Origin of the sequence: Desulfovibrio sp. (assembly GCF_014803725.1) — a bacterium.
Classification (GTDB): Bacteria; Desulfobacterota; Desulfovibrionia; order Desulfovibrionales; family Desulfovibrionaceae; genus Desulfovibrio.
Window position 1 is genome coordinate 112,781 of the sequence record NZ_JAAVBE010000027.1, and the last position, 45,680, is coordinate 158,460.

A 45,680-nucleotide genomic window follows, 5' to 3' on the forward strand; every position below is an offset into this window, starting at 1 on the left:
CCCCAGCCGAAAAGGATGATGAGGCAGAGAACGATGGCCAGGATGAGATTTTTGTTGTCCTGCATGGAAAAGTCTACTCCTCGGACGAAGGCGGGTCGCCGGGGCGACGTCTTGGGGGCGGCACAGGGTCATAGCCCGAACCGCCCCAGGGGTGGCAGCGCATGAGGCGCCTTACGGCGAGCCAGCCGCCGCGCGCGATGCCGTGCCGGAGGATGGCCTCGGCGGCATAGGCGGAACAGGTGGGCGTGAAGCGGCAGGCCGGCGGCAGGAGCGGCGAGATGCAGCACTGGTACAGGCGGATGGGCAGGATGCAGAGCCTGCGGACTATGCCGGCCACGGCGCCTGACCCTCCGAAGCTGCCGTCCGTTGCGGGCGCGTGCCGGGGCGGTCGTGCTTCGCGCGCCCCTGAAGGAGCGGCAGGAGCTCGGCCGTGACAGCGGCAAGGTCGAGACCGGCCTCGCCGGCCTGGCGCTTGGCTACCGCCACCACGTCCCCTGTAGGGAGCGCACCGGCATGCAGGCGGAAAAATTCTCGCAGGAGGCGCTTGATGCGATTGCGCGTCACCGCGTCGCCCACCTTGCGGGAAACCGCCATGCCCGTGCGGGAGCGGGCCTCATGCCCCGGCAGCAGGAAAAGCAGAAAATGGGGGCTGTGGAGACGGCGCCCGCGCTCGTAGCAGGCGGTGAATTCCGCCCTGCGCCGAACCCGGGCCGCCTTGGGATAGCCCGCCAGGCCGCCTGGGAGGGGCGCGCCCTGTGCCGTGGGCCGCAACGGGATGCTCCGCCGCGCCCGGGCCTAGGGGGCCAGACGCTTGCGGCCCTTGGCGCGGCGGCGGCGGATGATGGCCCGCCCGCCGGGCGTGGCCATGCGCGCGAGGAAGCCGTGCCTGCGGGCGCGGCGGATCTTGCTCGGCTGGTATGTCCTTTTCATGTGCTGACTCCTTGAGTCTCAGAGAAGCGCCGCCCCGGCTGGTTTCGGCGAGAGAGAGCCGCCCCCGCTCCGGAGGCGGCGCCGGGCCGCGCGCTGGCATTGTGCCGAATGGGGCTACATACACGGCTGAAGGGCTCGAGTCAAGGGCAGTCGGGGCTGCCGGAAAACCTGCCAAAAATTTGGGCGGGATACCGGCAGCCCCGAAAAAGGCATGTTTTTTGCCGAACTTACTGGAGCGGGGGGATGGGCACGGGCTCCGTGGGGGCCTGGGCTTGGGGCACCTTGGGCGCGGCCGGGGCAGCCGGCGTGGCCTGGACGGCCTTGACAGGCTCGGCCGGGGCGGCGGGCGCCGCGGGTGCGGGGCTCACAGGCGCCTGCGGATGCGGGGTCTGGGCCACCGGCGTCTGGCCCTCGGTGAGCGGCAGGGGGATGGTGCCGGGCGCCGCCGGCACGCAGATAAGCGCCGTGGAGCCCACGCCCTCGGGAACCTTGACCGTGGTCACGGCCTTGGGTGCGGCCTTGCGAGGCGCCCGCCAGCGCTTGCGCGGCTGCTTGGCCTGCTGCGGCGGGAAGAGCGGCGGCACCAGCGCCGGGTCCACCCATGTGGCGCCGGCCATCTTGAGCTGGCGCGGGATGAGCAGGGTGTTCCAGTAGAGGCGCGCGCCGCCGTCCTCGATCCAGGCCTCGTCGAGGTTGACGGCGCCGTTGGGCAGATAGGCCGGGAGCTGCGGCGGCAATTGCACCGGGTTTTGCCGGGTGGGCGGCGTGATGATGGCCGGCCCGGCGTCATAGCCCGTCATGTCCATGGAGGTGGCGGCCAGCGCCGGCCCCGCGGGCAGGCACAGGGTCAGCATGAGCAGGGGGGGAAACATATGGAGGAATCGCGGCATGGAGGTACTCCTTCTCCGCGTCTTATCGGCGGGAATGCACAGTCCTTTAGGGAGGCTTTGGCAGTACTTTCGAGCTTGCAGCGTGGTCGTGCTTCTGTGTAATGCCGAAAGTATCCGTCAAAAACAGCCTTTTTGGTTCCGACTGCGTCAGAGAAAAATTTCCTTGGTCGAGTACTTGAGTACACTCCCTGCGGAAATTTTTATCTTCCTTGTCGGAACCAAAAAATCTTATTTTTTAGGATTCTTCCGGCACCAGCACCCGTCTTCCGCTTCGCTTCAGACGGATTAAAGGAGGATTTTTCAACTGCTTCGTGAAGCATACCCTCTTTTACGTCGTGGCCCCCTTAGTGCATCCCCTGTTCGCGCTCCTCCTGGCAGGCGCGGCACAGGCCCACGCCGGGCAGCGCGTCGAGCCTCTTCTGCGGAATGGGCTCGCCGCATTCCCGGCAGCAGGCCACGCCGTCGATCCACTCCGGGCCGCCCCGGTCCATGGACGCGCGCGCCCGCATCAGGGCGGATTCCCTGTCCATGCGTTCCAGTTCCGTGGCCTGGTCGAAAACATCCATGCTTGCCTCGCAAGGGTTGAGGGCGCCCGGCCCGCAAGCCGGGCCCCGTATTTTCTCTGGCGCAAAGCAAGCGGCAACCCCGGGGGGTTGCCGCCAGTGCGCGGAATGTCAATGTGCTTTCCGTGAGTCCGAAGTCTAGACCATGCCGGCAGCGGCTGTAAAGCCCCGGCTCGTGGCCCGGTGTCTGCTGGGCGGCGCCTCAGTTGCCCGTGGCCTTGCCGATCATCTCCCGGAAGCGGTGGAAGAGGTGGTTGCCGTCGCGCGGGCCGGCCGCGGCCTCGGGGTGGTATTGCAGGCTCATGATGGGGAGCTTCTTGTGCCTCAGTCCCTCGAGGGTGTGGTCGTTGAGGTTGACGTGCGTCGCCTCCACGTCGGCCACGCCGTCCAGCACCACATGGAAGCCGTGGTTCTGGGACGAGATCTCGATCTTGCCCGTGGTCAGGTCCTTGACCGGGTGATTGCAGCCATGATGCCCGAACTTGAGCTTTTCCGTATGCGCGCCGAGCGCGTGGCTGATGATCTGGTGCCCGAGGCAGATGCCCGTCACCGGCATGTCGCGGCAGAGCTCGCGCACGATGCCGATCTCCTCCCCGAGAGTGGCCGGGTCGCCCGGGCCATTGGACAGGAAGACCGCCCGCGCGCCCGTGGCCCGCACGGCCTGGGGGCTGAAGCCCGGCGGCACGGCCAGCGGCTCGAAGCCCGCGGCCACGAGGTGGCGCAGGATGTTCCACTTGATGCCGTAGTCATAGACAATGAGCGGCAGGCCCGTGCCCCGCCAGGCATAGGAGCCGTCGGGGCCGAGGCTCGCGGTCTGCGGCGCGTTGTCATACCACGCATAGGGCTCGGTGGCGGCCACGCGCGGCACGAGGTTGCGCCCCTTCATGGTGGGCAGCCCGAGCGCCTTTTGGCGCAGAGCTTCCTTGTCTTTCTCGCGCGTGGAGATGATGCCGCGCATGGCGCCGTTCAGGCGCAAGTGCCGCGTGAGCGCGCGCGTATCCAGCCCCTCCACGCCCGGCGTGCCGTGCTTCATGAGAAAGTCCGGCAGGGACATGGTGGAGCGCCAGTTGGAGGGCTGCTTGCAACATTCCTTGACGAGGAAGGCCTCGGCGTGGATGCCGGCGGATTCCATGTCCTCGGCGGTGATGCCGTAATTGCCCATGAGCGGGTAGGTCATGCAGACCATCTGGCCGGTATAGGAGGGGTCGGTCAACACCTCCTGATAGCCGGTCATGCCAGTGGTGAAGATGACCTCACCGCCCGTCTCGAAATCGCCCGTGAAGGACTGCCCCTCCAGCGCGAAGCCGTCTTCCAGCACCAGGACCGCTTTCATTCCTGCCCCCGCGCATCCCGCGCATAGTATTCCTGAAGGGTTTCCACATGGGTCACGTCGCGGCCGGCGGCGAGCGCCGTGGCCGTGGCCCGGGCCGCGGCGAGGGTGGTGCAGTAGGGCACCTTCCAGGTNAGGGNNGCGCGCCGGATNGCCTTGGAATCCNTGGCCGTGTTCTTGCCCGAGGCCGTGTTGATGACGAGCGCNACCTCGTGGTTGATGANNANGTCCACGATATTGGGNCGNCCNTCGTAGACCTTGCGCACTTCCTCCACCTCAAGGCCGCNCTCGCGCAGNACTTTCGCNGTGCCGCGCGTGGCGAGNAGNTNGAAGCCNAGGTCCGCGAANAGCNNCGCCACNTCGGCCACATAGGGCTTGTCGCGGTCATTGACCGAGAGGAANACCTTGCCCGAGCGCGGNGGCNTTTGCCCGGCNGCTATCTGGCTCTTGAGGAAGGCCTCGGCGAAGTCCGCGCCCATGCCCATGACCTCGCCNGTGGAGTGCATCTCGGGCCCGAGGATGATGTCCACCCCGGGGAAGCGCTGGAAGGGCATNACCGCTTCCTTGACGCAGGTGAAGCCGCCGCGCCTGAGGCTCCAGGGGTCGAGCTCGTCNAGGGTCTTGCCNAGCATNACCTGGGTGGCAAGATAGGGCAGCGGCACGCCCGTGGCCTTGGAGACNAAGGGNGCGGTGCGCGANGCGCGGGGATTGACCTCNAGAATATAGATGTCGTCCCCCTTGATGGCGAACTGGATGTTCATGAGGCCCACCACCTTGAGCTCNCGGGCCAGCGCCTCGGCCTGGGCGGCGATGTTGGCCACNTGGTCGTAGGAGAGCGAGAAGGAGGGNAGCACGCAGGCCGAGTCGCCCGAGTGGATGCCNGCCTCCTCGATATGCTCCATGATGCCNGCCACATAGACCTCGTTGCCGTCCGAGAGGGCGTCCACGTCCACCTCGATGGCGTGCTCGAGGAACTTGTCGATGAGGATGGGGTGCTCGGGCTTTTCCGGNACCTGCTCGCGGAAATANTCNGTGAGNTCCGCGGCGTCGTAGACCACGGCCATGGCCCGGCCGCCGAGCACATAGCTCGGCCGCACNACCACNGGATAGGTGATGCGNTCNGCCACNTCCAGCGCCTGCTCGAGGTCCATGGCCGTGCCGTTGGGCGGCTGGAGCAGNCCGAGCTTCTCGATGAGCGCCTGGAAGCGCTCGCGGTCCTCGGCGCGGTCGATGGCGTCCGGCGAGGTGCCGAGGATGGGCACGCCCGCGCGCATGAGCGGCACGGCNAGGTTNAGCGGCGTCTGNCCGCCGAACTGCACGATGACGCCCTCGGGCTTTTCCTTCTCCACGATGTTCATCACGTCCTCGAAGGTGAGNGGCTCGAAATAGAGCCGGTCGGACGTGTCATAGTCCGTGGAGACGGTNTCGGGATTGGAATTGACCATGATGGCCATGATGCCCGCGTCGCGCAGCGCGAAGGAGGCGTGGCAGCAGCAGTAGTCGAACTCGATGCCCTGGCCGATGCGGTTGGGGCCGCCGCCGAGGATGAGCACCTTGCGNCGGTCGCTCACCTGCATCTCGTCNCCGGTCTCGTAGGTGGAGTAGAAATAGGGNGTNTAGGCCTCGAACTCGGCCGCGCAGGTNTCNACGAGNTAATAGGTGGGCAGGATGCCGAAATCCTTGCGCAGGCGGCGGATNTCCGCCTCCGGGCGCTTCCACATTTCGGCGAGCTGGCGGTCGGANAAGCCGTATTCCTTGGCGANNCGGAGGATNTCGGCAAGCTCCGGGTTGCCNGGNGTCATGTCGTTGGCGAGGCCGAAATCGCGGATNNTGGCCTCCATGTCCACGATGTCCTTGAGCTGGCGGATGAACCANGGGTCGATGGCNGAGGCGGCGAAGATGTCCTCCTCGCTCACGCCNGCGANGAGCGCCTGGCGCAGNTAGAAGATGCGGCGCGANTTGGGNGTGCGCAGCTTCTCCATGATCTCGTCCACCGGCGGNAGCTCNGCGCGGAAGTTCCAGCCNAGGCCCGGNGCNCCGATNTCCATGGAGCGCAGGCCCTTCTGCAGNGCCTCCTTGAAGGTGCGNCCGATGCTCATGGCCTCGCCCACGCTCTTCATGGAGGTGGTGAGCTCGTCCTTGGCGCCGGGGAATTTCTCAAAGGTGAAGCGCGGCACCTTGAGTACCACGTAGTCGATGGCCGGCTCGAAGCTCGCCACGGTTTCGCGGGTGATGTCGTTGGCGAGCTCGTCCAGCGTGTAGCCCACGGCGAGCTTGGCCGCGATTTTTGCGATAGGAAAGCCCGTGGCCTTGGAGGCCAGCGCCGAGGAGCGCGACACGCGGGGATTCATCTCGATGACCACCATGTCGCCGTCCACGGGATTGATGCCGAACTGCACATTGCTGCCGCCCGTTTCCACACCGATCTCGCGCATGATGGCGATGGAGGCGTCGCGCACCTTCTGGTATTCGGCGTCGGAGAGGGTCTGCACCGGGGCCACGGTGATGGAGTCGCCCGTGTGCACGCCCATGGGGTCGAAATTCTCGATGGAGCAGATGACGACGCAATTGTCCTTCTTGTCGCGCATGACCTCCATCTCGATCTCTTTCCAGCCGAGCACGCTCTGCTCGATCATGACCTCGGAGGTGGGGCTGGCGGAAAGGCCGCGCGCCGCGATGACCTCCAGATCCTCCAGGTTGTAGGCCACGCCGCCGCCCGTGCCCCCGAGGGTGAAGGCCGGGCGCACGATGAGCGGGAAGGGCAGGGTGTTGCCGAGCTCACGCACCTCCTCCATGTTGTGCGCGATGCCGCTGGCCGGCATCTTGAGGCCGATGTTTTCCATGGCCTTGCTGAAGAGCTCGCGGCTCTCGGCCTTTTCGATGACCTCGGCGCGCGCGCCGATGATCTCCACCCCGTATTCCGCCAAAACGCCGCTCTTGAACAGCTCAAGAGCGGCGTTCAATGCCGTCTGCCCGCCGAGGGTGGGGAGCAGCGCGTCCGGCCGTTCCTTGCGGATGACGGCGGCGAGCGTGTCGTGCTCGATGGGTTCCACATAGGTGGCGTCGGCCATTTGCGGGTCAGTCATGATGGTGGCCGGGTTGGAGTTGACGAGGACGACCTCGTACCCCTCCTCCTTGAGGGCCTTGACGGCCTGCGAGCCGGAATAGTCGAACTCGCAGCCCTGGCCGATGATGATCGGGCCCGCGCCGATGACGAGGATCTTGTGAAGGTCCGTACGCTTGGGCATGGATTCTCCTGCGATGAGGAACGCGCGGGCGCCCGAAGCCGCCGCGCAGGTGGGCAAACAGCCTTTTTTACGTTGTGGAGGCCCCGCGGTCAAGCCGCAAGTGCGCGCCCGGAGAGGAGGGGCGCGGGGCGGGCTCGCGCCCTTTACAGCGGGACGATTTGCGGGGATACTGGAAGCCGCCATCATCCCAAGGAGGCAGACATGCAGATCTATGGCATCAACGGCAGCCCGCGCACCAGCTGGAACACGGGCACCATCCTCCAGAATGTGCTCGACGGCTTTGCCGAAAGCCGGGACGACGCGCTCACGGAAAAGATCGACCTCTACAGCCTCAGCTACAAGGGCTGTGTGAGCTGTTTCGAGTGCAAGCGCCTGGGCGGGCCCTCCTATGGCCGCTGCGCCGTCAAGGATCAGCTCGGGCCGCTGCTCCCCAACATCCTGCAGGCGGACGCGCTCGTCATCGCCTCGCCCATTTATTTCAGCGACATCACGGGCATGATGCGCTGCTTCCTCGAGCGCCTGCTCTTCCCGCTCTTCGTCTATGACAAGGATTACAGCTCGCTCGCGCCCAAGAAGCTGCACACGGCCTTTGTCTACACCATGAACGTGCCGCGCGACCGCATGGAACGCATGCAGTACCCCGAGCGGCTGGCGCCCATGGAATCCTTCGTGGGCCGCTGCTTCGGCCACGAGCCGCGCAAGCTCTATGTGTGCGACACCTACCAGTTCAAAGACTATTCCAAGTACAAGATGGAGGTCTTTTCCGAGGCCGAGAAGGCCCGGCAGCGGGAGATGGAATTCCCCATCGACTGCCGCCGCGCCCGCGAGCTCGGCGCGGCCCTTGCCGCCGATGTAGCCGGCGAGCCGTAGGCCGCAAGGCGCGCTGCAAGAGAGTGGAAGAAAACAGCCCGGTCATCTCTGGTGATGGCCGGGCTTTTCGGTGAGCGGGGAGCGGAATCCGCGCCCTCAGCGGATAAAGTTGGTCGCCACCCAGGGTTCGGGCGTGGGCGGTTCGATGCCCGCCTTCTTGCCGGCCTCGATGCACTTGAGCAGCCACGCCATGTTGTCGCCGAGCGTGCGCATGGTCTGGAGGCCCTCGAGGTCCTGCACGGTCTCCTCGGGCATGTTGCCGTGCACGGAGTTCCAGTATTGCGAGGCCACCACGGGCATGCGCGCGATGGTGAAATACTTGTTCAGGCGGTCAAAGGAGGCGCTGGCCCCGCCGCGCCGGCAGCTCACCACACAGGCCGCGGGCTTGAAGGCATAGGGCGCGGACTTGAGGAAGAACACGCGGTCAAGGAAGGCGCAGACCGTGGCATTGGGCCCGGCATAGTACACGGGCGAGCCCACCACCAGGCCGTCGGCCGCGCGCAGAAGGTCGATGCCCTCGTTCACCGGGTCGTCCTTGAAGATGCAATAGCCCGTGTCGCGGCACTTGCCGCAGGCGATACAGCCGCGCACGGCCTTGCTGCCCACCTGCATGATCGTGGTGTCGATGCCGTGCTTTTCCAGTTGCCTGGCCACTTCGTTGAGGGCGGTCCAGGTGCTTCCCTTGGGATGCGGGCTTCCGTTGACGAGCAGGACGTTCATGGCGGTCTCCTTTGCCGTTGGTGTTGTGGCTGTGCTGCCTGTGTACCGCCGAAATTATCCGTCAAAAACAGCCTTTTTGCTGCTGGCTACGTCAGAAAAAAATTTCCTCGGTCGAGTACTTAAGTACACTCCCTTCGGAAATTATTTTTCTTCCTTGCCAGCAACAAAAAATCTTATTTTTTAGGATTCTTCCGGCACGAGCACCCGTCTTTCGCTTCGCTCCAGACGGGATTAAGGAACAACTGTTAACTGTATTGGGGCGTATGACCTTCCCGGTGTGGTGCTGTGAGGCACTTGGGGCTGGAGCCCCGCGCCGCATCGAGTCTACGTCAGGCCGGCTTCGTAGGCAATGCGCGGGCCGCCGCGTCCTCGCCCATGCCGCGCAAAAAGCCCACCAGGTCGCGCACCCCGTGCGCCCGGCAGGAGAGATACGCGGAAGTATATTCCTGGTGCGTGAGGCTTGTGCCGAACACCGGGTAGCGGCGCTCCCGGTTCGCAAAGCCGAGACCGAGGCGCGGTCCCAGGGCCGGGTGCAGGGGCAGCCAGAACTCGTCCTGCGGGTGCACATAGGCGGCGCGCACGCTCGCGGGCAGCGGACCGAGGCCCAGCAGGCGCAGCAACTCCTCCGCCATATGGAAGAGCAGCGTGTTGCCCGGGTGGTTCACGGTGAGAAACATCTGCTCCTCGCGCCAGCGCTCGCGCAGGATGTGGGCCGTGCGGATGGGGCCGTCCGCTTCCTTGGCCTCCTCGCGGGCGAGGGAATCCTCGGCCACGGCCGCCACGTCCCCCAGAAGCGCCGGGTCGCCCTTGAGGTAGAGGCGCAGCGCGTCCTCCGGGGAAAGGCCTGCTCCGAGCAGCTTTTCCAGCAGGCTGTCTGCAAAGTCGATGCCCTTGAAGGCATTGGTCCAGAAGGGCCAGTAACCCTTGAAAAAGAGGTTGGGNAGGATGATGGCCTGNGCNTCCGGNCCNAGGCGCGGCAGNAGGCGCTCGGTGGNNATNTCGCCCCAGCGCGGGGCGAGCCGCTGGTGCAGGAAGAGCCGGCAGACCGCAAGGTCGCGGTCGGCAACCTCCTCGCGCGTGTAATTGCAGAGCTGGCGNATCTCGAAANGCCGCGCNAAGGCNGGNGTNTTCTCCANCAGNGGCCGCAGNGCGTCGCCCTGGCANTTGGCGTGGAGGATGCAGAGGGNCTTNGCCATGNNCNGGCCTTTGCGGCGGNGGGGTGAGGGCTTATCCCTCCATNTAAGTGGCGNTNTGGCTNGCGCGCTCGCTCACGCTCACGCTCACNAGGCGCACNNTGGCGNCCTGCGGGTCGNCGCTTGCNGCNAGCCGCGCGGCCACGTCGNGGAAGATNTGNCGCGCCAGNTTNTCCGAGGAGGGGTTANNNNCGTCAAAGGGCGGCGTNTCGTTGAGCATNCNGTGGTCGAGNTCGGCGAGNGNNGCGCGCANCGCNCCCTTGAGCGTNCCGAAATCCANCAGTATCTCNGTGTCCGGGGCNAGTTCCGTCCCCTCCACGCAGAGTTCCACGCCGAAATTGTGGCCGTGCGGGTTCTCGCACTTGCCCTGATAGTGCCGGAGCGCGTGCGCGGCGGCNAATTCCTCGCGCACGGTGAGCCGCCAGAGGCCGCTCATCCNACTATCCACCACATGACGCAGGCNGAGATGAAGGTCACGACGATGGCCGTGACGATGCGCATGTNCTGGTTCCACTCGAAGGGCGAGTGCTGCGGCTCCAGCTCCACCGNGCCCTCGGGCTCGTTTTCCGAAGGCCGGGAGGGCACGAAGAGGCGTTCCAGCCANGAGAGAAAGGACATGNTGCCTCCGCGCGCTCANGGCGGNCGGCGCGCCCNCGGNNNGAGGACGCGCCGCCCGGAAGCGCGCTAGTTTTTNNTCAGCTCGGCCTTGAGCGGTTCGCCGTAATAGGCCTTGCGNTAGAGTTCCTTGAGCTCGGAAATGAGCGGATAGCGCGGGTTGGANACCGTGCACTGGTCGTCGAAGGCGTGNTCGGACATCTCGTCGAGCTTGGCGAGGAAGTCGGCCTCGGCGATGCCCGCGTCGCGCAGCGACTTNGGGATGTTNAGGTCNCGCTTGAGCTGCTCGATGGCGCGCACGAGGCGNGCNGTCTTTTCNGCCCNGGCCTCGGGGCCGTCGCCNTCCACGTCGTCGGCGAGGTGCAGCATGTCCGCGATGCGCGCGTAGCGCCCCTTCACCCAGGGNTACTTGTACTGCGGCAGCATNCCCTGCTTGGTGGGCGTGTCCGTGGCGTTGTACTCGATGACATAGGACAGCATGATGGCGTTGGCGAGNCCGTGGGGCAGGTGGAANTACGAGCCCAGGGTGTGCGCCAGCGAATGGCAGATNCCGAGNAAGGCGTTGGCGAAGGCCATGCCCGCCATGGTGGCCGCNTAGTGGATCTTCTCGCGCGGCACGAGCCTGTCCTCGCCGCCCTCNTAGGATTTGCGNAGNTACTTGAAGACGAGGCGNATGGCCTCCATGGCCTGCCCGTCNGCGAAGTTNGTCGCCANNGTNGAGGTATAGGCCTCGANGGCGTGGGTCAGCACGTCCAGNCCCGCGTTGGCGATGAGCGAGGGCGGNAGGTCCATGACGAATTCCGGGTCCACGATGGCCATGTCNGGCGTGAGCGCGTANTCGGCCACCGGGTACTTGACGCCGGTCTTGTTGTCCGTGATGACCGCGAAGGGCGTGACCTCGGAGCCCGTGCCCGANGTGGTGGGGATGGCCACCATGAGCGCCTTCTTGCCGAGCTCGGGGAAGGAGACCACGCGNTTNCNGATGTCCATGAAGCGCAGGGCGATGTCCTCGAAGCGGATGTCCGGCTTTTCGTAGAGCAGCCAGATNATCTTGGCCGCGTCCATGGGCGAGCCGCCGCCGAGGGCGATGAAGAGGTCGGGCTGGAAGGCGTTGACCATGTCCAGCGCCTTGCGCGCGGTGTCGATGTCCGGGTCCGGGAGCACGCCCGAGAACACGCGCACGTCCATGCCCATGTTCTCCAGCACTTCCTGCACTTTGTGGACGTGGCCGAGCTTGACCATGGTCTCGTCGGTGATGATGCAGGCGCGGCGCCGGTCGGANAGCTCCTCCAGGGCCGGCTTGAGCGCNCCGAGCTTGAAGTAGATCTTGGAGGGCACGCGGAACCAGAGCATGTTCTCGCGGCGCGCGGCCACGGTCTTGACATTCATGAGGTGCTTCACCCCGATGTTTTCGCTCACGGAATTGCCGCCCCAGCTGCCGCAGCCCAGCGTGAGGGAGGGCGCCACGCGGAAGTTGTAGACATCGCCGATGGCGCCCTGNGCGGCCGGCATGTTCACGAGCGTGCGGCCCGTGGTCATGGTGTCCTCAAAGGCGCGGATGTGGGCGTCGTTGGTCTCGCGGGTGTAGAGCACCGAGGTGTGCCCGGCGCCGCCGAGCTCCACCAGCTCCTCGGCCGTGGCGAGGCAGGCCGCGTAGTCGGGCCGGCGGTAGAAGCCGAGCACCGGCGAGAGCTTTTCGTGCGCGAAGGGGTCGTCGGCGCGCACTTCGTCGCGCTCGGCCATGAGCACCTTGGTGCCCTCGGGCACGGTGATGCCCGCCATCTCGGCGATGCGCTCGGCGGACTGGCCCACGATGGCGCTGTTGAGGGCGCCGTTGACGAAGATGGTTTTCGCGAGCTTCTCGGCCTNNTCCTNGTCGGCGAAAAAGGCGCCNCGNCGGATGAATTCCTCGCGCACGGCGTCGGCCACCGGGGCCTCGGCNANNACNGTCTGCTCCGAGGCGCAGATCATGCCGTTGTCAAAGGTCTTGCTGAGCAGGATGGAGTTNACCGCCATCTTGATGTCNGCCGTGGCGTCGATGATGACNGGCGTGTTGCCCGCGCCCACGCCGATGGCCGGCGTGCCGGAGCTGTAGGCCGCNNGCACCATGCCNGGNCCGCCCGTGGCGAGGATGAGGTTGATGTGCGGGTGGCTCATGAGNGCCTGNGTGAGCTCGGGCGTNGGCTCCTCGATGCAGTCGATGATGCCCTCNGGGGCCCCGGCCTCCACGGCGGCGCGNAGGATGGTCATGGCCGCCTCGCGNGTGCTCTTNNTGGCGCGCGGGTGNGGCGAAAAGATGATGCCGTTGCGCGTCTTNAGCGCCAGCAGGGCCTTGAAGATGGCCGTGGACGTGGGGTTGGTGGTGGGCACGATGCCNGCCACGAGCCCGAGCGGCGCNGCGATCTCNCGNTAGCCGGAGACCGGGTCGTCCTCGATGACGCCGCAGGTCTTGCTGTCCTTGTACTTGTTGTAGATGTATTCCGANGCNAAGTGGTTCTTGATGACCTTGTCTTCCACGATGCCCATGCCGGTCTCGGCCNCGGCCATCTTGGCGAGCTCGATGCGCTTGGAGGTNGCCACCGCNGCNGCGTGCTGGAAGATCTCGTCCACCTGCTTCTGGTCATANTNNGCGAACTTGGCCTGGGCGGCGCGCACGCGCTCCACCATGGCGTCGAGCTTTTCGCGGGGCGNAAGCTCGNCCGGGGCCTTGGTNTTTGCCGTNTCGGTTTTCTTGCTCATGNTNTCCTCGTNNNGCTGGTGGCGCGNCTTCAGGCGAGCTTGNNNAGGCGCGCGATGGCCTCTTCNGTATCCGAGGGCGAGCCGAAGGCCGTGAGGCGCACATAGCCCTCGCCGCTGGCGCCGAAGCCCACGCCCGGCGTGCAGACNAGNGCCGCCTCGTTGAGCAGNCGCTCGAAAAAGCCCCAGGAATCCATGCCCTTGGGCACGCCCACCCAGATNTANGGNGCGTTCACGCCGCCGAANACNGGCANNCCCATGCCNGCCACNGCCTCGCGCANNAGNGCNGCGTTGCGCTGGTAGCCCCNGATNACNTCGCGCACCTCGCGNCGGCCGTTNTCGCTGTANACNGCGGCGGCNGCCTTCTGCACGATGTAGGGGCAGCCGTTGTACTTGGTGCACTGGCGNCGGTTCCAGAAGCCGTTGAGCGCCACGCGNCCGCCCNTGCCGTCGTCCACCATGAGGCTTTCGGGGATGACGGTATAGGCGCAGCGCAGGCCCGTGAACCCGGCCGTCTTGGAAAAGCTGCGGAACTCCACGGCCACGTCGCGCGCGCCCTCGAGCTCGAAGATGCTGTGCGGCACGTCCGCGTCCTGGATATAGGCCTCGTAGGCCGAGTCGAACAGGATGACGCAGCCGTTCTCGCGCGCGTAGTCCACCCAGCCCTGGAGCTGGGCGCGCGTAAGCACCGTGCCCGTGGGGTTGTTGGGATAGCAGAGATAGATGATGTCCGGCCGCGTCTCGGGATAGGCGGGCACAAAGTCGTTTTCGCGCGTGCAGGGCAGGTAGACGATGCGGCTCCAGCGGTGGTCCTTCCAGTCGCCCGCGCGCCCGGCCATGACGTTGGAATCCACATAGACGGGATAGACCGGGTCGGTCACGGCGACCACGCTGTCCGGCGCGAACAGCTCCTGGAAATTGCCCACGTCGGACTTGGCGCCGTCGCTGACGAAGATCTCGTCCGGCTTGATGTCCACGCCGTGCGCCTTGTAGTCGTATTCCATGATGAGGTCGCGCAAAAAGGCGTAGCCCTGCTCGGGCCCGTAGCCGTGAAAGTGCGCGGCGTCGCCCATGTCGTCCACGGCCTCGTGCAGGGCGTTGACGACGGCGGGCACGAGGGGCCGGGTCACGTCGCCGATGCCGAGGCTGATGACGCGGGCGTCGGGGTGGCTGTCCTTGTAGTCGGCCACCTTGCGCGCGATGTCGGCGAAGAGGTAGTTGCGCTGGATCTTGAGGAAGTTGGGGTTCACCCTGGTCATGGAAGCCTCGCTTGCTGCGGCGCTGCCGCGTTGGGGAGAGTTAATGCCGTTTGGGCTGTTGTACAGGAGAGGGGAGTGGCTTGTGTTTGCTGCCCATGCAATGCCGAAATTATCCGTCAAAAACAGCCTTTTCGCTGCTTGCTGCGTCAGAGAAAAATTTCCTCGGTCGAGTACTTAAGTACACTCCCTTCGGAAATTTTTATCTTCCTTGCAAGCAGCGAAAGATCTTATTTTTTAGGATTCTTCCGGCACCAGCACCCGTCTTCCGCTACGCTCCAGACGGGAGATGGAATACCTCTTACTCCGGGACTGATAAGGAGGCTCATCCCGGTGCTTACAGATAATACACGCCGTCAAAGACCGTCACAGCCGGGCCGGACATATAGACATGGTTGTTGGCCTCGTCCCAGTCCACATGGAGCACGCCGCCCAGAAGCTCCACATCCACGGAGCGGCCCGTATAGCCGTTGAGGATGCACGCCACGGCGGCCGCGCACGCGCCCGTGCCGCAGGCCAGCGTTTCGCCGGCGCCGCGCTCCCACACGCGCATGCGGATCTTGGTGGTGGAGATGACCTCCACAAATTCGGTGTTGGTGCGCTTGGGGAAAAGGTGATGGTGCTCGAAGAGCGGCCCCAGCGCCGGCAGGTCGAGGTCGTCGATGCCGCGCATGAAGACCACGGCGTGCGGGTTGCCCATGGAGACCGCCGTCACCGCATAGGTGCGGCCGTCCACCTGGATGGGGTGGCCGATGCAGCGGCGGTCTTCCTCGTCAACGCTGAGCACGGGCGCGAGCTCCACCGGGATGCGGCTCGGCACGAGGATGGGCTCGCCCATGTCCACCTTGGCGCCGCAGACCGTGCCGCCCTCGAACTTGAGGCGGATGATCTTCTCGCCGGCCGCGGTCTCGAGGCGGATGATCTCCTTCTTCACCAGCCCGCGGTCATAGGCGAACTTGCCCACGCAGCGCGTGGCATTGCCGCACATTTCGGCCTCGGTGCCGTCGGCGTTGAACATGCGCATCCGCAAGTCGGCCGTGGCCGAGGGCAGGATGAGCACGAGCCCGTCCGAGCCCACGCCGAAGTGCCGGTCGCTAATCTGCTTCGCAAGCTCGCCGGGATTGGCGACTTCCTGCTCGAATCCATTGATATAGACATAGTCGTTGCCGATGCCCTGCATCTTGGTGAACCGCACTTCACGGGCCATGACGCCTCCTTGAGCCGCCGCGTTTTCCGCGTTGGCGTAAAAGGAAACGCTAGCCGGAAGCCGCGAAAAAGTAAAGGCGCGGGCCGGCCGCGGGCTTCGCGGGGAGGCGACCCGGGCGCCCGCGCATTGACTTTTGCCGGCGCATGGCGGAAAGTGCGACCACGAGAAGGAGGCCCATGCACTACCGTTCCCGCATGGCGGCCGCGGCGGTCTTTCTGGCCGCGGGCGGCGCCCTCGCCGTTGCCGGCTTCTTTTCCGGCGAGCTTGCGCTCGACTTTGCACCCGCCGTGGCCGTGGGCTTTCTCGGGCTCGTCATCATCGCCCTTGGCGTCCTGCTGCTCAGGCGCGGCCTTTCTGAACGCCCGAGGCCCGAGCGACGCCCGGACGCCCCGCCGCAGCCCCTGCCCTATTATTCGCGCAACTGCCCCTTCTGCGGCCGCAGGCTCGGCCTGAAGGAAGAGAAGTGCCCCGCGTGCCGGCGCAAGGTGCCGGCCGGACTCACCTGTTCCGCGGGCGATGCGGACGCGGAGGCCGCCAAGGCCGCCTTTGCCGCCGCCAGGGACGCGGCCCTCGCAGAGGGCAGCAGCGGCTACATCTGGCGCGCCGTGCGGGACGAAGGCACCTGCGAGCGCTGCGCCAACAATGACGGCCACATTTTCCCGTGGGAGCGGGAGCCCATCGGCGGCCATGCCGGCGCGCGCGCCCGCTGCCGCTGCCGCCCGGAGCCCGTGTTCCCTGAGCAGGGGAGCGCCAAGGGCGCGGCGCCGTCTCCCACTCCCAAGGCATGAGGTAAGCAGGATGGAAAAATACACAGCGTCCTTTCTCGGGCGGGACTGCCCGGGCGTGGTGGCCGCGGTGAGCCGCCTCTTCGGCGACATGGGCTGCAATATCGAAGCCATGGCCCAGACCATGCTCTCGGGCGCCTTTGCGGCCATCTTTGTGGTCAGCGTGACGGAGGAGATGGCGGCCGGCCGGGGCGAAGGTGCCTGCGGCGCGGACTGCCTGCGCCTGCGCCTTGAGGAGGGCCTTGAGCGCGGGGGCGTGGATCTCTCCGTCCTGGTGCGGCCTGCCATCGCCGAGCAGTGGGGCGATGGCCTCAACTGCGAGCCCTTCGTGGTCACGGTGGACGGGCCCGACCGCCCGGGCCTCATCGGCGAGATGAGCCGGGTCTTCGGGCGGCACGGCGTGAACATCGAAAACCTCAAGGCCATCCTCGGCGAGGGCGGCGAGGGCAAGGCGCTCTTCGTTTTCGAGGTCATGGTGCCGGACACGGTGGATCTCGGGCGCCTGCGCCGCGAGCTCGCGCTGGAGGCCAACAACCTCAACCTTCGCGTCAGCGTCCAGCACCGCGACATCTTCGAGGCCGTCCACCGCGTGAGCTCGTTTTAGCCATAAAAGCCAAGAGTTAGGGATATATCATGCTTTCCGAACGCGAAGTCACCAGCACCCTGAACATGCTCCGCAACGAGCACCTTGACGTGCGCACCGTCACCCTCGGCGTGAGCCTCTTCGACTGCGTGAGCCACGACCTCGAGCTCTTCGTGGCCAACGTGCGCGCCAAGATCCGCCGGCACGCCGCGCAGCTCGTGGCCGTGTGCGACGAGGTGGGCGACAGGTACGGCATCCCGGTGGTCAACAAGCGCATCAGCGTGAGCCCCATCGCCGTGGTGGGCGCGCCCTTCGGGCCCGACGGCATGCTCGCGGTCTGCGAGGCGCTGGACGAGGCCGCCAAGGACGCGGGCGTGGACTTTCTCGGCGGCTTTTCGGCGCTGGTGGAAAAGGGCTTTGCCAAGGGCGACCGCGCGCTCATCGAGGCCCTGCCCGACGCGCTCTCCCGCACCGAGCGCGTCTGCGCCTCCATCAACGTGGCGTCCTCGCGCAGCGGCATCAACATGGACGCCGTGGCCCTCATGGGCGAGCAGATTTTGCGCGTGGCCGACGCCACGGCCGACCGCGGCGGCATCGGCTGCGCCAAGCTGGTGGTTTTCGCCAACATCCCGCAGGACGTGCCCTTCATGGCCGGCGCCTATCTCGGCGTGGGCGAGCCGGATGTGGTCATCAATGTGGGCGTCTCCGGCCCCGGCGTGGTGAAGAAGGCCATCGACCGCGCGCTGGAGCGCGGCTGCAACGCGCAGGGCCGCCCCCTCACCCTGCTGGACATGGCCGAGGTCATCAAGGCCACGGCCTACAAGGTTACTCGCGTGGGCGAGATCATCGGCTCCGAGGTGGCGAGCCGGCTCGGCATCCCCTTCGGCGTGGCCGACCTCTCGCTCGCGCCCACGCCGGCCGTGGGCGACTCCGTGGGCGAGATCTTCCAGAGCCTCGGGCTCTCCAGCATCGGCGCGCCGGGCAGCACCGCCGTGCTCGCCATGCTCAACGACGCGGTCAAGAAGGGCGGCGGCTTCGCGTCCTCCTCGGTGGGCGGGCTCTCGGGCGCCTTCATCCCGGTCTCGGAGGATTCGAGCATCGAGGCCGCGGCCCGCTCCGGCCAGCTCACCATTGAAAAGCTGGAGGCCATGACCAGCGTGTGCTCCGTGGGGCTCGACATGATCGCCATCCCCGGCGACACGCCGGCTTCCACGCTTTCGGCCATCATCGCCGACGAGATGGCCATCGGCGTCATCAACCACAAGACCACGGCCGTGCGCGTCATCCCTGTGCCCGGCAAGGGCGTGGGCGAGGAGGTCTCCTTCGGGGGCCTGCTCGGCAAGGCGGCCATCATGGCCGTGCCCGGCGGCAACGCGCAGCGCTTCATCGCGCTGGGCGGCCGCATCCCCGCGCCTATCCACAGCCTGAAGAACTGAGGCCGGCGCCTCCCGGACACCTTGCTAGCGGCGTCCGTGCCGGGGCGCGTGGCGTTCCGCTGCCCTGTCCTCGCGCAGGCAGAAGGTGAGGGCCGCCGCGACCACGAGGCACGCGCTGAAGAAGATGTCGGAGAAGGCGTAGCTGCCGCAGAGGTCGTAGGAAAGGCCCATGGCGGGGAAGCCCAGGCTGCGCACCAGGATGAAGATGGCCACGAACTTGTAGACCGAGAGAAAGTTGGCGCTGCCGAAATAATAGGCCACCACGGCCGGCAGCACCACCCACAGGCCGCCAAGAGACACCCCGAAGAAGAAGCCGAAGGCCGCCATGCTGACAAGGCTCGGCGGCAGCAGCAAAAGCCCCATACTGGCGGCGCTGCCCATCATGAGCGCCCGCGAGGCCAGGATGGGCGTGGTGCGGTCGCACAGCCAGCCCCAGAAGAATTTGGCGAGCATGCCGAAAAAGGCCGCGGCCCCGGCGAGGATCATGGCCGTATAGGCTTCGGCGCCCATGTCGGTGAAGCGCGGCTTGAGTTGGCTCAGGATGCCGGCGCCCACCATGAGCGCGAGCCCGAAGGCCACGCCGATGCACCAGGGCGCGGGGTCGCGCACGAGCGCCGCGAGCGACACCTGGCGGGGTACCCCCTTGGGCGGGCGCGGGTCGTGGCGGCGGCCGTCCGGGTGCAGGTGCAGCATCTGCGGCGTGCGCCGCACGAGCCCCCAGCAGACGGGCGCCAGCAGCAGGGTCGCCCCGCCGAGGACGAAATACGCCGTTTGCAGGTCGAAATGGCGGATGAGCAGCAGGGTGATGAAGGGCAGCACCATGCCGGACACGTTGGTGCCCGCATTGGCGAGGCCGAAGGCGATGCCGCGGTAGTGGCTGAACCAGTTGCTCATGAGGGCGTTGGCCACCACGCCGCCGCAGACCTGCGAGGCCACCCAGAGCAGCACGAGAAAGCAGGTGAAGAGCCGGATGTCGCCGGTCACGCCCATGGCGCAGGTGGCGAGCCCCCCGGCCACGGCGCCCGCGGTCATGAGCCCGCGCAAGGAATGCCGGGCGGATACGGCCGCGGCCAGGGGCATGGCCGCCTGCCCCATGAAGGCCGCCACGCCGAGGCTCATGTTGAGGCCCACGCGCGTCCAGCCGTGCGCCTCGCACAGGGGCTCCATAAAGGCGTTCATGCCGTAGAGGGCGCTGCCCTGAAGCAGGAAGTTGCCCGCAAGGCAGAGAGTGCTGATCTTCCAGCCGTAAAACATGGGCGCTCCGTGGGGGCTCGGCCCGCGCGTTTTGTGCAGGATAGCGCCGCTTGCCCCGGCAAGGCAAGGCGCCGGCCGGCCCCGCGCATCCGCCGGCCTTGGCAGGGCGCCCGTGCCGGCGTAAGGTGGGCGCATGGACAGGCCCGACCCCTCCACCATCCCGCTCACGCCCGGCGTTTACCTCTACAAGGACGCCCGCGGCCGCGTCATCTATGTGGGCAAGGCGCGCGTGCTTAGGCGGCGCGTGCTTTCCTATTTCCGGCCCGAGGGCCTGCCGGTCAAGACGCGGGCCATGCTGGCGCACGCGCAGAGCATCGACTATCTCACCACCACCACGGAAAAAGAGGCGCTGCTCCTCGAGGCGAGCCTCATCAAGAAATACCGGCCGCGCTACAATATCGTCCTTCGCGACGACAAGCAGTATGTGCTCTTCAGGCTGGACGTGAAGCAGCCCTTCCCGCGCCTCGAGATCGTGCGCAATGCCCGGCGCGACGGCGCCCGCTATTTCGGGCCCTTCACCTCGGCTTTCTCGGCCCGCGAAACGTGGAAGCTCATCCACCGCGCCTTCGGCCTGCGCCGCTGCTCCGACCGCGCCATGCGCAACCGCGTGCGCCCCTGCCTGTATCACCACATGGGCCAGTGCCCGGCGCCCTGCATGGGCGGGGTCACGCCGGAGGAATACCATGTGGCCGTGGAACGCGTCTGCGCCGTGCTCGAGGGGCGGGCCGAGCCGCTTCTGCGCTCCCTGCGCACGGAAATGGAGGAGGCCGCCGAGGCGCTGGACTTTGAGCGGGCCGCGCGTCTGCGCGACCAGATCCGCGCGGTGGAACGCACGGTGGAGCGCCAGGCCGCCATCATGCCAGCGGGCGGCGACATGGACGCCATCGGCCTCTGCGAGGCGGAAAAGGGCCTCGGGCTCGGCATCGTCTTCGTGCGCGGGGGCGCGGTCACGGACGGGCGCGCCTTTTTCTGGCCCGGCCTGGGCTTTGAGGACGCGCCGGAACTCCTGTCCTCCTTCCTTTCCCAGTTCTATGGCACAGTCACGCCGCCGCCGCGCATCCTCGTGCCCTGGCTGCCGCCCGACATGCTCGCGGATGAGGACGAAGGGGAGACGGGCGAAGGGGAGGACGGCCGCGCCGTGCTGGAGCAGGCGCTCTCGGAGAAGCGCGGGGGCACCGTGCGCGTGGTGGCGCCGCAGAACACGGCGGACAATCAGCTGGTGGACATGGCCGCGGCCAATGCGCGAGAGGAGGCGCGCCGCCGGCGCGGGCAGGACGGGGAGGCCCTGCTGGCGCGCGTGGGCAAGGCGCTGGGGCTTCCCGAGCCTCCGGCCCGTATCGAGTGCGTGGACGTGTCGCACACGGGCGGCAAGCAGACGCGCGTGGGCATGGTGGTCTATGTGGACGGCCGCCCCAGCAAGGAGGACTACCGCATCTATTCCATGCCCGACAGCGCGGACGACTACGCCACACTCCACGCCTGGGTGGCGCGTCGCCTCGAGAGCGGCCCTCCGTGGCCCGACCTTTTGCTCATCGACGGCGGCCGCGGCCAGCTCACGGCCGTGAGCCGGGCGCTCGCCGAAGCCGGGGAGGAGGGCCTGTTCCCGCTGGCGGCCATCGCCAAGGCCCGCGACGAGGACGGCCATGCCGACCGCCGCGCCGGCAATGTGGCCGACCGCATCTTCGTGCCCGGCCGCGTCAATCCGCTGCCCCTGCGCGAGGGCAGCCAGGAGCTGCTCTTCCTCCAGCAGGTGCGCGACGCCACGCACCGCTTCGCCATCGGCCGCCACCGGCGCGCCCGGCGCGGGGCCGCGCTGTCAGGCGAACTCATGCGCCTGCCCGGCGTGGGGCCGGCCACGGCGCGCCTGCTCTGGGACCATTTCGGCAGCGTGGAGGCCATGGCCAAGGCCAGCGAGGAGGAACTGCGCGCGCTCCCCGGCGTCGGGCGCGCCCGGGCCGCGAGCCTGCACGAAAAACTGCGCCGCCTCGCGGGCGCATAGGCACGGCGGGATATGCCCACCCTGACAGTCTACTTTGACGAGAACCTGCGCGTGCTGGAAGGGCTGCCGGACGCGTGCGCGGACCTCATCTATATCGATCCGCCCTTCAATACCGGCAAGACCCAGAAGCGCACCCGCCTCAGGACCGAGGCGGCGCACGACGGCGACCGGGTGGGCTTTCAGGGGAAGCGGTACAGGACTGTCAGGCTGGAGACCAAAGGCTATTCAGACAAGTTTGACGATTTTCTGGCCTTTATCGAACCGCGCATCCGCCACGCACACAGGATATTGAAAAAAGACGGCTCCCTGTTTTTCCATCTCGACTACAGGGAGATCCATTACTGCAAGGTGCTGATCGATTCCGTCTTCGGCCGCGATTCGTTCATGAACGAGATCATCTGGGCCTATGACTACGGGGGCCGCTCCAAAAGAAAATGGCCGGCCAAGCACGATACCATCCTCTGGTATGCGCGGGACCCGGAGCACTATACGTTCAATTTTGAGGAAGTGGACCGCATCCCCTACATGGCGCCGGGCCTCGTGGGGGCGGAAAAGGCCGCGCGCGGCAAGACGCCCACCGATGTTTGGTGGCACACCATCGTGAGCCCCAACGGAAAGGAAAAAACCGGCTATGCCACGCAAAAGCCGCTCGGCATCATCAACCGCATCGTCCGCGTCCATTCACGGCCCGGGGACATGCTCTGTGATTTCTTCGCCGGCAGCGGCACCTTGGGCGAGGCGGCGTATCAACATGGCCGCGATTGCATCCTCGTGGACAATAACCGCGATGCCATCGAGACCATGAAACAGCGGTTCAAGAGTATTCCTGTGGAGTGGATCCTTCCATAGCAATGCGTGCCGCGGCGCGCTCTGCTTTTGTGCCGCGCCCCCTCAGCGTTGCAGCCAGTCGGCCAGCGTGGCTTCCAGTTCGACCCCGTCCATGCGCGGCGCGTCATACCAGCCCGCGGCCTCGCGCTGGCGCGCCGCCTCGGCGAGGATGATGGCCGCCGCCACGGAGACGTTGAAGCTCTGGATCATGCCGTGCATGGGGATGTAGAGCCTGCCGTCTGCCGCCGCCAGCAGGGACTCGTCCACCCCCTCGTGCTCGTTGCCGAGAATGACGGCCGTGGGCCTGAGAAAGTCCCACGCGCGCAGGGGGCGCGCCTCGGGCGAGCAGGAGGTGGCGAGCACCTGCATGCCCTGCCCGTGCAGGGCCGCGAACAGCGCCTCTTTGTCGCGGTGGCGCTCGCTCTCCACCCATTTGCGCGCCGAGGCCGAGCTCTTGCGCCCGAGCGCCGGAAAGGGCGTGTTGGTGTAGTAGAGGTGCACGCGGGCCACGCCAAAGGCGTCGCACGAGCGGTAAATGGCCGAAACATTGTGCGGGTCGTGGATATTGGCGAGCACCAGGGTGAGGTCGGGCTGGCGCTGTGAGAGCACTTGGCGCAGACGCGCGCGGCGGCGGGGCGTCACCGGCCGGCCGGGGGCGTCGGGATTTTCGTTCGGCGCGCCGGCTTCCGCGGGGATGCCGTCCGGGGCGGCTCCCCCCTCAGGCGACACATCGTGGGGCAGGGGCATGGGCCTTCTCCATTGTGAGGCGGCCGCGGCGGAAAGGCCGCGCGGCCGGCCCCATATGTGGCAGAAAAAATCTTTGCGGGCAAGCGCATTGCAAAGCACGGGAAATTGCCCTACACAAAGAGGAACCACCTTGCGGCGCGGGAGCGCCACACTCCAGACAGGAGCGCACGATGTCACACCTCCGCTCATTGCCTCTGCTTGTGCCGGCCATCCTCTTGGGGGCGCTCGCCCTGTTGGCGCCCGAGGCGGTCCTCGCTTCCGAGGGGCACCCCACCATCCCGGGCGCCTCGCTCTCGGCCATCTGGGTCATTCCCTTCGCCTGCATGCTGCTTTCCATCGCCATCATGCCGCTGGCGCTGCCCCACTTCTGGGAGCACCATTTCGGCAAGATCGCCGTGTTCTGGGGCCTCGCCTTCCTCGTGCCCTGCTTCATCGTGTTCGGCCTGGGCACGGCGCTCTATGAATTCCTGCACATCATCCTCTTGGACTACATCCCCTTCATCGTGCTGCTGTTCGCGCTGTTCACCGTGGCGGGCGGCGTGCGCCTCAAGGGCACACTGGTGGGCACCCCGGTGGTGAACACGGGCCTGCTCGCCATCGGCACCGTGCTCGCCAGCTGGATGGGCACCACCGGCGCGGCCATGCTGCTCATCCGGCCCCTGCTCCGCGCCAACGCGCACCGGCGCTACCGCGTGCATTCCATCGTCTTCTTCATCTTCCTGGTGGCCAATATCGGCGGCTCGCTCACGCCGCTCGGCGACCCGCCGCTCTTTTTGGGCTTCCTCAAGGGCGTGAGCTTCTTCTGGACGACCACGCACCTCTTCTTCAAGACGCTCTGCATGGCCGTGGCCCTGCTGCTCCTCTTCTTCATCATCGACACGGTGCTCTTCAACAAGGAGGGCCGCCCGCAGCCCCCGCACGACCCTGACGCCGCCGAGGAGAAGCTCGGCCTCGAGGGCACCATCAACCTGCTCTTCCTGCTCGGCGTGGTGCTGGCGGTGCTCGCCTCGGGCATGATCAATTTCGGCACCTGGATCGAGGTCTACGGCGTGCCCGTGGAGGGCCAGAACCTCCTGCGTGACCTCGCGCTGCTCTGCCTCGCCGGCCTCTCCTGGAAGTTCACGAGCCGCCACTGCCGCGAGATGAACGGCTTTTCCTGGGCGCCCATCGAGGAGGTGGCCAAGCTCTTCTTCGGCATCTTCCTCTCCATGATCCCGGCCATCGCCATCCTGCGCGCGGGCACCGAGGGCGCGCTCGCCTCGCTCATCAACATGGTCTCCACGCCGGACGGCCAGCCCGTCAACGCCATGTACTTCTGGCTCACCGGCGCGCTCTCGAGCTTCCTTGACAATGCGCCCACCTATCTCGTGTTCTTCAACACCGCGGGCGGCGACGCGCAGCACCTCATGACCGACATGGCAACCACCCTCATCGCCATTTCGGCCGGCGCGGTGTTCATGGGCGCCAACACCTATATCGGCAACGCGCCCAACTTCATGGTCCGCTCCATCGCCGAGAACCAGGGCGTCAAGATGCCGAGCTTCTTCGGCTACATGATGTGGTCGTGCGGCATCCTCATCCCGCTGTTCCTCCTGCTGACCTGGGCCTTCTTCATCTAGCGGGCGCGGAAAACGACAGCATCGTTCGGGCGGGTCTGGCGCGGGGCGCCGGGCCCGCCCCGGCGTTTCAGGAGTCGGATTTTTTCCAGGGGAGAATCATCATGAACCAGCGCGAACGCATGCTGGCCGGGCTGCCGTATATCCCCATGCGCGACGGCCTTTGGGAGCTGTATAAAGACTGCCACCAAAAGATCTACCGATACAACAATCTCCCGCCGGACGCCGAAGAGGAGCGCGACGCGCTCCTGCGCTCCATCCTCGGCAAGTGCGGCAAGACCGTCACCATCATGGGGCCCTTCTACTGCGACTACGGCTTCAACATCGAGCTCGGCGAGCGCTTTTACGCCAACTACAACTTCACGGTACTCGACGTGGCGCCCGTCACCATCGGCGACAATGTGCTCTGCGCGCCCAATGTGGCCATCTATACGGCCGGCCACCCCCTGCACCCCGAAAGCCGCAATTCGGGCTATGAATACGGCGCGCCGGTTTGCATCGGCAACAATGTGTGGCTCGGCGGCAACGTGGTCATCAATCCCGGGGTCACGGTGGGCGACAATGTGGTCATCGGCTCGGGCAGCGTGGTCACGCATGACATTGCGGACAACACGCTGGCCGCGGGCAATCCCTGCCGCCCCTTACGGGCCATCACCGAGGCCGACCGCGACTTCTATTTCAAGGACAGGCGCTTTGACGTGGACGACTATAAAGAACCCTGGTGGGAGCGGCAGGGATAGCGGCCCGGGGAGACCTGGCCGGAAAGAGCGGAACGCACGAAAAAACGCCGCCCCGGCCCGTTTTGACGCGGAGAGGGGCGGCGAAGTTTTTGCGGGCGCGGCGATTACAGGGCGGCGCCGAAGGCGCGCGCCTCCTCCAGGACGGGCTTGCCCGCGATGGCGCCGGCCTCGAGGACGCCGCCGGCGAGCACATAGCCCAGGTCCTTCCACTTGAGGAAGCCGGTGAGCGCCTTGTAATAGTCGAGCACCGGCTTCCAGTTGTCCGGGGTGTCGCCTTCCGCGGCCATGAGCAGCGCGCATTCCTTGCGCGGGTTGGCGTAGTCGGGGTTGCACTCGGCCACGGCGAAGAGGCGGTCAAAGGCGGTCTTGAGCTGGCCTGAAATGGCCCAGTAATACATGGGCGAGGCCAGCACCACCATGTCGGCCGCCACATAGGCGGGATAGACCTTTTCCATGCCGTCTTTCTGCACGCAGGGGCTGGCCGGGTCCTTGCCGCCCTTCATGCAGCCGAGACAGCCGTGGATGTCCAGCTTCTGGAGGTCGATGCGGGTCACGGTATGGCCCGAGCTTTCGGCGCCGCGGGTGAAGGCGTCGCAGAGCATGACGGTATTGCCCTTGAGCCGCGGGCTGCCGTTGAGGATGAGGATGTTCTTGCCCATGTTCGTCCCCCTGCCTTGAGCAGTTGCAGATGAAGGAATGCGGCGCTTGCACGCAGGTCTCGCGGCGCTTCCTCGTGCCGCGTGCGTGCGCCGGAGTAATTATTTATTGAATACTAAATAAATGTCAAGCGCGGCGTGCGGTCAAAAATTCAAGCCTCGGGGCGCGGGGGCAGGAGATGCACGGCGCGGGCGGCCATGGCGGCCAGTTCCTCCCGGGAGAGGCCGTCGCGCGCCTGGAGCGACAGCCCCTCCAGCAGGGCGTTGAGGGCGCCCGCGAGGGCGGCCACATCCGTCCCCGCCGGGAGCTGGCCTTCCGCGACAGCGCGGGCAAGGCGATCCGCGAACATGGCCTTGGTCGTCATGCGCATTTCGCGGATGGCCGCGATGATCTCCGTTTCGGCCGGGGAGATGTTCACCGCGGCCAGCACCAGCATGCAGCCGCAGGGCGTTTCAGGCGAGAGCAGGATGCTCGCCGCGGTGGTGAAAAACCCCTCCACCGCGCGGTAAATGTCGGGCTCGGCCAGGAAGCGTTTCGAAGGCTCCTGCCAGTAGGTGTGCTCGTAATGGCGCACCGCCTCGAGAAAGAGCGCCGCCTTGTTGCCGAAACTGGCGTAGAGGCTCGGCGGCTTGATGTCCATGACCTCGCAGAGCCGCGCCACCGAGGCCGGCTCGTAGCCCGCCTGCCAGAAGAGCTCGAGGGCGGCGTGAAGCGCCTGTTGGCGGTCGAAGCCGCGGGGTCGTCCCTTGCCGCGGTGCCCGGTGTGCTCTGGGTGCTCGTTGCTCATGGGCGCTTCCTGAAATTGACCATACGTTGCGCTCAGGCGCCGGCCTGGCTGAGATGCAGGAGCGGGTACGGGCGCCCCTCGCTGTCCGCGGGGCTGCGCCCCGTCACCATGAAGCCCCGGGCGCGGTAAAAGGCGAGCGCACCTGTATTGTCTTCATTGACCTCCAGCGACAGCGGCCCGTGGAGGCGCCGGGCATGGGCGATCAAGAGGCTCCCCACGCCCCGGCGGAAGCGCTCGGGAGCCACGAAGAGCATGTCCACGTGGCTGCCTGCGCAGCCGAGAAAGCCCGCGGGCGCGCCGTCCGCCTCGGCGAGCCACAGCTCGGGCACCGCCTTGAGGCCCCTGCGCACCTCGTTTTCGATGCCGTCCACATCCCCGGGGGCCAGAAAGGCGTGGCTCGCCTCCACGCTGCGGCGCCACAGGGCGACGAGCGCCGGATGGTCGCCTGCCCGCGCGGCGCGTATCCCGGTCGTCCCGGCCGGCTGTGTCAATACTTGTAATTCCATTTGATGCCGCCCCAGGTGTTCTGCTGCTCGGTGCGGATCTCCATGCTCGTGCGCGGGGTCAGTTCCCACTCGATGATGAAGGCCGTGCTGTCGGGCTTCATGCCCTGCTGGATGCCCATGTAGATGCTGTCCGTAAGGTACTTGCCCATCTCGAGGGTGGTGCCGCCGGCGTCATCGTCGCCGGAGTCGGCCCCGCCTGTGGGGGAGGTGCCGAGCCGGAGCACGTCCACGCCGAGGGCCTTCTTGGCCGCGCCGAAGATGCCGCCGCCCCCGCCGCCGAAGCCGGCGAGCTGCGCCACGGCACCGGCGAGCTGGAGCGCCTCGAGGCGCCCGAGCTCGTTGACGCTCTTGCCGAAGAGCACCCGCGAGAGGATGTCGTCACGCGGCAGGGAAGGGTCGCTCGTGAGCCGGAGCTTCATCTTGCGCACCGTGCCGGTGACGAGGATATGGGCCGTGAGGTCGGGCGTTTCGTTGGTGAGCTCGATGTCCAGCAGCGGGTCGGAGAGCGCGCCGCCCGCGAAGGTGACAAGGCCGCGCGTGAGCGCGAAATTCTTGCCGAGAAAGTCGAAATTGCCGCGCACGGCCTCCACGCTGCCCGTGATGTCCGGGTCGGAGGGCGGGCCGGTAATGAGCAGGTTGGCCTTCCACAGGCTCGTGAGGCCGCGCCCCTCCACGATGAAGCGCGGCAGCATGATGATGCGGATATGGAGATTCCCCTGCGGCGCCGCGGCCGTGGGCTTCTGGGCCGGCGCGGATGCTGGCCTGGCGGTTTTTTTGCCGGCCTTCTCCTCAGGGGCCGGGGCCGTGCTGATGGGGAGGGTGGTGATGCTGCCGCCCATTTCGATATTGTTGAGCAGCACCTCGCCCTGATTGACGACGATCTCGCCGGCCACGTCCGGCGCCGTGGCGCTGCCCCGGACCGTGGCGTTGCCCGAGAGCATGATGTGCACGTCGCGGCGGCGCAGCGGCCTCAGGCGGTCGATGCTGGCCTTGAGGTCGAGGTCGGTGCCGTTGAGCGCGCCCGAGCCGGTGATGGCGGCCTTGCCGCCGCGGCCGTCCGAGGCGGAAAGATTGAGACGCATGCTGCCGGGCAGGCCCCCGCGGGTGGCCGCGCCCTTGTCGTCAAGGTCAAGGCGCAGGGTGATGTCCGTGAGCAGGACGCCGAGCATGAGGTCTTCAAAGCGGCCCTGGTTGATCTGGACGCCGCCGCGCACGCGCGGCGCGGCGAGGGTGCCGCCGGCGTCGGCATTGAGCGCGATGCGGCCGTTGAGGCGGCGGTCGGCCATGGGCACGAGGCTCCAGAGGGGGCCGAGGGCGCCGTCCCAGCGTACCTGGGCGGAGAGCTGCCCGCGCATGTCCGGCTTGGGGATGCCGTCGGCCCCGAAGAGCAGGGGCACGCGCGCGGCCACGCGGGCCGCGTCCCCGCCGAGGGCCTTGAGCGTGGCTTGCGGCAGCTCCAGCCGCGCCGTGAGGATGCCGCCCTGGCGCGCCTGCTCGATGCCGCCCACAAGTGCGAGAGAGAGGGGTGCGAGCGGACTCCCGGGGATCTTCAGGCTGGAAACGCCCACGCGGAAGCGGCCCGCGGGCCGCGCCGGGCTGCCGTTGAGTTTGGCCGTGATGTCCACGGCGCCCGAAGGCAGCGAAGGCACAAGGACGCTCCACGGCTTGAGCTCGAGCCGCGTCAGGCTGAGGTCGAGATCGAGCTTGTCCGGCGCGAGGCCTCCCTGGGCATGGAGTCGGCCCGAGGGCGTCAGGGCGACATCGAGGCGGTCAACGCCCATGCCGTCCTTGCCATAGCGCAGGCGCGCCGCCCGCTCGAGCCTCGCGCCGAGGCGCGCCGACTGGCTGCCCGTGAGCGTGGCGGGCAGCGTGGCGCGGGCGTCGAGCACGCGCAGGAGCACCTCGCCCGGCTGCCACGCCGCGTCAAGCTTCGCGGCCACATCCCCCGTGGTGGAGAGCCTGGCATTGAGCGGGCCGGCCAGCGGGCCCTCGGCCGTGAGCTTGGCGCCAAGGCGCATGCCCGAAGCCCGGGCTTCCTGAAGCTCGAGGCGGCAGGCGAGCGCCGCCTGCCGGAAAAGGTCCGTGAGGCGCGCTTCGCCGGCAAGGCCCTGCACGCGGGCCACTTCCTTGCCGGCCCTTTCCCTTACGTTGAGGCACGGGATGCGCCACGCAAGGCGCGCGTCCTGCGAGGGGGCGGCGGCGGTCGTGTCCGGGCCATCCGCTCCGGCCGGCGCAAGAGATTTAAGCTCCAGTTCCACGCTGGCGTCGCCCGTGAGGGCCATGCCGGGCACAAGCGCGGAGAGCGCGGCCCAGTCTTCCACATGCAGGCGCAGGCCGCCGTCCAGCGCTGGCGAGCCGCCATGCGGCAAAAGGGCCGTGAGGGCCCCCTCGCCGCCCACGCCCGCGGCATGGAGGACGAGGTCGCGCACGCCCGCGCGCAGGCCGTGGGGCGCGCCGGGGCCGGCGGCGTCTTCGGACGCGGCGTAGAAGAACTGGCCGCGGGTGGTGAGGGCATGGCCGTCCAGGGTGGCTGCGACGTCAAGGTCGATGGCCGTCTCCCTGGCCGGGGGGAAGGTGGCGTCCAACGGCAGGGCCAGGTCCTTGCCGCTGACGGCGAGCGCCAGGCCCTCGAGGCGGTGGCCGCCGGCGACGAGCTCGGCGCATCCGAGCCTGAGGTCAAGGTCAGGCGCCGGGAGCGCCCCGCCGGCCGAAAGCGTGAGCCGGAGCGGCGCGCGGAACATGGCGAGCGGGTCTGAGGTATCGGCGGTCGCCACCTCCGCTGCGCCCGGAGCCAGCGCCGCCGCAAGGCGCAGGGCGAGCGGGCCGTCGATCTCGCCGCGGCCCCAGCCGGAAGCGGCCTGCCACGAGCCCTCGCCCTGAAGGCTCACGCGCCCGGCGGCGAGATTGGGGCCGCGCAGGCTGACGACCGGCGTGCTGGCGGCATCGCCGAGGCCCCTGGCGTCCAGCGCGAGGTGCAGGGTTGCCGCGGAGCCCAGCAGATCTTCGGGGAGGTCAGCCACGAAAAGCGCGGGCGCCTGAAGCCGCGCCTCCACCTGCGCGCCGGCGGCGAGGCCCGGGCCGGCGGCATCCGGCCGCGCCGTGACCTTGGCCTTGACGTTGGCCTCGCTGAGCCCGAGCACGGCAAGGCGCAGCTCCTGCGCGTCCGCGCCCGCGAGCATGGCCGTGGCGTCCAGAGTGGCGCCGTTTACGGCCTCGAACTTCACCGTGAGCCCGGCGTCCGCGCGCAGTTCGCCCCCCGGAGGCGGGGCAGAACCGCTCCCGGCGTCCGCCGCCCCTGCATCGGCTGGAGCCGCTGCCTTTTCGCCGAGCAGCGCCGCGGGCAAGCGCGCTTCCTCCACCGTGGCGGCAAGATAGACCCCGGGCAGCCAGAAGGGCGGTTTGCGGAAAACGCCCGCGACCTTGCCGAGCAGCGCCTGCACGTCCTGAAGCGTCAGGGGCGGCGAGGGCGGCTCGGGCTTGGGCGCGGGCGGAAGCTCCGGCAGGCGCGTGAGTACCGGGCGGCGCACGGCCACTTTTTCAATGCGCACGCCGCCGGGGAGCGCCCGCCAGTTCCAGAGGATGCGGTTGTCCGGCGCCGTGAGCCAGACGCCGTGCGCGTCGGCCGCTTCCAGCCCGAAGGTGAAATCGAAGGGCAGCGAGCCCGAAAGCCGCGTCAGGCGCAGGGTGAGGCCGCCGTCCTTGCTTTCGAGGGCCGCGTTGGCGGTCTTCACGAGCCACGCCTGGCCGCCTTCAGTCTGGCATACCCAGTAAAGCCCCCCGGCCATAGCGGCGAGCGCCGTCACCACGAGCGCGAGCAGCCCGAACAGGCAGCGGCGCAGCCAGCGCCGGCGGGGCTTTGGCTTTTGGGCCGCAGCCTCCGGCGCGGCGCCGTCTCCGGGCGCATGCTGTTTCTTCCTCCAGAACCAGGCCATCAGAAGGACTGCCCTATGCTGATGTAGAACTGCACCGGCGGGTCGCCGTCGATCCTGTGCAGGGGTGTCGCCACGTCGAGGCGCACGGGCCCGATGGGCGTGTAATAGCGGAAGCCGAGGCCCGTGCCCCAGTCCATGTCGCCGATGATGTGCGGGAATTCGTCCTTGTAGACCATGCCGCCGTCGAGAAAGGGCACGATGCCCACATTTTCGGCCACCATGAAGCGCGCCTCGAGGTTGACCACCTGATAGGAGCGCCCGCCCAGGGGGTCGCCTTCCTTGTCGCGCGGGCCGATGGCCTGGTAGGCGTAGCCGCGCACCGAGCCCGCGCCGCCCGTGAAATAGCGCAGGCTCGCCGGGATGCTCTTCAGCGAGGAAGCCCCGGGCATGGCGCCGCCCTCCACGCGGCCGGCGAGCACGAGGCTGTCGTTGATCTTGCCGTCCGGCTTTTTGCCGTAGGGCGCGTAAAAGCCCGCCACCGAGAGCGTGGTGGCGAAGGCGCCGAAAAATTCCTCATAAAAGCCGCTGAAGGGGATGAGCTTGAGCTCCGCCTCCATGCCGCTACTCGGGTTGAGCTTGTTGTTGCGGCTGTCGTGGCGCAGGCCGGCCTTGGGCTCGATGACGCCGTAGGGGCGCTTTTCGTGCTCGTTGTCCTTGAGCCAGCCGCCCTCGGCGCCGAGGTGGATGCCGCCCCACCACTGGCGCGCGAGGCGCCGGTCTATGCCGACCTCGCCCTTGAGCGATTCCTGCTGGTAGGCGTCGGTATTTTCCCACAGGGCCGAGCCGTTGGCGAGCAGCCGCTGCCCCCGCTGGAGGAAGGCCGGCTTCTCGAACGCGGCCTTGAGGCCGATCTCCTGCTGCGAGATGGGCGCGTCAAGGGTGAGGCGCTCGCCGTTGTGGAAGAGGTTGCGGTGCTCCCAGGTGCCCTCCACGCCGAAGCCCGTGTCCGAATCATAACGGGCGCTGGCGCTCACCGAGCGCGGCGGCCCCTCGGCCACGGTGACGGACGCCGGCACGATGCCCACATCGCCCTCGCTGCCGTCCGGCGCGAGCAGGCGATGCTCGAGCTTCATGTCGTCGGCCACGGGCTCGGCCTCCACCGAGCGGAAAAGCCCGAGGCCGCGCAGGGTATTGGCATAGTCGGTGAGCAGTTCGTCGTCCCAGGGCTCCTCGCCGGGCGTCCACGGGACAAGGCGCTCGAGGTAGCAGGTGTTGACTTCCTTGTTGCCGTGGATGAGCACCGGCCCCATGAGCGCGGGCGGCCCCGGGTTGATCACGATGTCCGCATTGAGGGTGCGGTCGGCCGGGTCCAGGGTGTAGCGGCTCTCCGTGACCTTGGCGAGCGGGTAGCCCGTGCGGCGCAGGGCCTCGGGCATGGCTGCGACAGCGGCCAGCATGGCGTCGGCCACGATGGGCTCGCCCACGGTCACGCCGGGAACAGCGTCGGGAAAGGAGGGCGCGGGGAGCGCTTCGCGCTCAAGCCCCCAGAATCCGGTGACGCGGGTGCGGTGCAGGAAGGCCTCGGGCACCACGGGCGCGGGCTCGTAACGCACGTCCGCGCGGCCCACGGTATAGCGCGGCCCGGGCGTGAGGGTGAGCGTCACGCGCACGGGCGTTGCGGCCTCGTCGATGTGGAACTCCGCCTTGCCGTCATAATAGCACTGCGACTGCAGGAGCTTGACCGCCGTCTCCTCGTCCGCGCGGGCGCGCCGCTCGAGCGCGAGCATGCTGTCCGGCGGCTCCTTGACGAGCTTGATGAGCTGGCTTGCGTCGTGCATCTTGCTCTTGAGGGAGTCCGGGTCGCCGGCGACCTCGATCTCCACGGTATAGGGCACCGGGTCGCTGTCCCAGGCGGGTTCGGCGCCAGCGCCAGCAGCGGAGCCGCCTTCGCCGGCGCCCGCCCCTCCGTTTTGGGGGGCGCCCTGCGCTGTGTCCGCGCCCTGCGCGCCCGGGTCGGTATTTTTGGCGAGCAGGCCGCAACCGCCGAGCTGCCCCAGAAGAGCGAGAAGCAGCAACAGGAGAGCGAGCCGCCCCGGCGACCGCCGGAACGCCGCTCCGAAAGGGGGGAAGAGCCCGGATGCGCGCCGCATGGTGGCCGCAGTCTAGCCCGAGAGGGCGCGGCGCGCAAGCATTTGTGACCAATGCCGGGGCTTTGCGCGCTGCTGGCGGGCGCGGGCTTGGCAGTGGCGCGGGCCTCTGTTAATCTGCCGTGTCTTTCGTGTCGCAACTGCCCACTTGCGGGCACGCTTTTTAAGGAGGAGCCATGAACTACGATGTCTGCCTGCACCTTGACGCCAGGGACCCGGCCATCCTCGCCCTGGTGCTCCGCAATGCCGAAAACTATCTCAACGGCCTTCCCGGCGAGAGCTTCCAGTTGGATGTGGTCGCCAATGGCGGAGGTGCGCCGCTGTTCGCGGCCGAGGGCGGCGAATTTGACGCGCTGCGCGCCAAGACCGCCGAGCTCATGCAGCGCGGCGTGCGCTTCAAGATCTGCGCCAATGCCCTTGCCGAGAACGGCATCGCGCACGAGCGCCTCTGGCCCGGCTGCCAGGTGGTGCCCGCGGGCCTTGTGGAGGTTGTGCGCCTCCAGCGCGAGGGCTTCGCCTACATCAAGCCCTAGGCCGCTCAGCGAAAGAGCTTCCAGGTGCCTTCCACGATGCCGCCGAGGATGTCCACGAAGCCCGTGGTGATGCCGGTGATGGTGTTGAGGATGAGCTTGCCCGCGCCTATCGAGGTCTTGGGCTTGTCCACGCTGCCGTAAACCCGCAGCGGGATTTCCGGCAGGCCCTTCATGTTGACGGTGAAGTTGCAGTCGAGTGTCCTGCTCACGAGATTGAGGCTGCCGCTCCCCGTGGTGGTGAGCGTGGGCCCCTGGATGCGCAGGTCCCTGCTTTGCGCCACGCCGTCGCGCACGGTGCCCGAGGCCGAGGCGACGGTGAAGCGCGTGGGCTCGCCCTTGAGTTCGCCGTTTTTCCCGCGCGACTGGTAGGAGCCGTTGCGGACGCTGAAGCTCCAGTCGCCGCTGAGCGCCGCGGGGAGGCGCCCGGGGCCAAGATCCTTGGCGCGCAGGGCCGCCTCGAGGCTGGCCTGCCCGGTGAGCACGGCCTCCACCTTGCGGTCGCGGGCCGCGGCGCCAAGGTCGAAGGCCGTGACCGCGAGGCTCGTGTCAAAGGCCATGGCCTTGCGAAAATCCACGGTGCTCCGGCTGTGGAGCGTGGCGCCGTAAAAACGGCCCTTGCCGGGCCCGAGGGTGAGGCGCCCGGCCTCAAGCGCCACGGGCATCACCATGTCCTTCAAGTGGAAGCGCCAGCCCGAGAGGTCGCGCACCTTGAGCTCCCCCCTGGCGTCAAAGTCGCGCAGGATGGGGAATTCCCACGGGGCGCCGCGGGCCTGCGCCTTTGTGGCGCCCTTGGCTGCGGGCTTGTCCGGGCCGGCGAGCTCTTCCAGGTCCACGGCTTCCGAGGCGAGGGCGAACTCCACGAGCGGGCGCCCCTTGCGCCGGCCGAGGCTGAGGGAGCCCGTGGCGGCGAGTTGCGGCGTTTTGGCGTTGAGCTTGGCAAGGCCCAGTGATTCGGGCTTCGCCGTGAGCTCCGCCGTGAAGGAGAGGCTGCGCAGCGCCTGCGGCAGCCTGGGCGACGCCATGCCCATGAGGCGCAGGGTGCGGGCGAGGTCGGGGCATTTGGCGTCGATGCGGCCCTGCACGGACGGCCCCGCGCCCTCGAAGTTGAGCTCGCCCGTGATGGTAGACGCCAGCGCCTCAAGATGCAGGCCGGCCGCGGTGAGGCGCTTGCGCGCGCTCTGGCAGCCGAGCGCGGCCCGCCATGTGGCGCGCAGGCCCTGGTCAATGCCGCAGAGTTCCGGCCCGAGCCTGAGGCTCCCGCTCCCCGGGATCTTCTGGAATTCCATGCCCGCGCCCGCCTCGGTGGCGCCGAACCAGAGCCTGCCGTCAAGTTCCGCAGTGCCGTCGAGGTTGGCATTTTCCAGCCTGAGCTTCCACGCCCCGTCGAGACCAAGGCGCTTTGCGCGCCACACGCCGGAGCGCAGGGCGATGTCCGCCTCCAGCCGGGAAAAGGCCAGCGCCCCCGCGGCCACGCCGGCAAGGGCCCCCTGCTCGCCGCGCACGCTGAGGCTTCCGCGCAATTTGGAGAGGAAGAGGTCGAGCTCGCGCCCCTGGCTCTGCACATTGGCGTCGGCGCGGAAGCGCCCGCTGCGGAAGGGCAGCACCGGCATGTCTTTGGCGAGCGGCGCGCCGTTGACCCCGCGCACCTGCGCCGTGATGGCATAGGGGGTCGCGCGGCTCCCTCCGAGGATGCACTGGCCGCGGAAGCTGCCGCCATAGAGCGCGGCCTCGGCCTCGATGAGCACGTCTTCAAGGCCGTTCTTGTCCAGCTTGCCCGGGTAGATGCGCGTCTTCGCGCCCGTGATGGTCAGGGGGCCGTAGCGCACCGTTTCCGCCGCGAGCCGGATGTCGTAGTCGATGCCGGTTTCGCCGGGCTTGAGCGGTTCGCCGGGCATGGGCGTGAGCGGCGGGTGGAAAAAGTTGACGTTTTCCGGCGGGTTGGCCACGGCTTCGGGCAGGGCGAGGCCGAGATTGACGTTTTGTGAGGCCAGGTCGAGCACCACCTCCGGCGCCTGCCACGAGGGCACGCCGCCGCTGCCCGTGAAGCGCGCGCCCGCGCAGACGGCCGAGATGCGCGGCGCCTTGAGGCCTTCGCCGTCAAGCTCGAAGTCGACGCTTGCCTCGGTCACGTTGTCGAGGGCCAGTTGCAGGCCCGGCGCGAGGTTGCGCGCAAAGCCGAGCCACTGGGTGAGGCTCGCGCGGTGCAAGAGCAGGCTGCCCTTGAGGGCCGGGCCCCCGGCGCTCCCGGGCAGGCGCAAGGTGCCGTCGAGGCGTCCACTGTCCGCCCCGAGGGCGAAGTTGACGCCGCGCAGGTCCATGTCGCGGGCGCCCGTGGCCATGGCGGCAGTGCCCTGGATGGTGAGCGGGATGATCTCGTTCGCGGCGCTGCCCAGCAAGAGGTCGGAATCGAGCGCGAAGCTCCCGTTCCAGCCGCCGGGCTGCCCCTGGAAGGCCAGCGTGGCGCGCACAGGCCCGGGCCAGGCCGCGGCGTGGAGGGTGGCGCCGAGCTTCAGGCCCGGCGTGGCGCTGAGCGGCGCCACAAGGTCGCTCTCACCCTCCAGGCGGAAGCGCTCGAGGCTCGCCACCGTCTCGTCCTGCGCGAAGTAGCGCAGGCTCGCGAACTGGAGCGTGCCCTCGGCCTCGCCCGGGGGCGCCAGCTTGAGCCGGCACTGGAGGCCGCGCAGGGAAAGGCCCGCCCCGTCGGCGCCCGTGAGGCGCGCGCGCCCCTGGGTGATCTCGAGGCGGCAGCTCCCGTCCAGAAAGCCCAACGGGGGCGCCGGCGCCTCGCCATCCCCGCCGCCGAGGAGCGCCCGCAGCCGCCCGGCAAGCTCCCCGGGCTCGCCTAAGGGGCTGTCCAGGCGCGCCTCCAGCCTCGGGCGCACGAGGGCGACGCTCCATGGCGAAAAAGTCCCGCGCAACAGGGCGAACAGGTCGGGGCGCACGGTGAGATAGGCCGCCGAGAGCGTGACATCCGCGCGCTCCACGCGCACATTGCTCACGGCCACGGCCGGGGAGGGCCAAAGGCTCACGTCCACCGCGCCCATGCTGAAGTCAAGCCCGTGGCTGCGCGCGGCCTCGCCGAGATAGCGGTTGATCAGGCCCCCGGGGTCGCGCTGGAGGAACCACCAGGCCGCGCCCATGAGCAGGGAGAGCCCGAGGAGCGCCACAAGGACGACGCGGAAGAGGAGACGCAAGGGGCGGCGCATGGCGTTCCTGCGGGATGCGGCCGGCCTGCCCTAAGGCGCGCGGAAGGCGTGGCGCCTTGACGCCGCCGGCCGTGAACAGTATCCTGAAAATAGTATGCAATCTTGTCCACGATGGCAACCGCGGCGGGAGACACATGCAACGACTTCTCTGGATCGGCAGCCCCTTCTTCTGCTCCTCCCTCAAGGACTGCGGCTGGCAGGACGTGGCCTTCCACAATTTTGAGGAGCCCCGGGTCTACGGCTGGGACGACCTCGTCAGGCTCGCGGGCTTCACGCCCGACGTGGTCGTGGTGGCGGACAAGAGCCGTGCGCCCTTCGTGCTCGGCGTGGAGGATTTCCCCTGCCTCACGGTTTTTTATGCCGTGGATTCGCACATCCATTCGTGGGAGCCGCATTACGCCCAGGCCTTTGACGCCTGCCTGGTCTCGCTCGGCGCCCATCTGGAACGCTTCGCCGGGCCGTATCTTCCGGCGGAGCGCGTGTGGTGGTCGCCGCCCTTCGCCTGGGAGGAAGACCGCCCCCGCCCCGAGATTGCGAAGGAGTGGGACTGCCTCTTCGTGGGCAATGTGAACCCGGAGACCATGCCGCGCCGCGCCGCCTTTCTGGAGCAGGTTGGCCAGGGCCTGCCCGGGCTGCACGTCACCCGGGGCGATTACCGCGCGCTCTTCCCGCGCGGACGCGTGCTCCTCAACCAGTGCGAGCACGGCGACCTGAACTTTCGCGTTTTCGAGGCCATGGGCTGCGGCGGCTGCCTCGTGACGCCGCGCATCGGGCACGGCATGGAAAAGCTCTTTGTGGACGGCGAGCACCTTGTGGGCTATGCGCCGGACGATGCGGGCGACGCGCTTTACCGCATCCGCTTTTTGCTGGAGCGGCCCGAGCTTGCGCGCTATATCGGCGAGACCGCGCTCGCCGAGGTGAATGCGAAGCACCGCGCGCGCCACAGGGCGCAGGAATTCACCGACAGGCTCTGCGACCTCTGGATGCAGGACGCGGAAGGACTGGTGGCGGCGCGCCGGGAGCGGGCGGCGGCGGTGCGCCGCGACTGTCTGAGCGTGCCCTATCTGCTCTGGGCCAACGAAGTGCCGCAGCCGGAGCTCAAGCAGGCCTATCTCGATGCGGCGCGGGGGCGTTTCGGCGCTGGCGCCGAAGGCCCGGCCGGCGCTTCGGCCCGCGCCTGAGGCGGCGTCAGCGGCGGGGCTCCTCCTCGCCGGGCGCGAAGCGGAGCTCGAGCGCGGGGTCGTGCCCGTTTTCGCCGGGCGCCGGGGCGCGGGGCGTTTCCGGCTCCTCGAAGCTCAGGCGCAGGAGCGGGTCGGTGCCCGAGGGGCCGGCCGGCGTCTCGTCAAGGGGGGGATAGGGAGCCGCCTGTCCCGGTTCATGCCCCTCTGCGGCGCGATCCTGGGACTTGTGCGCCTGCTCCGGGTCGAGGCACACGGTGGCGAGATATTCCAGCCGCGATTCCAGCGCGCGCGTAAGGACGCGCAACTGGGCGTGCTCGTCGCGCAGAAGCTGCCACGCCTGTTCCTGCCTTTTGTGCAGGTAGAAGAGCGCCGCCAGGATGCCGAAAAAGCAGAAAAAGATGAACAGCAGGGCGGAGAACATACGCAACCTCGCTTGCAAGGGCCGTGCGCCGGCACGTGGCTCCGCTTATATACGCTTGGCCCGTGCGGGGCAAGGAGGAAGTATGGGGCTTTCCCCGCGTCTGGTCATGGCCGACGCCAAGGGCAATGTGGTGGACGAGCCCGGGCTGCTCATGGTCTGCCGCCGCGGCGCCCAGTGGGGCCTGCCCCGCCCGGACGAGCTCATACCGCTCCCGGAGGAGAGCGAGCTCTTCCTGCTGCCGGGGCGGCGCGCCGTGGGCCTTGACCCTGAAAGCGGCGCCATGGAAGCGGTGGACGGCTTCGCGGTGGCAGCCTTCGCCGCGCCCGCGCACACCCTTTCCGCGCACCCGGCCTATGTGACGGAGGAGGGCGCCCCCCTGCTGCCGCTCTTCGCGTATGGCGCGGTGGGCTTCGCCCGGGGCCGCTTCTGGGTCTGCGCCCGCAAGGTGGACGATGACCCGCGCCAGCAGTTCCGGCACATCAGGCCGGGCCGCATCGAGCGCGGGGCCGAGGCCCTGTTGCGCGACTATCCCAAGAACCGGCTCATCCGGCACATCATCGACAACTGCGTGCGCCGCTATGCCTGCCCGGCGGCGCGCAATTTCGCCCTCGGGCGCTATGAGGCGCCGCTCCCGAGCGCGCGCGCGTGCAATGCCCGCTGCGTGGGCTGCATCTCCGCGCGCAGCGCGGACTCGCCCGTGGCCGTGACGCCCCAGTGCCGCCTCGCCTTCACGCCCACGCCCGAAGAGCTCGCGGAGGTCATGGCCGTGCATGCCGGCCGGGAGAAGGCTACGCCCATTTATTCCTTCGGGCAGGGCTGCGAGGGTGACCCGCTGACGAACGCCGACCTCCTCGTGGAAAGCGTGCGCCTCTTCCGGGGCGCGGGCGACCCCGCCCGCTGGACGGGCCACGGCACGGTCAACTGCAACACCAACGCCTCGCGGCCCGAGGCCGTGGCGCGCCTTGCCGAAGCCGGCCTCACGAGCCTGCGCGTCAGCCTCAACAGCGCCCGGCCCGAGCTGTATCACCGCTATTACCGTCCCACGGACTACACGTTCGCGGACGTGGCCGAGTCCGTCCGCACGGCGCGGCGGCATGGCGTGTTCGTGGCGCTGAACCTGCTCTATTTCCCGGGCATCACCGACACCGAGGCCGAGCTCGCGGCGCTCGCGCAGTTCGTGGGCGAAAACGGCGTGAGCATGATCGAGTGGCGCAACCTCAATATCGACCCGGAATGGTACCGGGAGCTGATGACCGGTTCGTCCGGGGGCGTCCCGGCGGAAGTGTCAGGCGAGGGCGCGGCCTCCATGGGCCTCGCGGCCTTCATGAAAAGGCTGCGCAAGCTCTGCCCGTGGCTTCGGTACGGCTATTTCAATCCCTGGCTCGGCGACCGGGCCGAGATCGCAGCGCCCCTGCCGGGCGAGTGGCGCATGCCCGCGCCCGCGGGTAACGATGGGGACTGACCGCGCATGCCGCGCTTCTGTCATGCGCGGGGCCTAATCCTTTTGACACATGCACCGATAGGAGCCTATGAACCGGGCGGGGCAGGCATGCGCCGTGCCTTCCCGGCCGGCAGCAAGCGGGGGCCTTGGGGCATTGCAGGTCGCCCGCCGAACAGGTATGGTTCAGAAAAAACGAGGACAGGCCCATGTCGCAGACGCAGATCCTGCTGGAAGTCGGCACCAACGAGCTGGAGCTGGTCGAGTTCTACATCGACGAGGCGGACGGCTATCGCGGCTACTACGGTATCAATGTCTCCAAGGTGGTGGAGATCTCGCGTTCCCAGCCGGTCACGGCCATGCCGCAGATGCCCCACCCCTCGGTGCTCGGCGCCTTCCCCTTCCGTGACGGGCGCATCGTGCCGCTCATCGACATCAGCAAGTTCCTCAACAAGGGCGGCGTGGTCAGCGACGACCCGCGCATCATCATCACCGAGTTCAACAAGACGCACACGGCCTTTCTCGTTTCAGGCGTGACGCGCATCCACCGCATCAGCTGGAAACAGGTTGAGGCGCCCACGCCGCTTTTGCTCGAGATCAGCGGCGGCTCCATCACCGCCGTGGTGCGCCTCGAGGGGCGCGTGGTCTTTGTGCTCGACGCCGAGGCCATCGTGGCGGCCATGAACCCGGCGCTCTCCGTGCGCATGGACGAGCGCGACGATTCCGCCCTCGAGCGCAAGTACCACATCCTCCACGCCGACGACTCCGTGAGCATCCGCCACCTCGTCAACGACCTGCTCAAGAAGGAGGGCCGCTTCGAGGTGACGCAGGCCAATGACGGCGAGGAAGCATGGAAGATGCTCCAGCAGTTCAAGCAGGAAGCCGAGGAAAAGGGCGTGCCCGTCACCGAGCTCGTGCAGGGCATCATCACCGACATCGAAATGCCCAACCTCGACGGGCTCACGCTCTGCCGCTACATCAAGGAAGACGCCATCCTGAAAGAACTGCCCGTGGCCATGTTCTCGTCGCTCATCTCCACGTCGCTCGCGCGCAAGTGCGAGAGCGTGGGCGCGGACGCGCAGTTCGCCAAGCCGGATCTGCAGGCCATCAGCGACAAGATGTACGAGCTCATCCAGGCGAAACCCGCGCTGGAAGCCGCGGCCCATCATGCGGCGCCGCAATAGCGCGCCCGACGCCCCTTTTGCCCGGGAATGACGTTCGCCGGGGATGATTTTCGCCGGGGATGATTTTCGGAGGATGCCGCCATGCGCGGCATCTTTCGTTTTTCCCGCCAGGCCTCCCTTTACCCTGACGCGCCTTCACGCTAGATTGCGGCTATGGATATGCTACGCAAAGCGCTTGAGCGCGGCCTCACGCCGGCCAATGTGGCCTCATGGGCGAGCCTCGAGGCCATGCGCGTTTTGGGCGTCGGCTTCGGCACCCTGCGCCTCCGGCTCAAGGCGCGCCTTCTGGGGGTGGAGCTCGGGCGCGGCGTCACGGCGCACGGGCCGGTGGGTCTTTTGCGCTGGCCCGGGGGCAGGATCCGCATCGGCGCCGGCGTGCACCTCATTTCCTCCTGGCGGCGGGCCACGGCCGCCTGCCTCGCGTGGCCGGTGCGGCTGCGCGTTTTCGGGCCCTGGGCCTCCATCGACATCGGCGAGGGGAGCGAACTCAGCGGCACCTCCATCACCGCGCGTTCCACGGCCGTGCGCGTGGGGCGCGGGGTGCTCGTGGCGCCCAATTGCGTCATCGTGGATTCGGATTTCCACGCGCCCTGGCCCCCCGAGGCGCGCGCCACCGAGCCCGGCATGGAGCGCGACGCGCCCGTGACCATCGGCGACCATGCGTGGCTCGGCATGCAGTGCATCGTCCTCAAGGGCGTGACCATCGGCGAGGGGGCCATCGTGGGCGCGGGCAGCGTGGTCACGAGGGACATCCCGCCGCGCACCCTGGCCGCTGGCGCGCCCGCGCGCGTCATCCGGCATTTGGGGCCGGAGGCAGGCGCCCATGCCTGAGGAGGGGGGCGCGCCGCCGTCACAGGGCCGCGTGGGCGAATATATCGCGGCCCTGCTTGCCTCGCCCCGGCTCGGCCGGCAGGTGACATATCACCGCGTCGAAGCCGCCTGCGAGGCGGACTACGCGGAGAACCGCCGGCCCTGGCCCGCTGCGGTCGCGCGCCTGCTCGGGGAGCGCGGCATCCGGCTCTATTCCCACCAGGCCCTCGCCACGGACCATATCCGCGCCGGGCATTCCGTGGTGGTGGCCACGCCCACGGCCAGCGGCAAGAGCCTCATTTATAATCTCCCCGTGCTGGAGCGTCACCTGCTCGACCCGGACGCGCGGGCGCTCTATCTCTTTCCGCTCAAGGCGCTGGCGCAGGACCAGCTCGCCGCGCTCAACGGCCTCGCGGCCGCCTGGCCGGAAGACGCGCGCCCCACGGCGGCGCTCTATGACGGCGACACCAGCGACCACTTCCGCCGCAAGATCCGCCGCGACCCGCCCACGGTGCTCATCAGCAACCCGGAGATGCTGCACCTCGCCATGCTGCCGCATCACGAGCAATGGGCCGTCTTCTTCGCCGGCCTCACACATGTGGTGGTGGACGAGGCCCACACCTACCGGGGCGTCTTCGGGAGCCACATGGCGCAGGTGTTCCGGCGCCTCAACCGCGTGGCGGCGCGCTACGGCGCCAGGCCGACCTATGTGTTCTGCACGGCCACGGTGGGCAATCCCGGCGAGCTCGCGGCCGGGCTCATGGGGGCGGCAGCCGCGGAAGAGGACGACAGCGCCCCGGCGAGCCCGGACGGGGCTCCGGTGGTCATCACCCAGTCCGGCGCGCCGCGCGGCCCCAGGCACTTTGTCTTTCTCGACCCGGAACAAAGCCCTTCCACAGCCGCCATCGACCTGCTCAAGGCGGCGCTCGCCCGCAACCTGCGCACCATCGTCTATTGCCGCTCGCGGCGCATGACCGAGCTCGTCAGCCTGTGGGCCGGCTCGCAGGCCGGCGCGTACAAGGACCGCATCTCGTCCTACCGCGCGGGCTTCCTGCCCGAGGAGCGCCGGGCCATCGAGGCGCGTATGGCCTCGGGCGAGCTGCTGGCCGTGGTCAGCACGAGCGCGCTGGAGCTGGGCATCGACATTGGCGGCCTCGATGTCTGCATTCTCGTGGGCTATCCCGGCACGGTCATGCAGACCTTGCAGCGCGGCGGCCGCGTGGGCCGGGCGCAGCAGGAATCGGCGGTCATCCTCGTGGCCGGGGAGGATGCCCTTGACCAGTACTTCGTGCGCAATCCCGAGGATTTTTTCAACCGGCCACCCGAGCGCGCCGTGGTCAACCCGGACAACGAGGTCATCGTGGCGCGACACCTCGAGTGCGCCGCAGCCGAGATCCCCCTCACCGCGCAGGACCCGTGGCTCAACCAGCCCGGCGGCCTCAGGGCCCTCGCGGCCTTGCGCGACGCGGGGCTGCTGCTCCAGTCCGCCGACGGGGGCCAGTGGCTCGCCGCGCGCAAAAGGCCGCAGCGCCATGTGGACCTGCGCGGCGCCGGGCAGAGCATGGTCATCGAGGATACCGGGGGCGCGGTCATCGGCACGGTGGACGGCTTCCGCGCCTGGCGCGAGACGCATCCCGGCGCCGTCTATCTGCATCGGGGCCGCAGCTATGTGGTGAAGGAGCTGGACGCGGGCCGCGGCCGCATCCTCGTGGAGCCCGCGCGGCCCTCGTGGTTCACGCGCTCGCGCGGCCAGAAGAGCACGGACATTCTGGAGGAGACCGGGCGCCGCGCCTTCGGGCGCTGCCTCGTCTGCCGCGGGCGCCTCAGGATCACCGAGCGCATCACCGGCTACGAAAAACGCGCGGCCAACGGCAACCGCCTGCTCACCGTGGTGCCGCTGGACGTGCCGCCGCAGGTCTTCGAGACCGAAGGCTTCTGGTATGTCATCCCCGAGCCCGTGCGCACCTCGCTGGAGGCGCGCTTCCTGCACTTCATGGGCTCCATCCACGCGCTGGAGCATGCGGCCATCGGGCTGTTGCCGCTGCTCGTCATGGCCGACCGCAACGATTTCGGCGGCATCTCCATCCCGCTGCATCCGCAACTGGGCCACGCCGCCGTCTTTATCTATGACGGCCTGCCCGGGGGGGCAGGGCTCACGCGCGAGGCGTTTGCCGACGCGGGCGCCCTGCTTGCGGCCGTGCGCCGCGCTGTGGCCGCCTGCCCCTGCCTGGACGGCTGCCCCTCCTGCGTGCATTCCCCCAAGTGCGGCTCGGGCAACCGCCCCATCAGTAAGGAGGGCGCGCTGGCCCTGCTGGAGGAACTGCTGGCGCCCGGCGACGAAGGGGAAAAGCTGGCGGAAAGCCTGCGCATGACCCCGGCGCCGGACAGGCTGGCGCCGGAGTTCGTTTTACCGCCGCGGGACGCGGTGGCGGGAGCGCGCGCCGATGTGGGCATTTCTCTCAGGGTGGAGATACCCGACACTCCGGCTCCAAAAGCGCCGGGGGCGTCCGCACCCACGGGACTCCTACCGCCGGAGCCCTATGTGGTGGTTGACGTGGAGACGCGGCGTTCCGCCGCCGAGGTGGGCGGCTGGGGCCTTGCGCGCAAGATGGGCGTGAGCGTGGCCGTGCTCTATGACAGCCGGGACGACGCCTGCCACGCCTTTCGCCAGGAGGAGCTCGCGGGGCTGTTCGAGCGGCTTTCCGGCGCCGCGCTGGTGGTGGGCTTCAACAGCGTGCGCTTCGACTATGCGGTGCTGGCGCCCTATGCGCCGGCCTCCTTCCCCCATGGCGCGGACCTGCGCGCCCTGCCGAGCCTCGACCTGCTCCTGCGCATCCACGAGCGCCTGGGCTACCGCGTTTCGCTGGGCAATCTCGGCGAGGCCACCCTGGGCGAGCCCAAGAGCGCGGACGGCCTCCAGGCCCTCAAATGGTGGAAGGAAGGGCGCCTCGAGGACATCGCTGCCTATTGCCGCAAGGATGTGGAGCTCACGCGGCGCCTCTACCTTTTCGGGCTGGAAAACGGGTATCTGCTGTTCAGCAACAAGGCGGGGCAGAAGGCGCGCGTGCCCGTGGATTTCAGGCCGCGGGGCTGAGGCCGCCGCCATCGCGTGAGGGGTGAGGCTGATGGCTGTGGCCACCTTGCCAGCGGGGCGAACGCTGCTTAATGTAGGATAAGGCCGGGCGCCGCCCTGCGATTCCCCGAGGGGGCGAAAGTAGAAGGGTTTGTTATACTGAGCGGTTGACAAATCTTCCTTAGATCCGTCTGGAGCGCAGCGGAAGACGGGTGCTAGTGCCGGAAGAATCCTAAAAAATAAGATTTTTCGGCGCTGGCAAGGAAGATAAAAATTTCCGAAGGGAGTGTACTTAAGTACTCGACCGAGGAAATTTTTC

38 protein-coding genes and 1 pseudogene (1 of these 39 cut by a window edge) are annotated in these 45,680 nt (G+C 68.1%); 15 read left to right on the top strand and 24 right to left on the bottom strand.

Annotated features, from left to right (window positions below):
• From yidC to carB, 8 genes are all read right to left on the bottom strand, one after another.
• Positions 1–65: the 5' end (the start) of a membrane protein insertase YidC gene (yidC, locus tag HDR50_RS10150; protein ID WP_291358007.1), read on the bottom strand. It extends 1,606 nt beyond the left edge of the window; only the first 65 of its 1,671 coding nucleotides appear in the window; it begins with the start codon at positions 63–65; its stop codon lies beyond the left edge, outside the window.
• Between the two features lie 8 nt (positions 66–73).
• Complete coding sequence (gene yidD, locus HDR50_RS10155; RefSeq protein WP_291358008.1) at positions 74–337, bottom strand: membrane protein insertion efficiency factor YidD; 264 nt, start codon at positions 335–337, stop codon at positions 74–76.
• Complete coding sequence (gene rnpA / locus HDR50_RS10160; protein ID WP_291358009.1) at positions 325–771, bottom strand: ribonuclease P protein component; 447 nt, start codon at positions 769–771, stop codon at positions 325–327. Before rnpA ends, yidD begins: the two co-directional genes overlap by 13 nt.
• A 24-nt stretch (positions 772–795) precedes the next feature.
• The gene (gene rpmH, locus HDR50_RS10165) at positions 796–930 is read right to left on the bottom strand and encodes a 50S ribosomal protein L34 (protein WP_165075306.1); all 135 of its coding nucleotides are present in this window, start codon (positions 928–930) and stop codon (positions 796–798) included.
• Positions 931–1,157: 227 nt separating this feature from the next.
• Positions 1,158–1,820 carry a hypothetical protein gene (locus tag HDR50_RS10170; protein WP_291358010.1) on the bottom strand — a complete coding sequence of 221 codons (663 nt, stop codon included), beginning with the start codon at positions 1,818–1,820 and terminating at the stop codon, positions 1,158–1,160.
• A 344-nt stretch (positions 1,821–2,164) separates the two neighbouring features.
• On the bottom strand, positions 2,165–2,386 hold the full coding sequence (locus HDR50_RS10175; protein ID WP_291358011.1) for a TraR/DksA family transcriptional regulator: 222 nt from the start codon (positions 2,384–2,386) through the stop codon (positions 2,165–2,167).
• A 199-nt stretch (positions 2,387–2,585) separates the two neighbouring features.
• Positions 2,586–3,716 carry a glutamine-hydrolyzing carbamoyl-phosphate synthase small subunit gene (carA, locus tag HDR50_RS10180; RefSeq protein WP_291358012.1) on the bottom strand — a complete coding sequence of 377 codons (1,131 nt, stop codon included), beginning with the start codon at positions 3,714–3,716 and terminating at the stop codon, positions 2,586–2,588.
• Positions 3,713–6,961: a carbamoyl-phosphate synthase large subunit gene (gene carB, locus HDR50_RS10185; RefSeq protein WP_291358013.1), complete on the bottom strand. Its 3,249-nt coding sequence runs from the start codon at positions 6,959–6,961 to the stop codon at positions 3,713–3,715. The genes carA and carB overlap by 4 nt, the downstream gene beginning before the upstream one ends.
• A 201-nt stretch (positions 6,962–7,162) precedes the next feature.
• On the opposite strand from carB, the gene HDR50_RS10190 reads away from it, so the two are divergent.
• Positions 7,163–7,831: a flavodoxin family protein gene (locus HDR50_RS10190; protein ID WP_291358014.1), complete on the top strand. Its 669-nt coding sequence runs from the start codon at positions 7,163–7,165 to the stop codon at positions 7,829–7,831.
• A gap of 96 nt (positions 7,832–7,927) precedes the next feature.
• Here the strand turns inward: HDR50_RS10190 and HDR50_RS10195 are convergent, their stop codons facing one another.
• Entirely contained in the window at positions 7,928–8,551 is a 624-nt protein-coding gene (locus HDR50_RS10195) for a flavodoxin family protein (RefSeq protein ID WP_291358015.1), read from the bottom strand.
• Here HDR50_RS10195 and HDR50_RS10200 point away from each other — a divergent pair.
• Complete coding sequence (locus HDR50_RS10200) at positions 8,550–8,735, top strand: hypothetical protein (protein ID WP_291358016.1); 186 nt, start codon at positions 8,550–8,552, stop codon at positions 8,733–8,735. The two genes, HDR50_RS10195 and HDR50_RS10200, sit on opposite strands and share 2 nt — an antisense overlap.
• 145 nt (positions 8,736–8,880) lie before the next feature.
• Here the strand turns inward: HDR50_RS10200 and HDR50_RS10205 are convergent, their stop codons facing one another.
• From HDR50_RS10205 to dapF, 6 genes and pseudogenes are all read right to left on the bottom strand, one after another.
• Entirely contained in the window at positions 8,881–9,747 is an 867-nt protein-coding gene (locus tag HDR50_RS10205; protein WP_291358017.1) for a WcbI family polysaccharide biosynthesis putative acetyltransferase, read from the bottom strand.
• A 31-nt stretch (positions 9,748–9,778) separates the two neighbouring features.
• A pseudogene (locus tag HDR50_RS10210) lies at positions 9,779–10,180 on the bottom strand (6-carboxytetrahydropterin synthase).
• Positions 10,177–10,362 carry a hypothetical protein gene (locus HDR50_RS10215; protein WP_291358018.1) on the bottom strand — a complete coding sequence of 62 codons (186 nt, stop codon included), beginning with the start codon at positions 10,360–10,362 and terminating at the stop codon, positions 10,177–10,179. The pseudogene HDR50_RS10210 and the gene HDR50_RS10215 overlap by 4 nt, the downstream one beginning before the upstream one ends.
• 66 nt (positions 10,363–10,428) lie before the next feature.
• Positions 10,429–13,098 carry a bifunctional acetaldehyde-CoA/alcohol dehydrogenase gene (gene adhE, locus HDR50_RS10220; RefSeq protein ID WP_291358019.1) on the bottom strand — a complete coding sequence of 890 codons (2,670 nt, stop codon included), beginning with the start codon at positions 13,096–13,098 and terminating at the stop codon, positions 10,429–10,431.
• A 29-nt stretch (positions 13,099–13,127) separates the two neighbouring features.
• Positions 13,128–14,354, bottom strand: a complete 1,227-nt coding sequence (locus HDR50_RS10225; RefSeq protein WP_291358020.1) for an LL-diaminopimelate aminotransferase — start codon at positions 14,352–14,354, stop codon at positions 13,128–13,130.
• Between the two features lie 334 nt (positions 14,355–14,688).
• A complete protein-coding gene (gene dapF, locus HDR50_RS10230; protein ID WP_291358021.1) occupies positions 14,689–15,558 on the bottom strand; it encodes a diaminopimelate epimerase in 870 nt (289 codons plus the stop codon).
• A 176-nt stretch (positions 15,559–15,734) separates the two neighbouring features.
• Here dapF and HDR50_RS10235 point away from each other — a divergent pair, with 176 nt between their 5' ends.
• From HDR50_RS10235 to HDR50_RS10245, 3 genes are read left to right on the top strand one after another with little or no spacing between them, the layout of a single operon-like run.
• Positions 15,735–16,346 carry a phage minor head protein gene (locus tag HDR50_RS10235; RefSeq protein WP_291358022.1) on the top strand — a complete coding sequence of 204 codons (612 nt, stop codon included), beginning with the start codon at positions 15,735–15,737 and terminating at the stop codon, positions 16,344–16,346.
• A gap of 10 nt (positions 16,347–16,356) precedes the next feature.
• On the top strand, positions 16,357–16,947 hold the full coding sequence (locus HDR50_RS10240; RefSeq protein WP_291358023.1) for an ACT domain-containing protein: 591 nt from the start codon (positions 16,357–16,359) through the stop codon (positions 16,945–16,947).
• A gap of 29 nt (positions 16,948–16,976) precedes the next feature.
• The gene (locus tag HDR50_RS10245) at positions 16,977–18,362 is read left to right on the top strand and encodes a PFL family protein (RefSeq protein ID WP_291358024.1); all 1,386 of its coding nucleotides are present in this window, start codon (positions 16,977–16,979) and stop codon (positions 18,360–18,362) included.
• A 24-nt stretch (positions 18,363–18,386) separates the two neighbouring features.
• Here HDR50_RS10245 and HDR50_RS10250 read toward each other — a convergent pair whose 3' ends face one another.
• Positions 18,387–19,616: an MFS transporter gene (locus HDR50_RS10250; RefSeq protein ID WP_291358025.1), complete on the bottom strand. Its 1,230-nt coding sequence runs from the start codon at positions 19,614–19,616 to the stop codon at positions 18,387–18,389.
• A gap of 133 nt (positions 19,617–19,749) precedes the next feature.
• Between HDR50_RS10250 and uvrC the strand changes: the two genes are divergently transcribed.
• Together uvrC and HDR50_RS10260 are read left to right on the top strand one after the other, a co-directional pair.
• The gene (uvrC, locus tag HDR50_RS10255) at positions 19,750–21,615 is read left to right on the top strand and encodes an excinuclease ABC subunit UvrC (protein ID WP_291358026.1); all 1,866 of its coding nucleotides are present in this window, start codon (positions 19,750–19,752) and stop codon (positions 21,613–21,615) included.
• A 12-nt stretch (positions 21,616–21,627) separates the two neighbouring features.
• Positions 21,628–22,464: a site-specific DNA-methyltransferase gene (locus tag HDR50_RS10260; RefSeq protein ID WP_291358027.1), complete on the top strand. Its 837-nt coding sequence runs from the start codon at positions 21,628–21,630 to the stop codon at positions 22,462–22,464.
• A 42-nt stretch (positions 22,465–22,506) separates the two neighbouring features.
• Here HDR50_RS10260 and HDR50_RS10265 read toward each other — a convergent pair whose 3' ends face one another.
• Positions 22,507–23,190 carry an RNA methyltransferase gene (locus tag HDR50_RS10265; protein ID WP_291358028.1) on the bottom strand — a complete coding sequence of 228 codons (684 nt, stop codon included), beginning with the start codon at positions 23,188–23,190 and terminating at the stop codon, positions 22,507–22,509.
• Positions 23,191–23,360: 170 nt separating this feature from the next.
• Between HDR50_RS10265 and HDR50_RS10270 the strand changes: the two genes are divergently transcribed.
• Complete coding sequence (locus HDR50_RS10270; RefSeq protein WP_291358029.1) at positions 23,361–24,809, top strand: sodium:proton antiporter; 1,449 nt, start codon at positions 23,361–23,363, stop codon at positions 24,807–24,809.
• 101 nt (positions 24,810–24,910) lie between these two features.
• Positions 24,911–25,546: a sugar O-acetyltransferase gene (locus HDR50_RS10275; protein WP_291358030.1), complete on the top strand. Its 636-nt coding sequence runs from the start codon at positions 24,911–24,913 to the stop codon at positions 25,544–25,546.
• 104 nt (positions 25,547–25,650) lie between these two features.
• Here the strand turns inward: HDR50_RS10275 and HDR50_RS10280 are convergent, their stop codons facing one another.
• From HDR50_RS10280 to HDR50_RS10300, 5 genes are all read right to left on the bottom strand, one after another.
• Positions 25,651–26,205, bottom strand: coding sequence for a flavodoxin family protein (locus HDR50_RS10280; RefSeq protein ID WP_291358031.1), 555 nt, complete (start codon positions 26,203–26,205; stop codon positions 25,651–25,653).
• A 149-nt stretch (positions 26,206–26,354) separates the two neighbouring features.
• Positions 26,355–26,990: a TetR/AcrR family transcriptional regulator gene (locus HDR50_RS10285; protein ID WP_291358032.1), complete on the bottom strand. Its 636-nt coding sequence runs from the start codon at positions 26,988–26,990 to the stop codon at positions 26,355–26,357.
• Between the two features lie 32 nt (positions 26,991–27,022).
• Positions 27,023–27,496: a GNAT family N-acetyltransferase gene (locus HDR50_RS10290; RefSeq protein ID WP_291358033.1), complete on the bottom strand. Its 474-nt coding sequence runs from the start codon at positions 27,494–27,496 to the stop codon at positions 27,023–27,025.
• Positions 27,478–31,428, bottom strand: coding sequence for a translocation/assembly module TamB domain-containing protein (locus HDR50_RS10295; RefSeq protein ID WP_291358034.1), 3,951 nt, complete (start codon positions 31,426–31,428; stop codon positions 27,478–27,480). The genes HDR50_RS10290 and HDR50_RS10295 overlap by 19 nt, the downstream gene beginning before the upstream one ends.
• Positions 31,428–33,443, bottom strand: a complete 2,016-nt coding sequence (locus HDR50_RS10300; RefSeq protein ID WP_291358035.1) for an autotransporter assembly complex family protein — start codon at positions 33,441–33,443, stop codon at positions 31,428–31,430. Before HDR50_RS10300 ends, HDR50_RS10295 begins: the two co-directional genes overlap by 1 nt.
• A 248-nt stretch (positions 33,444–33,691) precedes the next feature.
• Between HDR50_RS10300 and HDR50_RS10305 the strand changes: the two genes are divergently transcribed.
• Positions 33,692–34,048, top strand: coding sequence for a DsrE family protein (locus tag HDR50_RS10305; RefSeq protein WP_291358036.1), 357 nt, complete (start codon positions 33,692–33,694; stop codon positions 34,046–34,048).
• Between the two features lie 5 nt (positions 34,049–34,053).
• Here HDR50_RS10305 and HDR50_RS10310 read toward each other — a convergent pair whose 3' ends face one another.
• Positions 34,054–37,254 (bottom strand): AsmA-like C-terminal region-containing protein, encoded by a 3,201-nt coding sequence (locus HDR50_RS10310; RefSeq protein WP_291358037.1) that lies wholly within the window; start codon positions 37,252–37,254, stop codon positions 34,054–34,056.
• 134 nt (positions 37,255–37,388) lie between these two features.
• Here HDR50_RS10310 and HDR50_RS10315 point away from each other — a divergent pair, with 134 nt between their 5' ends.
• Positions 37,389–38,435, top strand: a complete 1,047-nt coding sequence (locus HDR50_RS10315; protein WP_291358038.1) for a glycosyltransferase — start codon at positions 37,389–37,391, stop codon at positions 38,433–38,435.
• Between the two features lie 7 nt (positions 38,436–38,442).
• Here the strand turns inward: HDR50_RS10315 and HDR50_RS10320 are convergent, their stop codons facing one another.
• Positions 38,443–38,856, bottom strand: a complete 414-nt coding sequence (locus tag HDR50_RS10320) for a hypothetical protein (RefSeq protein WP_291358039.1) — start codon at positions 38,854–38,856, stop codon at positions 38,443–38,445.
• Positions 38,857–38,938: 82 nt separating this feature from the next.
• Between HDR50_RS10320 and HDR50_RS10325 the strand changes: the two genes are divergently transcribed.
• From HDR50_RS10325 to HDR50_RS10340, 4 genes are all read left to right on the top strand, one after another.
• Complete coding sequence (locus tag HDR50_RS10325; RefSeq protein ID WP_291358040.1) at positions 38,939–40,318, top strand: radical SAM protein; 1,380 nt, start codon at positions 38,939–38,941, stop codon at positions 40,316–40,318.
• Between the two features lie 185 nt (positions 40,319–40,503).
• Positions 40,504–41,478: a chemotaxis protein gene (locus tag HDR50_RS10330; RefSeq protein WP_291358041.1), complete on the top strand. Its 975-nt coding sequence runs from the start codon at positions 40,504–40,506 to the stop codon at positions 41,476–41,478.
• A 153-nt stretch (positions 41,479–41,631) separates the two neighbouring features.
• Positions 41,632–42,309, top strand: a complete 678-nt coding sequence (locus HDR50_RS10335; protein ID WP_291358042.1) for an acyltransferase — start codon at positions 41,632–41,634, stop codon at positions 42,307–42,309.
• Positions 42,302–45,382, top strand: a complete 3,081-nt coding sequence (locus HDR50_RS10340) for a DEAD/DEAH box helicase (RefSeq protein WP_291358043.1) — start codon at positions 42,302–42,304, stop codon at positions 45,380–45,382. Before HDR50_RS10335 ends, HDR50_RS10340 begins: the two co-directional genes overlap by 8 nt.
• Positions 45,383–45,680: the final 298 nt, after the last annotated feature.

What these genes read in the sequence shown, in the direction of transcription:
- uvrC (WP_291358026.1), top strand. Translation starts at nt 19,750, where the DNA reads ATGGACAGGCCCGACCCCTCCACCATCCCGCTCACGCCCGGCGTTTAC.
- rpmH (WP_165075306.1), bottom strand. Translation starts at nt 930, where the DNA reads ATGAAAAGGACATACCAGCCGAGCAAGATCCGCCGCGCCCGCAGGCAC.
- HDR50_RS10280 (WP_291358031.1), bottom strand. Translation starts at nt 26,205, where the DNA reads ATGGGCAAGAACATCCTCATCCTCAACGGCAGCCCGCGGCTCAAGGGC.
- HDR50_RS10240 (WP_291358023.1), top strand. Translation starts at nt 16,357, where the DNA reads ATGGAAAAATACACAGCGTCCTTTCTCGGGCGGGACTGCCCGGGCGTG.
- dapF (WP_291358021.1), bottom strand. Translation starts at nt 15,558, where the DNA reads ATGGCCCGTGAAGTGCGGTTCACCAAGATGCAGGGCATCGGCAACGAC.
- HDR50_RS10250 (WP_291358025.1), bottom strand. Translation starts at nt 19,616, where the DNA reads ATGTTTTACGGCTGGAAGATCAGCACTCTCTGCCTTGCGGGCAACTTC.
- HDR50_RS10285 (WP_291358032.1), bottom strand. Translation starts at nt 26,990, where the DNA reads ATGAGCAACGAGCACCCAGAGCACACCGGGCACCGCGGCAAGGGACGA.
- HDR50_RS10235 (WP_291358022.1), top strand. Translation starts at nt 15,735, where the DNA reads ATGCACTACCGTTCCCGCATGGCGGCCGCGGCGGTCTTTCTGGCCGCG.
- HDR50_RS10275 (WP_291358030.1), top strand. Translation starts at nt 24,911, where the DNA reads ATGAACCAGCGCGAACGCATGCTGGCCGGGCTGCCGTATATCCCCATG.
- HDR50_RS10175 (WP_291358011.1), bottom strand. Translation starts at nt 2,386, where the DNA reads ATGGATGTTTTCGACCAGGCCACGGAACTGGAACGCATGGACAGGGAA.
- HDR50_RS10265 (WP_291358028.1), bottom strand. Translation starts at nt 23,190, where the DNA reads ATGCCCCTGCCCCACGATGTGTCGCCTGAGGGGGGAGCCGCCCCGGAC.
- HDR50_RS10195 (WP_291358015.1), bottom strand. Translation starts at nt 8,551, where the DNA reads ATGAACGTCCTGCTCGTCAACGGAAGCCCGCATCCCAAGGGAAGCACC.
- HDR50_RS10320 (WP_291358039.1), bottom strand. Translation starts at nt 38,856, where the DNA reads ATGTTCTCCGCCCTGCTGTTCATCTTTTTCTGCTTTTTCGGCATCCTG.
- HDR50_RS10325 (WP_291358040.1), top strand. Translation starts at nt 38,939, where the DNA reads ATGGGGCTTTCCCCGCGTCTGGTCATGGCCGACGCCAAGGGCAATGTG.
- carA (WP_291358012.1), bottom strand. Translation starts at nt 3,716, where the DNA reads ATGAAAGCGGTCCTGGTGCTGGAAGACGGCTTCGCGCTGGAGGGGCAG.
- HDR50_RS10270 (WP_291358029.1), top strand. Translation starts at nt 23,361, where the DNA reads ATGTCACACCTCCGCTCATTGCCTCTGCTTGTGCCGGCCATCCTCTTG.
- HDR50_RS10295 (WP_291358034.1), bottom strand. Translation starts at nt 31,428, where the DNA reads ATGGCCTGGTTCTGGAGGAAGAAACAGCATGCGCCCGGAGACGGCGCC.
- HDR50_RS10200 (WP_291358016.1), top strand. Translation starts at nt 8,550, where the DNA reads ATGGCGGTCTCCTTTGCCGTTGGTGTTGTGGCTGTGCTGCCTGTGTAC.
- HDR50_RS10290 (WP_291358033.1), bottom strand. Translation starts at nt 27,496, where the DNA reads ATGGAATTACAAGTATTGACACAGCCGGCCGGGACGACCGGGATACGC.
- HDR50_RS10245 (WP_291358024.1), top strand. Translation starts at nt 16,977, where the DNA reads ATGCTTTCCGAACGCGAAGTCACCAGCACCCTGAACATGCTCCGCAAC.
- HDR50_RS10330 (WP_291358041.1), top strand. Translation starts at nt 40,504, where the DNA reads ATGTCGCAGACGCAGATCCTGCTGGAAGTCGGCACCAACGAGCTGGAG.
- HDR50_RS10170 (WP_291358010.1), bottom strand. Translation starts at nt 1,820, where the DNA reads ATGCCGCGATTCCTCCATATGTTTCCCCCCCTGCTCATGCTGACCCTG.
- HDR50_RS10310 (WP_291358037.1), bottom strand. Translation starts at nt 37,254, where the DNA reads ATGCGCCGCCCCTTGCGTCTCCTCTTCCGCGTCGTCCTTGTGGCGCTC.
- HDR50_RS10340 (WP_291358043.1), top strand. Translation starts at nt 42,302, where the DNA reads ATGCCTGAGGAGGGGGGCGCGCCGCCGTCACAGGGCCGCGTGGGCGAA.
- HDR50_RS10305 (WP_291358036.1), top strand. Translation starts at nt 33,692, where the DNA reads ATGAACTACGATGTCTGCCTGCACCTTGACGCCAGGGACCCGGCCATC.
- HDR50_RS10315 (WP_291358038.1), top strand. Translation starts at nt 37,389, where the DNA reads ATGCAACGACTTCTCTGGATCGGCAGCCCCTTCTTCTGCTCCTCCCTC.
- HDR50_RS10190 (WP_291358014.1), top strand. Translation starts at nt 7,163, where the DNA reads ATGCAGATCTATGGCATCAACGGCAGCCCGCGCACCAGCTGGAACACG.
- HDR50_RS10260 (WP_291358027.1), top strand. Translation starts at nt 21,628, where the DNA reads ATGCCCACCCTGACAGTCTACTTTGACGAGAACCTGCGCGTGCTGGAA.
- HDR50_RS10335 (WP_291358042.1), top strand. Translation starts at nt 41,632, where the DNA reads ATGGATATGCTACGCAAAGCGCTTGAGCGCGGCCTCACGCCGGCCAAT.